Origin of the sequence: Leptolyngbya sp. AN02str, assembly GCF_050565595.1 — a bacterium.
Taxonomy (GTDB): Bacteria; Cyanobacteriota; Cyanobacteriia; order Elainellales; family Elainellaceae; genus Kaiparowitsia.
This window is the reverse complement of record NZ_JBNXVR010000018.1, coordinates 57672-115308: the sequence shown is the minus strand read 5'-3', so window position 1 is coordinate 115308 and position 57637 is coordinate 57672. Positions and strand designations below refer to the sequence as shown.

The window sequence follows — 57637 nt, the reverse complement described above, 5'->3', positions numbered from 1 at the left end:
TCAACCGATGGCAGCGGCAGTGGCGCGATCCTCAATGCGCCCTGGCTGCTGCTTAAGTTCTAGCGAATCCCAAGATTTAACCGTCTGTCTTCTTAAAACTCGTGAAATACTTTTTCAGCACGCCCTACTTAAATATGGCTCTAATTGGGTTGATCCTGGCTTAGTTCTACAAGCAATGTATGCAGCCCAGCAGTCACCCTGATCTTGCCCCTTATGTTTTGCTTTCATTTTGGTCGCATTGCTCAATACCCTGCTCCCATTCGCCTGGGAATCTTCCTGCTAATTCTGATGGGAATATGGCTACCAATTGCTGCTCCAATTTACTGGTTTTGGGGGACAGGTAATACTATCAGCATTATTGCTCTGTTACTTTTGTACAGTGAATTTATCTGTCTGTTGTGGTTCTGGGGGCGCACTGTACATCAGCGATTTCAGCCACTCCAAAATCATGGCTTGATCAGAACACGTCAGAATGGACTGGAGCTATTAAGAGGGTTATGTATTGGCTTTGTTAGTCTTTTCTGCCTGTTCATTACTGAGGAATGGCTGGGTTGGGTGAATTGGCAAATGACGCAACTCCTACCCAGGTTTATATTAGAAGGATTGATGGTGGCATTAGGGGTTGGATTCGCAGAGGGATTACTATTTCGCGGTTGGCTGGTCGATGAGTTGAAACAGGATTATCATCCCCAGGTTGCCATCTGGAGTAGCAGCGCCATCTATGCCCTCTTACATTTTATTAAACCTTGGTCAGAAATCTTGAGGACCTTGCCTAGTTTTCCAGGATTGTTGCTGCTTGGGTTAATACTAGGTTGGGCAAGACAGATCCATCATGGGCGCTTAGGTTTTGCGATCGGGCTTCATGCAGGTTTAGTGTGGGGTTATTACATCGTTAATGTCGGGGAGCTAGTACGTTACTCTAATCAGGCTCCAGCTTGGGTAACAGGCATTGACCGCAATCCTTTATCAGGTAGTATGGGTTTGCTATTCTTAAGCTTAATTGCTTTAGGTTTACGAAATTTCTCTAAAAACTGATAAAAGAGTTATTAAAATTATTTAAATTCACAGATTTATTGCTTTTAGCTTAATTGCGTTTCTCTTTGCTTTTTAGCCTGACGATTAATAGCTAATAGTTCCTGATACTGAGCAGTTTCTTTTCTTGCTATCATCATTTCTTCCAAATCACCAATGTGTTTTTTAGATAGTGGTAGTATTTCCTCATCTGTATATAGATTACCTCGGCAAATTGTTCGTTTTGTCTCGTCCCGAATAATAAAATCCCCTGTCTGTTGAACATAAGCAGTCCATTTATCACCTACCTTAAGCTGAGTAATTGCAGAATCACTTGACCCCTTCTGTTCATAACTTGTGCGAACGGCTGCCACCAGCCCTTCAAACATCTCCTTAAGCCATTGGTCTCTATCCCATTCAGAACTTTGAGATGATTCGGCACTGGGGAGCACTGGCTCAGGCAGTTGAATCGAATCAGGGTTCAACTTCAGCACCACGCTTGAACCTTCAGGACGTAGCTTAGCTTCAAAAGAACTCCCGATCGGTAATTTGGGCGTATCTGGTGAAAAGGTGCCCAGGTTCTTGTCGTCGATCTGGACGATCGGGGTGCCGTTATAACGGTAGTACTCTGGATGCGATTCCGGCAATTCAAATGCACCCACCTGCAAGCTCACTGCTTGATTGCGCCATTGCTTACTGGCAAAGTTCTCCCCAGCGAAATCATTGTGGCGAATGCCCAAAATCTTGATTTCATCAAACTGAAATGCCTGAAGCTGCTGACAAACTTCCTCGGTAAACAGGTTGTATGCCAGTGCCCCTACTCCCGAATCCTGCCGCGATTCTGCCCAGGTATGATCAGCAGGAGGAATAATTCGCAAATCATCAGGTACATGAAGCATATCCAGATCATTAACGTTCTTGCCAAACTTAGCCTCCAGTTTCTCAACCAGTCGTGGGGGAATATCTTTGAGTGCAAATTCAATCATCGGTAGCTGAGGATGAATGATCGCATCAAATTGAATGCCCTTATGCTCCAGAGTTTCCTTCCACCGAATCGCATCCGACCCAAACGGTACACTCAATACATGAGCATCTCTGGGTAACGCTTCACTGGGTACTTCATAGCCATGCTGAAGGGCAAAGGTGATATCCATTTGCTCTGCCAGCGTCAGGCAGTCCCGACGATGCCGATCCATTTCCGGGCGCGTGTGCTGGGTATACCAGAGTGCAGCGGCTCCCTCAAACCGCTCCTCTGGGGTCGGAAACAATTCATTGATCTCAGCCCGATAGCTATCGTAAAGCTTGCCCAACTCCTCATTGAAAGCATCCCGATCTTCGCCAACCCGCTCCTGAATCTCATCTCTGGCTTGCTGGAAGCGGGTCTTTAATTCCTCTGCCCACTCCAACGCATCCACAGACAACTCATCTTTGGGAAATAGATAGCGGAACTCATGGCGATCGCGGCTACGAATCCGAGTTGGCTCCCACAACGGATTGACTACCTCCCTGGCAAGCACATTGATCGAACCGGGAGCGTCCGCAGGCATAGCGAAACTGCGATAGAGGCGATCGTCCTTCTTAAAGTCAAAAAAGTGGCTGGGATGAGATTCTGACCAGCGCTTCGCATCCGAAAGCAGATTCTCCCCTTCGATCTCCTTGATGTCCTCCAACCGCTCTGCACTTTTGGGTGAATCGACCTCGACCTGAAGTGCTTGAAACAGACGGTTAAGCAGTTTGCGTTGACGGCGCTCAAACCGCTCGACATTCTCCCCTTCCCCCGGCATCGACGATTGCACCCGCCCAATGTTGGTTGCCACCAGTCCCACCTTGTTCTGATTCGCCGCAGCAGCAATCTGAGCCAAATTCTGATACTTTGAGCCACCATCATCAGTTACAACTTCGCTGTAAGCCAGCTTGGGGCGTTGTTTCACCGCTTCAAACCGTCCTGGCTCGCCCGCTCGCAGCGTTTCTTTGGCAAGGTTAGGCAACTGGCTAGCAGGGCTAATCATGAGTTGATCACCATCGAAGTCTGCCTGGTGATATTCCTCCGCATCTTTGGGGTTAATCCAGATGACATTACGAGTTTTTTTGAGTTCCGGGTCGTGGCTGTTATGGTAGAGACGAATATTGTCTGAGTTAACGATCGGATAGCGGGTCAGAATCACATCACCTTCTGGCAGATGAGGCACACAAACCGTGCCACGCGGTAAGTCCTCCGATGGCATCGCCATACCAGAACTATGGCTGTAGCCGCTCTTAATCGCTAAATCCCGCCATCTACCCGCTACATAATCCGTTGCAAACTTCCGAAACTTGGGAGTTTCAACTAATTGCCCATATTTGTCGCTTCGCAGCAACGAAATCCAGCGAGATTCCTGCATCGGGCTGTTGGCATTACCATCCTCATCCTCAAAGTCTTCTTCCGATCGCTCCTGTCGCCGTTGCTGCTCTTTGTCGTATTCCTGCACAATGTATCGTGCCAGTGCCAGAGGATTCCGCTGTAAATCTGCTAGAACTTTGGCTTTTTCCTCCGTCGGCTGCTTCAAATCCTGCCGCACTGCATCCTCGGAATACCAGATGGTAAACTGCCAGCTATTGTCATAACTGGTGGCTCTGGCATTGCCCCGGTTTCCCATTGCGGCTTGAGGAAACTCATAATCTCCACACGGAACCAGCTCGTCCAACCGGGCTTTTTTAATCCCCTTGATCGACGATCGATCCATGATGATGTCATAGCCCTCTGCCTCAGTCAGTCGGGCATCGGGCAATAGCGTTCCCTTAGATAAGAAGCTGACACGTGGACAGTTTTCCTCGCGTCCTTCTGCCCATTGCTTCCTCCAGGCAAACCGAAATTGAAACGGACAGTTTTGCTCACCCCCTAAGTGACGAGCAAGCTGCGGCGAAATCTTACCGTGACAATCGCCAGTTTTGTAGTGGGAATACTCCGGGTCATTGAAATCCACAATTTTGACCCGCAGGTTCTCCAACGTGTTAGACCCTTTGTAGCAGTTACTCACTAATAGAGAACCATACCGACAGGCAGTATCCGGCTCTGTCGCAAATAAGCGCCGAATCTTTTTACGCAATTCATCATCTGCAAAGTAGTAACTGTTGCCAGAACTAAACGTGAGCCGTCGCGAAGTGCCATCGGCAAAATTGCGCGCCCGCAGATGATTTGCATCAGGATTACGATTGTCAATTTTTACGAGCAGCAGAGATTGCAACTCCTCTGGCTCAAACATCTGTTCCAGCAAAGAGTTTTTAATAATCTCCGGCTCCGACAGATACCGTCCCTTCCCGTTGTTGTGCGCCCCATCAAAAATCGGGATGCTGAGACCGGAACCCTCAATGACCCGCGTGGTCAGATCCATTACCTACGGTTCATGATATAAACGTACTACCATCTAACTTAGAAAGCGTTAGACTGTTTTTTGACGTTTACACAAAGCAGCCAGGGCAAAATCAGCCAGGTGGCTATTCTTGAATTGAACAGCAAGGAGGATAACAATGCCGTGGCACATTAAGCGTCTGGAGAACGGTTTGCTGGTTCAAGAATACGATCGGGAACCCGATGATGAAAGCGAAGAACTCCTGACCCCAGATGGCAGAACTCAAGATGAATGTCACCCGCGCTTTGCCCATCTGAAACCTGGGGAAACTTTGGTACTACCCGATGAGCCAAAAACCACAACTTCTGGTTCCTGGTATCCCAACCAGTACGAGGATCTGGGCGAGTTTTTGAATGGTGATCCGGAGGCGATCGATAAGTTGGACAGTGGTAGCCGATCGCGCCGCTACAACTGGCGGTATTACGAACCCGATGAATCCTTTTAAGGCGTGTTTGATGGCTTGAGAGGGTGGCGAGGGCGATCGCAGCTAGTGAACTCACATAGTGAAGACATTGTATACACTGTATTCTCTACGCTAGAATGGGGGAAATTTGGAGAACACTGATGGCTCAAAGTGAAGTCCTTACCATTCGATTAGCTCCAGAATTAAAAGACAAGCTGGATGCTTTAGCGCAGAGTACTCGGCGTAGTAAGTCCTGGCTGGCAGCAGAGGCGATCTCCTTCTACATTGAGCAACACCTTTGGCAAATTCAAACGATTGAAGAAGCGATTGCGTTGGCGGACAGTCCTGAAGCCGAATGGGTAGAGGGTGAAGCAGTGGATGCGTGGTTGGATACTTGGGGAACGAAGGATGAAACGCCTGCTCCATGCGCATAGTATTTCTTTCGCTTGCAGTAAAGGATTTAGCAGCTATTCGTGCCTACATTGCTGAAGACGACCCAGAGGCAGCGAAAGCGGTCGCTTCCCGGCTAAAGCAATTGATTAAGCGGCTTTCCTCAATGCCCAACCTGGGTAAACCGGGGCGAGTTTTTGGTACCAGAGAACTGATAACTCCCAAAATTGGTAAAACAGCTTACGTCGTCGTTTATCGCGTCAAAGACACACGTCTAGAAATTCTGCGGATTTTGCCAGGCATGCGAGATTTAGACAGTTTGTTGAATGAGGAATTGCCAGAAACATAATCAGGAATCGCCGTACCTATGATGCTCATTGAGTAAGCAAGGGCAGGTTCTTGAAACCTTACTTCTCTGCCCAGTTAAGAGCGATCGCCACCTCTGCTTTCACTGGCACCTTTCTTAAGTACCTCTGTCCAGCCTGCTCCATCACTTGTTGAAGAATCTGTGCAGCCTGTTCTGCTGCATCTTCTGGAGCTTCCAGCAAAATTTCGTCATGCACGGTGCCAATTAACCTGGCTCCTGTTCCTTTCAATGCCATCGGGAGTTTCGCTAAAGCAGCCTTAGTAATATCTGCGGCAGTTCCCTGAACTGGAGTATTTAGCAGCTCTGTTAACTTCGGCTCATCTTTCCAGCACCGAAGGCGATCGCCCACTGTTCGCATTTCTCTTGGTAGCCTACGCTTGATCGCCCCATGCCATCGGGCAATTCCCTGATACGCCTCAAAATATCGCTTCCGAAAGGTTTCTGCCTGCTTCAAGCTCATTTGTACCCCATAGTTGTTGTAGGCGTACTCTGCCAGACCCTTGGCACCCATCGCGTAAATCAGCCCAAAGTTGACGGCTTTTGCTGCCTGCCGCTCTGATTTTTCAACCTGATCGAGGGATTTATCAGCAATCAGAGCAGCCGTGAGTCGGTGCAGGTCTTCATCGTTCTGGTATGCCTCAATCATGCGGCGATCGCCACTCAGTTCCGCTGCCACCCGCAACTCAATCTGAGAGTAATCCGCCACAACTAAGCGATAGCCTGGAGCCGGAATAAAGCAACTGCGAAAGATTTTATCCCTAGGAATCTGTTGCAGGTTGGGGTTTCGACAAGACATGCGTCCAGTAGCAGCCCCCATTTGCTGATAATCCGGATGAATTCGTCCAGTAATGGGGTGAACGTGCTTGGGCAGACTACTGGCAAATGCTTGGACTGATTTTGCTGCTTTGCGGTAGTCCAGCAATGCTCTGACGGGCGGATACTCTTCTGCCAAAGGAATCAGAGAGAGCTTGCTAGTATTCTCCACTGGCACACCCATCTGCTGTAGTGCCTCTAATACCTGCTGCTGACTGTCCAGATTGAAAGAAGTTTGATTGCCCAAAATATCAAGTTGAGTGCTGAGCAAAGCTGGTTGAAATTGGTGTCGTAATGCATCTGCTAATTGATCTCTTCTTTGTTCAAGTTCTTGTCGTAGGGCATCCCATCGGGAGAGATCGAGCAGCATTCCATTGAGTTCCATTTGGGCGATCGCTCCCAAACAATCAAACTCCAATTTGGCAGTTTCCACCAAACGAGCACCTGTCAGCTTGGGTTTCATCACCTCACGCAACCGCAGCAGAATCGCTGCATCTCGCGCTGCATACTCTAACTGTTCAGAAAAAAGACTGGGATTACTCCAATCACTTCGTTGCTGTTCTTTGGAGAGTTCTTCTCCTAAATAGACCTTGACTAGTTCCGCCAAGTTGTAACCGTGCGATCGCACACCTGCATCCAGTAATTGCGCTGCTATCATCGTGTCGAACAGTTTGCCAGCAATGGGAAGTCCTGCCTGTTGAAGAAACTTCAAATCAAATTTGGCATTCTGCAAAACTTTGATTGGAGTACCTTGAAGCAGGTCACACAGAGGAGTTAGCGTTTCCTTGGCAACTTTAAACAGGTCAATGATAATAATCGGCTGGTTAGCCGCAGCAATTTGCACTAGACGAATTCGATCCTTCAATGGATCAAGCCCAGTGGTTTCTGTATCAACCGCAATGACTTGGCAAGTTTGGAAAGGCTTGAGTACTTCTGCAAGCCGTTGTCCATCTTCAACAAACTCGAAGTTTACAGGCGTATGAGATAAAACAGAATTTGGTTTTTCATCTATATTTAGACCGTTAAATTCTGTTTTAAATACACTTTCTATATCAGCTTTATGAACTGGCTTTGGTAATGGCATTAAACAATCTGAATCAATTGACTTCAAACCAGAAAAAGCATCACTGCTACACCAAACACACCAAGTATTCTCATGTTGCCGATAAACATTGACATACATCTCCTGAATGATCAGTACGGCATCAATCGGAATACCAGCAGGTACCCGCTGAGAGTCTGGACGGAGAACAACTTGTTGACCAATCTCAAAACTGTCGTGGTTTGGAGGAGATAAAGAGGTTGCAGGACTAGGAGAGAGCAAAGGTTTGATCTCCTTGACTTCCTCTGCTTCTACTCCTCCTCCCGCTTCTTGATAGGGGGCACTGGAAGCATTCACGGAGTGGCTCTGGAAGAACGTCGCTTTCTGTTTGGCAATCCGCGATGGTAGAGGCGGTGGAGTATACCAGGTTTCAATCCAAGCATCGCTCGCAGATGGTGTTTCTGATTCAGCAGTTGCAGCTTTAATAGGTTCGCTACTTTGTTGAACCCGATTCCTCAGAAACTGCCGTTTCCGAGATTTTGCCCAGTCCATCAAATCCTCATACAGTGGATCAGCAGCCGTAGGGAGATTGGAATTTGCTTCTACACCACTAACATTGGGGCTAGAGATCTTCACGGTCATTGTCCTCTCCTAAATCCAAATCAACCGGAATGAAGCGGTGGTAAGCCCGCTCATAGACAAACAATGGCTCTGCTGTGACACCACCCCGATTTTTGAGAATGCTGAGTCGCGCATAGGTCGCCTTCGCTTTTTCATTAAGCGGATACTGGGCGCGCACGTCTTGAATTTGCCGGAGTCTGAGATAGTCCCCGGCATAGCGTTCTTCCAGCAAGTCAAGCTGATCTCTAGGTTGGTCATTGCCTCGCTGTGCCTTACCTGTCTGGAGCAGCATGATGCAGTCTGCGGCATGGGCAATCTTGAACGAGTCCCGTAACGCACCCATATCTAATGTTCCAGTCCGAAGTGCTTCCTGGTAGGCTGCCTTATTAATGTCACTAATCGCCACCACAGCAGCACCCGTGTCCCGCGCCAGTTGTTTTAACCCCGTCGCCACACGCGAAACCCGCAACACTTCATTGGCACCAGAGTCGAGCTTTTCATCGCCACAACACATGAGTTGTAAATAATCGACAATCACCAACACGGGCGCTATTTTATCAAGTTCTGCAATGCGGCGAATTTGAGCGATCGTCCCCTTCAAATGAGCAACTGTAACCTCTGGACCTGCTTCTAAAACCGTCAGATATTCTGCAATCTGCTGATCGTATGCCCGAATTGCCAACGCTGTTTGCTGTTTCAACCATTCTGCATGGGCATAGTCAGCGTTCATCCAATGTTTTGCTTCAATTAAGCCGGAGTTCAACCCACCCATCCGCGACAAAGCATTCACCCAAAGTTGCTGCTTCCCCATCTCAAAGGAGACGTACAGCACGGGGATTTTAGCTTTTGCTGCTTCATCCGCACACCAGGCGCACCAGGTCGTTTTTCCTGAGCCAGGCGGGGCACCCACAACATAAAGCCTGCCGGGATGTAGACCACCATTGAGAGAACGATTCAGCCAAGGAGCAGGGGTGGCGATCGCCGTTTGCGGTTGCCCAAACAATTCCCGGATCAAGTCCTGGGTATAGGCCACCATTGGCATGACTTCTGAGGCATTCCGTTGCTGAAGATGTTGGGAATGGTGAATGAGTGTTTCCAGCGTTTCGGTAACAGGATGTAAGGGGCTATCCAACAATTCCGATGCAGTGGCAGCCTGCTCTTTTGCTAGTAGTCGCAATCCAGTATCTCGCACTCTCATGAGGAGTTCTGTAAACGTCTCCCAATCACAGGGAGCCAGATTCAAAAGCTCATCCAAATAAGCAGCAACTTGATTCAGAATCGGTGTCGGTAGGGGAGAACGCTCCATCACCAATTTTTCCAGCCGTGAGAGAACGAGACTGGGCGTTAGCTCCCTACCTTCTATCTCCAGGCTTACAAAGCATTCCCAGAGCCTTTGGTGCAGATAAAACGGCTTTAGGTCGTCGCCTTTGGGCATAAACGTGGCGATAAAGCCCTCAACGGGTAAATCCACACCCAAGGCTTCCTGCATCCCGGCTTCTGGGTGGTGCAGGATGTAAGCCAGCAAATCTCGTTCAACCCGTCTAGCAACCTCGTTATCACCCTCTGGCTTCTCCCATTGCCAAAAGGGGCAGGCATAGCCCGTGCAACCTCCACAGTGGACTAACTCACGGCTGTTGCGAATGTAGCTGCAACTCCACTGATAGTCGTGAGGATTTCGTTTAACCGAAGCATAGGTGCTGTGGAAATTTCTGAGCCTGGATTCAACCGTCGTTTTGCTGGTGGGATGGTGATCAGACGCTCGTGCCATTGCTTCTGCCAAGGGTTCTGACTGGTTATGTTCCCATCCCCTGGTGATGACATAACGCGCCAGAGTTAAGTTGACTGAGTTGTAGTCTTGATCGGTTGGCGCACCCTGGTTCATCAGGTAGTGAATACAAGCGGGATGCTCATCAGGAGCCAGAATTGAAAAGTTTGTCGATTTTGTAGCAGTAGAATGCTGAACGGTTAAACTCCCAGCAAACCCCGATCGCTCCTGAAAGGCATTTCCCTTTTGATGCCCATTTTTACTGATCGCACTGCTGAGGCTGGCTTCAAGTGCAGCTAGTTGAGCCAGTTGAGCCACAGGAATCTGCTGAAAGGATGCCATTAGACCCGCCTGATCGTCGGGCACTACCGGAAATCCTTCAGACCAGTTCACAGGTTCACTTAAGAAACCGCTCCACTTACCACTGATTTGATGCTTGCCGCAGGGCAATTTAATCGGTCGTCCCGCTGCCTTACCATCGATCGCCGTTGTTGCTGTGGCGGGATAAATCTCCTTTGGCTTGTAATCAGCTAAATAACAGAGGTTCTGCAATGCCTTGACCCAGGTAGCACCAGGCAGCGGCATATCAGCAAACAACCAGAGATGAAACCCACGACGACCACTAAATTCCAGATAAGCAGAGAGTCCTTGACTAGTAGCGATTTGTTGCACTCGTTGAGACAGACTCAGCACCTCACGCAAAGTCTGTTCATCACTGCCATCTTTGGGAGCATCAAAATCAATGCAACCTGCTTTAGCCAGATTCGTCGCCGGTTGGAGGAGGCGCACCGAGATAATTAGGTTGCCCTGAAGATGTGCTTCTACCACAGCAGGGGTGAGGGACTGATCATACTGTGACTGTAGAACATCAGTGCTTTGCCAAACGCTATAAAGCTGCTGATGTTCATGGAGAATCAAGCGGTAAAGCTGCTGTAAAACAATGGTGGTTTCTGACATGCGGTTCAACTAATCAAAGTTCAACTAATCAAATCGGTAATGATGTCGCGAATGTGTTCATCCACTTGAGCGAGCCAAAGACGATCACTGGGATAAATTTGCAAAACATGGGTGGCGGGTGAGTTTTTGTCTTTTTGCGTTTAAAGCGTAACCCCCTGTTTCCACAAAACAGGGGGTTACAAGCTGATCGATCTGATTGATCTGATCAGACGTGTAACCATTCTGAAATAGCTTGCTCCACAACCATTCTGAAAATTTAAAGTCACAGTAAGAGGAAGGTAAAGTCACTTGTAGGGGATACGGAAGTCACGGCGATAGGAAATTAAAGTCCCATCCAGAGGAGCTTATTACCGCAGATTTGTAACCAAAATGATCTGGAATCTAGATCTGATGCTAGTTACAGAAGAGTTACAACGGCTTGGGACTTGAGCCTAGAGGGCAAGTCACGACTGGGGGAGGCTGATGTCACGGTTAGGGGATTGTAACTATCAGGCATTGCGGCTAAAAGCCTTTTATATCAATGGTTACAGCAAAGTTACGCTCAGGTTACAAAGACATCAGAAAAGCGAGTTTAGGCTTCTAGATTTAGTGGAATTGTTTTAGTGCACTACTGTATTTCGCGTAGTTCAATTGCATTATGGCTATATATAGCGGATCTTCTCTTTAAGTCTCGCTAGATGTGGTTGTAACTAAATTCTCCCTATACTTAGTCCGAGTGGTACTCAAGTCACGACCAGGGGGTATTGATGTCATTAAAAGGGGAAGTTTAACCTGATAAATATAGCTAAAACCTTTTCATATCAATGGTTACAGAGAGTTACACGGAAAGGCGATCGCCTTTCCTACTGAATCAAGTCACCGCATGGGGATGCTAATGTCACGACTATGGGACTTTAATGGAGGTTGAGCTTGTCTAAAACCTTTATTTGACAATGGTTACAGTAGGGTTACAGATCTTGTAACCAAGTTCAATTGCATTACTGGATGCCAAGAACCTGACGTAGCAAGCTTTGATCCTCATCGACTGCGCGACGGCGATCGCTCTCGACCAGCTTTACCCAACTGACACTCTTGCCGATCGTGGTAGCAAGCTGGGCTTGAGTCCATCCCTTTGCTTGACGGGCAGCTTTCACTGTCTTTCCATCCAGCTCAGCCGCAGGCAGTAGCGCTTTAGCTGTAGTGCCCTTGACTTTGCTGTTAGACTTGTTCCGCGTAGTATTGGCACCAGCGGAGGCTCGGCTGGTCTTTTCTGTTCGTCTGGTTTCAAGCTCATCCAAACACTCTTGAATCTGCACGGGTAGCCGGAAGGTGAGTTTTGCCGGGAACCAATGCTTGGAAATGTAGCTATCCGGTAGCCACTTTGCCCCCAAGAGTTGCTGGTTTCGCTCTTTTGTGGGCAGGTCTGCTATTTCATCGGGTAGGCTCCAGACGGGTCTTAGCCACAGGGGATAGGTTTCATCATCAAAGTCGATGTCAATCTTGAGGTTATCTTTGAGGGTGAGTAGAGCATTGTCTACCGATTCCTTTAATTTCCACCCGTAGCGGCGATCGGACAGCGCTTTCTCAATGTCACTGCTAGGTAAAACACTTTCCAGTAGGCTTTCAACGGTATAAACCCCATTCGGACGAGAACGGCTATTCTGGATTAGATACAGCGCCATGCTGGTCGCCATTTTGCGCCGGTGGGGATCGATATCAAAGACTTCTTTAGGAATCAGTCCATACTGATACAGGGCTTTCCGCTGTTGTGCGCCCTCCCGGTTTAGGAAGCTATGGGTCCATAGTCCTGGTTGCACCCGGATCACCACCTCATGCAATTCTTCGGATTCCCCATCGACATTGGGTTGGGTGTATTCCTGGACGCTGACGATCCAGAGCAAGCTTCGCTCTCGAACGCAGAGATCCATGTCGCCTTCAAACCAGTGGATGACTGCACCTAACGTCCCGACAACCCATGCCAGGTCAGCAACTGCCTTAAGCTTCTGTGACTTGGTGAACTTATTGCTGTTGTGAACCTTGAGCGTTTTGATCAGGTCTGTACCGAGCAGATGAAACGGCTCTTTCCAAGGTTCAGACTGCAATGAAGCATAGGTAGCAAAGACCGCATGGAGACGAGCTGCCATTACCCCGTATTGCTCCAGGATTTCGCGCTCTGCTTGCGTAGAAATCGACTCTGCCTGGTGCTTTTGCTTGTTCAGGACGTAGAACTCGATGTAGCGCCCTTTGCCAAAGTGTTTTTGGAAGTAAAGGCGCTCCTGCCCATACTCGCTCCAATCTGGAGGCTTTAAAAAAGCCTGCGTCGCACTGATGACAGGTGCTCCACTGGCAATCATCTCCATTGACTTGGTGGTAAATAGAGGTGGTTCTGTTCGAGGCAGGTTGCGCGGCTTGCGGATTTTAGTCCGGGTGGACTGAGAGGGCAGAACTTCTACCTCAGTTAATTCTAACTGGGTGGAGTCTTCGATGAGGGGGGTGCTGTCCTCGCGATCGCTGGGTTTGGGTTGCATCATGGCTCAAGCGTTGAAAAGAATTATACGAAATCAAAACGCCATACCTAGATTCTTAGGAGGTAAGAACCTCTGCCCTTTTCAAGGATCGAGTAATTTGCTAACCTGTCATTAATGGGCAGGTCACAACCTATCCAATTAGGAAGGGCATATCGTTGATATGGTCGTTCTGGTTTTAACTGAAGCATCGAAGGCACCAGGACTTCACCCGCCAAGACGATTTCCTGGTGTTTTCAAGCTTTAAAGGGCATTGGACTTTACATTCTCCATAGGTTTGTAATTACTCGATTCCTTGTACGGAAAGCATTCCCCGAGCAATGCGCTCGATGAATTCGGAACGAGACAGAGAGAATGCAGCGGCTAACTCATCCAGCTTTTCAACTCCGGTGGGAGTGAGTGCAATCATGGTCGGCTTCTTGAGTTCTCCATAGAGCTGATCTCGCCCTTTCCGTTTCGGTTTTTGAGTCTCCATAGCTGCGGTTACTAATCTTATATAAGAAATTACCACGGACTGCCAAGAATAATAGACCAGAACTGTCCATCTGGATATAGTTGTTCCCTAAGTGCGTAACCACATGGCTAGTGGTTTCGTAGGGGTAGGAGGTAGAGCGATGGTACAGCTCTCAGACTGTTACAGCTTAGTTTATAAACATTTGTACTAAAACAGGACTCAATTGAATTGGGTTGCTGATTTCGGGAAGACCAAAACAACCAGCTACCGCTGTGCCGAGCTGATTTGTGGATGAAATTAGCGGAGTCGTAATGATGCAAACCCTTCCTGCTTCCTCCCCGGCTGTCTCTTTCCCCTTTCAATTGACTGAGCAGCAGCGTAAAGCACTGGACGCAATGTGGACATTTCTGCAACCGACGGTCGCGGCTGCCCTGTTTCTGCTAGTGGGATATGCGGGGACGGGAAAATCGACGATTGTGTTCCAATTAGTCAAAGTTTTGGTCAGTCAGGGGAAACGAGTCGTTCTGACCGCGCCCACCAATAAGGCTGTGGGCGTGTTGCAACGCATGGCGCTAGAAAATGGGGTGACTGGTGTAGACTTCTTCACAATTCATCAATTGCTGGGACTAGGCATGGTTTCCAGAGGTAACGAAAAAGTGCTGGCACCGACGGGAACGTCATACATTGGACTGTTTGATGTTGTGTTTATTGACGAGTGCTCCATGATTGGAGAACAACTCTGGCACTGGATTGAGGAAGCGTCCAAAAGAACATCAACGTGGCACCCGCTCAAAATGATTCTGATGGGCGATCCGGCTCAGCTTAACCCGGTGAATGAAGGGCGATCGCCAGCCTTCACCATACCCAATAGAGCCGTGTTGACTCAAGTGGTGCGCCAGAGCACAGATAGTCCGCTGTTGGAATTTATCACGGCTTGCCGTTATGCAGTGACGAAGAGCAAAGCGCCCTTTGAGCCATTTGCAAAATATCTGCCGGACAAGAGTAACGGCTCGTTGCTGGTCAAGCGGCGATCGCTCCTAAAGTATGCCTTCAAGAAAACCTCCAGGGAATTCATTCAAAATCCCGATTGCTTCAGGATTCTCTGCTGGACCAATGCTCAAGTGGATTACTACAACCAGCAGATTCGCAATCATCTGTATGGCAAGACTACTTCCCGGTTTCTTCCCGGCGAACGGCTGATCACACGCGATCCAGTTTTGGCTCCCGATGGTAAAACGATCATCCTCTCAACCTCAACTGAATTCACGATTCAAGAATTTTCAGAAGATCGTTACAGCAATTACCAAGCCTGGAGGTTAAAGGTTACAACCGATGATGGTGTTGTACGTCAAATCTACGCTTTGCACGAGGATGAGCAGAGCCGCTTTGATGTAGAAGCGCGTCGGCTGATGGCGATCGCTAAGCGAAATCCATTTCTGTGGCGCGACTATTATCGGCACCTGGAGCAGTTCGCCAATGTGCGAAATTGCTTTGCAATCACAGTCCACAACAGCCAGGGCAGTACATTTCTAGAATGTGGTATTGATGGTCAGGATTTAAGCAAACGGCTCAATCCAGAACGAGGTGATAGTGCAAAAGCTCTGTTGGCTAAAGTGAGGGAGCACAATCGCTTATGGTATGTGGGAGCCAGCCGTGCGCGTCGGCGGATTCTGGTTGTGCCATAGGACTTTTACTTAGGGAATACTTTGGACAGAATCACCTCAAAATATTCCCTAAGTAAACCCAACTGCCAGAAGCCGCGTATCGAATTCACCCATGATGAGTTGCTTCCACCAACTTTGGTGACTTAGGGAATACTTAACGGCGTTTCGGCTCCATACTATACCCTAAGCAATTTAGTCAATCTGCCAAGAAGCTGGAGCCATAGAGCCTTTGGCATTTTTCCTCTGCTAACGCAGGCATCCTTCGACGACCATTCAATCAGAGGCACTGATCATGACTCAAGCATTACAACGATCGAGGGGCAAGACTGCAAAGCAAAAAAGGCAGACTGAGCAACTGACTTCTGAAGCTGCGATCGCCCAGCGTATTCCTGGGAAACTCACTTCTTTAGAGCAACCTACCGACCCATCAGAGGCGAGTGAAGCGGAAGCAACAGTCGATGAGCCTAAAAATTCTGCTGAGCCTGAAGTATCGGCAGAGCCTGTGCCCAGGAAGTCATCGAGAAAACGGGCAGCTAAATCTCAGCCAAAGGACACACCTGCAACCGAAAAGGGGATGCAGGTGATTTGTTCGCAGAGTCAGTTTCATGATGCGCTGGCGATCGCAAGTTGTGCTGCCCCGGCAAAACCTAACCATCCAGTGCTGGCAAATGTGTTGGTCGTGGCAGATGCTAACGCTCAACAGGTTCATCTGACCGTAACTGATTTGGCGATGACGATTCAGGCAAGCTTTGAAGCTCAGGTGCTTTTGGGCAGTGAGATTACGGTCCCTGTTGAGATGCTTTCAGGAATGGTCAAACAGTTTCCAACAGGCAACATTACGCTCAACAGTCAGGCGCAGGTTACGAAACCAATGTCAGAAGAGGAGCAACCGACTAAGACTTGCTCCATTACGCTGTCGGATGCCGATGGGAAGTATGAGATTCGAGGGATTCCGGCTGAGGAATTCCCGCCCATTGCAACACTCAAAGCGGCTCCAGTTTCCCTACCAACCAATGTGTTGAGAGAAGGACTGAAAGGGGTGCTGTACGCGATTAGCACGGATGAAACCAAGCGCATTTTGACAGGTGTTTATATTCAGATTGGGCAAAATGCACTGAAATTTATTGCAACAGATGGACATCGAGTAGCGATCGCAGAATTGTCAACGGAGGGGATTGGCAGAAAGCGGCGCAAGCGATCGGGAACTGATGAACTTACCCAATTTCCCATTCCTGGTAAAGCTTTGAAGGAACTGATTCGTAATCTCGCTGATTCAGTTGACGCGATTCAACTGCTTTACGATGCTCAAGCAACCCGTGCAAGTTTTGCATGGCAGGATATTATTTTGAGCTGCCAGTGTATTGAAGGACAATATCCAGACTGTGAGCAGTTGTTGTCACGATACAGCTTTGATCGGGAAGTGGTGCTGGAGAAATCAGGATTGCTCAAAGCGTTGGAGCGGTTGTCAGTGCTGACTGACAAAAAGGAGAGAGGGATTCAGTTTCGATTTGATGGAACGACACAACAAATTCACCTTTCGATCGAGCGAGAGTTTGGCAGAGGCGATGAAACAATCAGTGCCCATATTCCTGTAGATATGACATTGGATATCCAATTCAATCTTAAATACCTGGGAGAAGCGGTTAAAGCGGTTCCCAGTTCTGGAATCAAGATGCATTTGAAGCAACCGGACTATCCGGCAATGCTGGTTCCGGCTGGGGATTTTAATAATCCGGAATTAGAGATGGAAATGTGCCACTTTCTCTTTCCCCTTTTTAAGCAACCGGAATAAGTTTGCATATGCTATTAGGTGACAATACAACTGGCGAGTGAGCGACAGCCAATTGGCGAGTTACTCAACTTGAGCAGAAGAACGATCGCGATTCATTGCATGAGTTGTTGAGTCAAACGACAGAGAAGAAAAGACACTCTGAGGAAGATCCATCGGTCAATGGAGATTCACAGAGTGTCTGGAAGAATCAAAACATATCAAATACAAGTGTATATGGCAGCACGCGAGAAAGGCTTAACCCAGGTAGAAGCCTCGGAGTTGGCTGGATTTTCAGCCCGTAGTGGACAGCGCATTGATGCAGGCGTACATCAACCGAATCGAGGTCGCCTGCGGGATTGGCGCAGTGTGGCAGATCCATTAGCCGAGGTTTGGGAAAGCGAGCTAGAGCCAATGCTCAAACGAGAACCGCAACTCAAACCAACGACCCTGTTTGAGTACTTACAGGCGCAATACCCCGGCAAGTATGTGAAAGTGCTTCGGACATTACAACGACGGGTGCGCGCCTGGAAAGCATTGCATGGGCAAGCCAAGCCCGTAATGTTTGAGCTACGCCATGAACCAGGGATGATGGGGTTATCGGACTTCACCGAACTCAAAGGCATCGCGATTACCATTGCTGGAAAGCCGTTTGAGCATCTGCTGTATCATTACCGGTTGGCGTACAGTGGCTGGCAGTACGCCCAAATCATCCAGGGGGGTGAAAGCTTCATTGCCCTCTCAGAAGGATTGCAGAATGCCCTGTTTGCTTGTGGAGGAGTCCCCAAGCAACACCGTACCGATAGCTTAAGTGCCGCCTATCGCAACATGGGGGGTGTGCGAAACAAGCCATTAACTCGATTGTATGATGACTTATGCCATCACTATCGCATGCAACCAACGCGCAATAACACTGGAATTGCTCATGAAAATGGAGCGATTGAGACATCACATGGACATTTGAAGAACCGCATCAAGCAAGCGCTCTTGTTACGAGGGAGCCATGACTTTGAGAGTATTGCTCAGTATCAAGAGTTAATCAATCAGGCAACCACTAAGTTGAATGACCTGCATACAGACAAGATTGCACAAGAGAAACAATATCTCCAACCCCTACCGAGTTATCGAACCCCTGATTATGAGGTACTGAATGCAACCGTCAGTTGTCGCAGCACCATTGATGTGCGTTGTGTGTTGTATACCGTTCCAGCCCGGCTGATTGGACGACAGCTTGAACTACATTTACATCATGACCGGATTGTGGGCTATCTCAATCGCCAACTGGTGGTAGAACTGCCACGCATCCGAGTCACCGACAAAACCAAACGCCGCACCCGCAGCATCAATTATCGTCATGTGGCAGAAGGACTGCGTCGCAAGCCCAGAGCCTTTTTGTACTGTAGTTGGCAACAGGAACTACTGCCCAACCAGACCTGGCGTGACATCTGGCAACAGTTGAAGGCGCAATTTGAACTCGATAGTGCTGCCGTCCTAATCGTGGAAGCTTTGTACATTGCTGCCACTCAAGATAAAGAAACAGCAGTAGCAGCCTATCTCCAAGCTCAATTGAGTGCTCAAACCTTGACCTTAGCCAGACTACGCCAGCAGTTTCAATTATTGAGCGAGCTGAAGGTACCCACTCTCACTATCACCCAACATCCCCTATCGAACTATGACCAACTCCTGCCCAGCACCACCCACGAACAGTCCGTATCAAAGCCTCAGTCTCTACCTCAAACGACTGCACCTATCTCACATGCTCAACCACTGGGAAGCCCTCGAACAACAAGCGATGCAGGAGGGTTGGTCTTACGCTCAGTTCTTGCTGGCTCTGTGCGAATTGGAGGCACAACGGCGTTGGAGCGTCCGCATTCAACGCGCCCTCACCGAAGCCCAACTGCCCAGCGGAAAAACGGTTTCCAACTTTGACTTTTCCCATTGCCCCAACTTCAATGCTGCCCCACTCATGCAACTTGCTGATGATCCTGCCTGGCTCGAACGTGCCGAAAACCTTTTGCTCTTTGGTGCTTCGGGTGTTGGCAAGTCTCATCTGGCGGCGGCTGTCTCGCGGCGCATGATTGAGTTTGGCAAGCGAGTCAAATTCTATCCCGCACTCGCACTGGTACAACTCTTACAGCAAGCCAAACTGCAACTCCAACTCCAAGCAATGCTCAAGAAGCTCGACCGCTTTGACCTGCTCGTTCTCGATGATTTGGGCTATGTCAAAAAGTCTGAAGCCGAAACTTCGGTGTTGTTTGAGTTAATTGCTCATCGCTATGAGCGCAAGAGTTTGCTCATTACTGCCAATCAACCCTTCAGCCAGTGGGATACGATCTTCACCGATTCGATGATGACTGTTGCCGCAGTGGACCGCTTGGTGCATCATGCCTTGATTGTTGAGATTGAAACTCAGAGTTATCGCAAACAATCGGCGGTCTCTCGTTCCGCTACCTCGATTGTCAGCGATAAAAAGGTCGTTCAACCCAAGCGATCTTAGCTGTCGTTTCGATCTTAATTGTCGTTTCGATCTTCGTTGTCGTGCGATTGCCTTTAGCATTCAGCACGACTTTTTCGTGTTATTTCTTAGCACTCAATCACTCACGTTCTCACCAGCCACAAGGATGCTTTTAATGCGTCGTCTACTCGTCCTGGTCACTGTCGCGATACGAATATGTGCTTGACACTTAATAATATGCAAAGGCAGCATCGTCACACAGCTCTTGCTGTCTTTGCCTTCAAAGCTAAACAGCCTTGATTTGCAAGTGCAGCCGTTCGATCAGATGAAAACTCTAACCGTAGAGCAACTTCATGACCAGTTGATGAATGCCATTACACTATTGAATCACTGCGATGCGAAGCAGTGCTCCCTCCGGGGTAATCGCTTCCTGCTTAGACAACACAGTTGGCATATACTGGGGTCTTTTAGCGTGAACCACATCAATGCCCGTCACGTTCACATTGATCCCTTCACGGTAGAGGGATAGCAGGGTCTGGGGGCTTGATTTTTCATTGAAGCTACAATCCTTGCACAGCGGGATGCGTGAGAAACGCTTTAATTCAGTTTTGCTTATCCTCTGGGGATGCCGCTTGTTGTGAAATAGGATATAGCGGTGAATTCGCTTGGGAATCTGAAAATACGCCTTTGAAAACTCTGGATAGGAATCAGAACCTAAGATTGTATCAAGCACCTGTTAAGTAGAGTAGGAGAAGATTAGAAACCTCTTGTTCAAACTGACTGTTACTCACAAAACTTGGATGTTCAATTACGGCTGAATGACATAACGATTCAACTGTGCGACTCAAGATGAAGACGGTCATGTCAAGATTTTGAGGGGAAATCCGATCGCGCCACCGTGTCAGGTATGCCTGTAGCAATTCTGCAATGCGTTCATCCGCTGTCTGCATCTGTTGTGGGCGTTCCGATCTTGGGATCTCTTCACTTAACACTTGATGGAGACACGGATCGATCGCGTGAGCCGCAATGACTGCTCTGATCAGTTCAGGGATGGCAACCTCTGGAGGTACATCGAATAAATTCTGCAATTTTGCTTCTACTAATGCAGCGATTTCATTGGAATGTTGATCCATCAAGGCAGCCATCAACGATTCCTTGTTTGGAAAGTACTGGTATAACGAGCCGATGCTAATTCCTGCTCGTTCTGCAATTCGATTGGTGTTGGCTTTGTCGTAACCTTCCTCCGTCAAAATGTGAGTTGTTGCCTCCAGAATCGCTTCAACGGTCAGCCGAGAGCGGTCTTGCTGCGGGAGTTTACGGGGAATTATGGAGCGTTTGCGTGGCATCGAAATCCCTCCGTCAAATGCGAGTTGCTAGATACGAGTAATGACTCATATTATGCAAGCAATGACTTATATTTAGGGAAGCTTTATGGATTCATCTCGATATCCCAGATGTCCGTGCCTCGTTCCCTGGACACTCCTCACCCTGTGCCTCGTCTCATGCACGGCGCGGATGCCGACAGTCGAGGAAGTCAATGGTATAGTCCTGAATCTACGTCAGTACAGTATGTGGGCATGGGCACCTGGCATTGCGGCTCTATGGGCTGACCTGGCATTACCGGTTCCGCAGACGGCAGTAATCGCTGCACTCGGCATCATCTACGGTGTGATTGGCGGCGGTCTAATCAGTAGCTTCGGACTGGTCAGCGGTGGACTTCTCGGTTACGCCATAGCCCGCAGGTATGGTCGTCGGCTAGTGGTGCGGTTAGTCGGCGATCGCTCCATCAAGCAGGTAGAGAGCCTCTTCGAGCACGGGGGAATGTGGGCGATCGTTCTCACGCGCAGCCTGCCGTACAGTATTCCAGAAGCCGTCGTTCTCGTGTCGGGCTTGGGAGGAATGCGCGTCCGTGAAGTCTTTGCCGCTCTAATGCTGGGCAGCGTGCCCACCGCGTTCGTCTTTTCGGCGATCGGTGCAGGATGGAGCGAACAGCCCGCGATCGCGATCGCACTCAGCTATTTCCTGCCAATCCCCCTCGTTCCAATCGCACTCTACCTGATGCACCGCGCATCGGCCGCAAACGCCGCTAGGCTCCAAGGGCGAAAGGCTTTCAAACGGGAGTTGACTGAGGTGATGGACATGAAGCAAACATTGGTCATGGCGATCCGGTCACAGTTTATGCAACCCCGTGGGTTTGCAGGCTGGCTCGCTGGGTGGGAGATGGCACTGCGATCGTCGAACCGCAAGCGTAATGTGTGGGCAGTCGGACTGCTTGGGGTGGAGTCAACCGATCGCGTCCTTGAGATCGGCTTCGGACCGGGAATCGCGATCTGGGAGCTGAGCCATCGGGCGACGCACGGACTTGTATGTGGCATCGATCACTCGAAAGTCATGGTTCAGCAGGCAACCAAGCGCAACATAGATGCCGTACATGCGGGTCTCGTGGATCTGCGTTGTAGTTCAGTCGAGCACCTTCCGGCGTTTGAGGAGCCGTTTGACAAGGTCTTGGCCGTGAACAACATGGGCATGTGGCACGAGCCGGACGAGCGGCTGAAAGAGATCCATAGCCTGATGCGACCTGGAGGACAGATCGCTATTGTCTCCCAGCCGCGATGCCCCGGTGCCACGGCGGAAACAACAGTGGCTGCGGGCTGGGAGATTGCGGCACGTCTTACAGAGGCAGGCTTCACGCGCATCCGGTCGGACACGCTTGCACTCAAGCCTCCGGTCGTCTGCGTAATCGGCGAGGTCCCATGAAGACTGCTGTGGTGGATAAGGTCGCCTAGGGGATAGATACGCCCTGGGCACTGAGGTTTCTCTCAGGATGAAACCTCCACAACAGGTTGGTATCTAAGGAAATCACTTGATCAGGTGCCAGAATGCCTCCGACTGTGAGGACTTCCAATTCTCCTGTTTCTTGAGGATGCTGAGTCTTGACTTTAGCGATCGCTTCTTCAATTCCAGTTTCCTGAACGATGTAAATCTGTGTTTCACCTCGCAGTACCCATATTGGCTTAGACCAGGTATGTCGAGGTTGAAGTACTGCTTTATGAATAATCTGATGGCTCAACTGAATCAGTTGTTCTAAGGTATCTTCAGAGCAAAGATCAGCAATCTGTGATTGAAATAATTCTCTGAGTTCTTCTGTTGGAATATGTTCTGTGACATTTGTTGAATCTAACAACGATGTAGAACTCGAAGAACTATCTAGGGTTTGCACAATCAAAGATTCAAGCCGACGTTGAATCTGGGTTGCAATGGAATCAAAGTCTGGTTCCATCAGAATGTGCCCTAAGTGCTCTCGCAACAGGGTCTTCAATTGCTCATCGTCAAGAGCAATCCTGCGAGTACTGAGATACCCTGAAAGCCCCTTTCCCAAATCCCGTCCGCAACCCACTTCACCATTGGCAGCGTCCTCTGCTTCAACCAATTCCATCAGGCGCTGATGACGAGCTGCTTCGTCAGATGTAGCTTTTGGCTGGGCAGGAATCGATTGTGTCATGGGTCGTCTATCCTCAAAGTCTCGAAGTAAACGAGGTTATCGGGTTCTTCAGGATCAGGACCGCAATTGAGCAGCCCAATTCTCAGCTTTCTATAGAATCCTAGCGCACCTGGGAGAGCATGTAACCCGATTCTGCCTTGATAACCCAGTTCGTGGCTGCGGGCGATCGCAAAATCTACTAGATTGCCCCCAACGCCTTTGTAAGTTGGAGGGTTCGTCATGAGAGGTCGATTCCAAGGAGCGGTTGCTAAAGCACTAATGTACACCAACCGTCGTCGCAACTGAGATTCAATCTGACAGCGTTTCTTCAAGACATCGAGCATCATCAGCCCCTGAGTGACACCCTCGCACTCGATCGCGTACAGCTCATCGCCTGGGAGCAACTTCGATCGACGGCTCTTGCCGACCCAGTTCCAATACTCATCGTCTTGACCGCTTCCTGCCAAGATCGGCTCCCAAAGTGTCTTGGCATCCTCAAGGTGCTTATCAGTCACCTCCGTCAGAATAGCATCGACGATCTGTTGATCGTGAACTTGCAGTAGCTGAATGATGCAGTCCAACGGAATAAGAAGATTCAACAACGGCTCTCATTATAAGGCTTTGGAGCTGGGGATTTGCTCATCAAAAATCCAAACGCCTAATTTTTTACTAGCTTGCCTAAAATTAAGAACAATTGTACTATTAAACCAACTTAGCTACTTCTATCAAATGCAACGCCCATCTCCCCACCTAAGGCTCCTTGAATACTTGGAAGCTTATATTCAGCTTCACGGTTATTCTCCTGTCATTGATGAAATGATGGAAGCAATGGAGAAGCCGCGCGGTGCCATCCAAAACAGTCTCAGATATTTGGAACGAGAGGGCTACATTGAACGGCGATATGGAAAAGCCCGTGCTATCCGAATCCTTAAATCAAACCGAGGTGGCATTCCGATTTGGGGAACGATCGCCGCAGGCTATCTTAGCGAGGTATTCACCGATAGTCAGGATGTGCTACCAATTTCCAGCCCGAAACTAAAATCTGGGGATTTTGCACTCCAAGTGGCTGGAGACAGTATGATTGGCGATCACATTCCGGATGGCTCATTTGTGATTATGCGTCCTGTCTCTGACCTTGCTGCATTAAAGGATGGAGAGATTGTGGCAGCGTGGGTAGAAGGTAGGGGTACGACATTGAAGCACTTTTATCGTGAAGGCAAGCACATTTCGCTGATTGCATCTAATTCTAACTACCCTCCCATTACGGTTGATGCAGAAGAATGCCGAGTAGAGGTGCAAGGTGTCTTGTTGTGGGTTTTGCGAGAGTGGAGTGATCTTTAAGTTACCTCCACTAAAGCAAGCTGCCCCTGACTAGGGGCGATCGTCATGATGATTAAACCGATATCACCATGCCGACCACCGCCTTACATCAAAAATATCGCCCTAAAATCCTGGCAGAACTGGTTGGACAACCCTACGTCCAAACCGCTTTGACCAATGCCATCAACCGGATGCACATAGCCCCGGCGTATCTCTTCACAGGTTCTAGAGGAACTGGCAAAACCTCTACTGCGCGTATCTTTGCCAAGTCTCTCAATTGTCTAAGCTTTGACGGACCTACCGATGAACCTTGCGGCACTTGCCAATCCTGCCGATCAATTGAAACCAGCAATAGCCTGGATGTAAGTGAGATTGATGCAGCTTCTAACAATGGGGTGGATGATGCCCGTGCTTTGATTGAACGCAGCAGCCTTGCACCAGTGCAGGGGCGCTCCCGAATTTTTATTCTTGACGAAGCACATCAATTAACTACCCAGTCGCAAAACGCTCTCCTGAAGTGCATTGAGGAGCCACCACCTCATGTGGTCTTCATCCTTTGCACAACGGAAGTGCATAAGGTCTTGCCGACGATTGTGAGCCGCTGTCAGGTGTTTCATTTTCGGGCGCTGTCGCTCCACACGATCTCACAGCACCTTCAGGACGTTGCGGAAGCAGAAGCGATCGCTGTCAGTGATGATGCTTTAATGGCGATCGCCCGGTTTGCAGAGGGAGGCTTGCGAGATGCGCTTCAGCTGTTGGGTCAGGTCAGTTTGCTGGGTGAAAAAGTGACCGCAAACCATGTAATCGAAATAACTGGGGGAGTGACAGAAACAGACCTGTTGGCAATACTTGATGCGATCGCTACCAACGATATCTTTCAACTCCTTAAATTAGCGCGAACCCTGGTGGATTCTGGTAAAACTCCCAAATTGATTCTCAGCAGCTTACTCCAGACCTACCGAGATCTCCTCATTCTCAAATCAGCTCCTAAAGCATCAGACTTGCTCACCAGTCCTGCCAACTACAACCAATTAAAGGTAATTGCCTCTCACTGGGATTTTGATGTGCTCAATCAATCCTTGATGCAATTGCAGAAGGCAGAAGGCTATCTTCGCAACACTACCAATGCCGCTGTTTGGCTGGAAACGTGTCTACTGAACTTGATGCCACTGCTCCGATCAGGTTCTCCCAACCAGCCAAACGGGAAGCAGCCAGCAGGCAAAAACGGACACCACCGTAAAGCAGCCATAGAGCCATCTTCAGCAGCTACAGAAGATTCCTCTGATTTGTCAGCCGTCTGGCAAAGAGTCATCGTTTCTGCAAAGCCAGGAACTCAAAAATTGCTGAGCCAGGGGCGATTGATCAAGTTGCAAGGAAATAAGGCAATTTTGGAAGTCGCGCCTGCTTCTTTGGCAAAGTTTGAGACGAATCAACAGGCGATCGCCCGAATGCTTCAGCGAGTTATCCAGAGCCAAAAACCAATGACCGTATTGATCAGAACGCTCGCAGCTAGCAGAAATGGGAGGTCGGGATGATTGTTCTGTTAACTGGAGATGATCAGTTTGCCATTCGACAAAAACTAGAGCAATACAAAGCAGAACTTGATCCACAATGGCTAGAGTTTTGCTATCACCGCTTTCCCGCCAGTGCTTTGGAACAAGCAATTAGTGCGGCACGAACCCCTTCGTTGAGTGGTGGTAAACGGCTTGTTGTCGTAGAGGATTGCAATCTTAAGCAGTGGGGTGATGCCCAGTTAGAAAGTTTGCAGCAACTTGCTCAGGTGCCAGATTCTACAACGCTTGTATTCATGGCAACAAATGTGGACAAGCGCCTGAAAATCTACAAGCATTTGATCAAGCACGGTCAGTGTTTCGAGCTGTCATTAATTCCGTCTTGGCGTACAGATTTGATCGCAAAGGCAATCGCCACTCAAGCAAAGCAGATGAAACTCCGACTGCCTAAAGATGTCATTGAATATCTGGCAGAGGCGATCGGCAATGACATGACCCGTGTTGCTTCAGAACTCCGCAAGCTAGCAATCTATACAAATGGTCAGCCTGTCGGTCTTGCTGAAGTACAAAGCCTGATTCCTTGCCAGACTCAGAGCAATCTGCAACTGGCGGAGGCGGTTCGCAACGGGGAAAGTGAAGCAGTGGTGCGTCTGATCGACGAATTGCTGGCTCGCTCTGAGCCAATGCTGGTGATGGTTGCGACTCTACTGACCCAGTTTAGAACCTGGCTATGGGTTAAAAGTGCGCTTGCGAGTGGTATCCAGAACAACACTGAAATTGCTCAACTGTGTAACGTGGGGAATCCTAATCGGCTTTACTATTTACGGCAAGAGGTCGCAACCATGCCCCTCAGAACATTGATTCAGGCAGTAACCAAATTAGTGGAGTTGGAGATGTCGATTAAGCAGGGTGCTGTCCTGGCAAACGCCATCCTGCCCTCTCTGCTGGCGATCGCGCGGTTGTTTCAGACTATTTATTCCAAGTGACTTTTGGGGGCAGCGGTTTGAGGCGATCGAATGCCTGTAACTGTGCAGGCATCTGCCTTCCCCTATGGGGGATGTTTTGGGGCAGTGAGCGAAGCCAACGATCATGACAACTACACCGAACTATGGTGCTCTGCTCCAGAGTTTCTGGACACCACCGACAACTTCTATTACAGAAAACCCTGATTCAACGAGCGGTCGTCCTTCTGAACCAACCGATATCATTGAATTCTTGGGAGAAGACTTACTCTGGCAGCAAACCATTTCTGCACAAGAGCCAGATTTGAAAGAGATTCCTGCTGATTTGCCACCTGAATTGGTTGAGGCTCTTCATGCTCAGGGGATTCACCAGTTCTACTCTCATCAACTCAAGGCTTTGCAAGCCATTCGTGCAGGCAAGAGTCTAATTCTCACCTCTCCCACTGCCAGCGGCAAAACACTCAGCACCTACCCCGGCATTCTGGAAGGTTGCATAAATGCAGGACACCGGGCATTGGCATTTTACGGACTCCGCGCACTAGCGCTGGATCAGTTTCACAAAATCTCGGAGTTGCTCTCAGCGATGCCTGTTGTCTCCCGTCCTGTATTGGCAATGATGACAGGAGATGTGAAGACCGAAGAACGGGAGCAAATTCTCGCATCCGATCCTCACATTCTGGGAGTCACGCCAGAACTGATTCATTTTCAACTCAAGCAAACCTGGAAGTCAGAGCGCTGGGCAACCTTCTACCAACATTTGCGCTATGTGTTGATCGATGAGGCACATACCCTTTCAGGTAGCTATGGAGCCAACATGGCTTGGTTGATCCGTCGCATTCGGTTAGCAGTGGATCACTATGGCGGTCGCTCCAGAGAGCTGCAATTCATCTTTCTGAGTGCAACCTGTGGCAACCCGAAACAGCTTGCCCAGAAGCTGTCCGGACTGAAACCAACTAAACGTGTTCCAAAGCCTCTCATTTGGATTCATAGGAGCGGAGCTGCGGCACCCCATCGTCAGGTAGTTCTGACTCAACCCAGCTACAACCTGACTGCGGATACAGCCCGTATTATTCAGTTCTTGTTAGTTCAGGGAAAGTCCGGGATTGTCTTTTGCAACTCGCGCCGGAGTGTCAGGGATCTAACAGGATTGCTGAAGTCAAACCAGGTGGCTGCTTTCTATGGCGGTATCAATCCAGAGCGTCGGGCTGAGGTGGTTCAACAACTCCAGTCCGGTATCATTCAATGGATTATTGCGACGGAAGCCTTAGAAGCTGGCATTGACCTACCTGAGCTGGAGTGCTGTGTTCTAAGGGGCTGGCCCGGCTCCAAGATGGCATATCAGCAGCGCAGCGGTCGAGCCGGACGTGTCAAACCGGGAATGACAGTGCTGATTCCCAATGCTCTTAATCCAATCGATCGCTACATCACAGAGCATCCAGAACTGTTGATCTCTGGCGAAGCGGAGGACGTTTTCTTCAATGATGAATATCCCATCTTTGCGGCTAAACATCTTCTCTGTGCCGCAGCAGAAACGGGCATTCCCACCAGCAAAATCAAGCATTACTTTGGGAGTGCTGCGATTGCGGTTGCAAAACTTTTAATGGCTCAAGGACATCTCAATAAAGGGCGTAATGGGCTGTGGGCGCGGGGCTACCCGCATAAAGATGTCAACTTTCGGGGAGGTGTGTCTCAAACGACCGTCAAACTGATGGATGCTGAGTCGGGCGAAGCACTGGAAGAAGTGTCAGAGGACATTGCCTATCGGGAAGTGCATCCTCATGCCATTTACAAACGACAAGATGGCGATGGGCAAATGTTGACCTATCAATGCATCTCGCTCGACTTAACCAGTAAGCAGGCAATTCTGAAACAAGTGCCGGATAGCCCCCTATTCACGGTTGCCTTCACTCAATCGGAAACCAGCAGCCTGAAGGCTTTAACCAATCCGGTCGCATTGCCTTTAGAATTTCCCCATGCGGAAGGGGTTGCTGATTTACCTGCCGTTCTAACGCTTGAACTCAGCTATGGGCAAATCAGCCATGTCACCAGCGGGTACAGTTTGATGACACAGATCTATGAACAGACCTGTCTGAACCGGCGCTGCTTGAACTACAAAGAGCCGTTACCAAGCGACCGTCGCTGTCCGCTTTGCAGCAAGCTGACTCGCAAGGCACTGATTATCAAAACCTTATCTGAGGAAAGTTTTGAGCAGCCTTATCGGACTCAGTTTTCAGCCCCTATTGTCAAAGTGGCGATCGACTCCACTGCCCAAGACTATCTTCAAACCTTTGCCAGAGAAGCAAGAACTAGCTTGAGTCGCAGTGGGCAGCCAATTCCACCCGGCTATCAGCAATTATGGGAGCATCCCAGTAGCCTGATCGCCATCCACAGCTTTGGGCATCAAATTCTGCGATCGCTGCAACTGTTTGCCAGGGTTGACCCTAGAGAAGTGAACTTTTCGGTAGTTAAGGAAGCTGGCGATCGCAACCACTATGCAGGCTATTTCTACGACACCAGTGACGGCGGAAATGGGGCTTCTGAAGCTGTGTTCAAACATATGGCTGAACTTGGGAGTGTGGCGGCTGCGATTGCTCGTAGTTGTGACTGTGATGTGGGTTGTGCTAAATGTTTGATTCAACATGGCTGTCCTGATGGCAATACCGCTTTATTGAAACAAATGGGATTAGTCTTGTTGGATGCCATTACTTCACCTGGCGTACAAACCGAAGTAGAAATAACTCCTGAATAACGCTCAGCTATCGCTGCACATTCACCGATCTTCAGCAATGGAGATCGGTTGTTCATTTTTCAAAAGCGATGGCTAACAAATTAGCAGCTAAGCAATCAAACCTCGAACGAACACTGGCAGCGATTAATCGGGAATTGGGAGATGGTTCTATCGTGCGGCTGGGAGATGCCAGTCACATGAAGGTGGAAACTTTCTCTAGTGGCTCAACTGAACTAGATTTGGCATTAGGAGGAGGATACCCTAGAGGACGCATCATTGAGATCTATGGACCAGAAAGTAGCGGTAAGACCACGCTGGCATTACAGGCGATCGCCGAGATGCAAAAGCTTGGAGGTATTGCTGCTTTTGTCGATATGGAACACGCCCTCGATCCACTTTATGCAACTGCGATCGGAGTCGATATCGATCAAATGCTGGTCAGTCAACCCCATAGCGGTGAGATGGCAATGGAACTGGTTGAACAACTGGTGCGTTCCAAGAGTGTTGATCTGATTGTGGTGGATTCTGTAGCTGCATTGGTGACAGAGGCGGAACTCCAAGCAGATATGGGTGATTTTCCGACGACTTCCATTGCCTGGTTGATGAGCAAAGCCCTCCGGCGGTTAATGAATTGCCTGCATAGTCAATGCACCGTGATTTTTCTGAATCAACTGCGTTTCAAGATTGGTGTAGTTTACGGTAATCCTGAAACAACCACAGGTGGAAATGCACTCAAATACTACGCTTCAATGCGGTTGGATACTCGCCGGATTCAGACATTGAAGCGAGGGAGTGAGGAATACGGCATTCGAGTCAAAGTTAAGGTGGCAAAGAACAAGATTGCCCCACCCTTTCGAGCGGCAGAAGTTGACATGATCTTTGGCAAAGGCATCTTCAATGTCAATGCTCTCAATAAGCTTGCTGCAACCAACGGGCAAGTAGATAGCGATTTGCTGCTGTGTCGCTAATGATTTCAACCAAAACCAGCCGCAACCCGAAACTGGACTACCACGATCTCCCACAAAAACGACAGCTTCTCGAACCACAACGTTGTGGTTCAAATTTGGAGCCAGTTAATGCTGTCTGAATTCAGACAGTACTTTTTTCTCCCCTAGCGGGGTAAATGGGCAGTTTTGATATCCCTTTCAGCAATACTTATGGAACCTGCTCAATTTCATCAACTCAGAAAAGCACTTGGCACCTTCTACTGGGACAACGGATTTGAAACTTTCTGCTATGTAACTGGATTTGATCCACAGTTTCAACATGCTCAAGAGAAGTGGCAGCAATTTTCAACTTGTGTTCAAGCGATGGGACAACTGGACGATCGCACCTGGGAAACGCTGTTAGAAGCCAGTCTGGCTGCCCAACACACCGAGCCGCTACTGCCTAGATAGAGACTGTAGCGGCGACAAACGCCGCATAGGTAGGATAGTTATCCCTTCTTACCTATGGCACTTTTTACTCTGGCTGATCTGCATCAGGTTCATCAACGTCAACAGCCTCTTTTGGGATTACGCACTCATGAATCAGAATTTGCACTTGATCGAGCAGATCCAGCTAATTTCCAGTTGTTGATGAAACAGCTATTTCTGGGACTGCCAGTACAACCTCTTTTGGATACTCACCCATTGATGGCTCGATGGGTCACTGAAGCCCAAGAACTGGTTCCAGAGCTTTTCCAGGGTAGGAAGAAACTCTGGATTGATGCGCCAATGATTGCTCCTCTGACGACTGGGGACACTCCAATTTTCATTCAAGTTCAGGTTAACTACGGTCTTCGACGAGGGATGCCCAGACTTTATGAATGGGCGATTTGCTCTGCAAAACCAACCTGGCAAGATGCTGTAAAGCTTTGGGTGATGTCTGTGCATTACACCATTCCTCCAGAGAAATTATCTCTGGTTGGTTTAGCACTGCATCCATCTCTGCCAGCTCAAAAACTCCGATTGCAGTGGGATCAAACGCAACAGGATCAGACGCAACAGTGGTTAATGCAGCTTCTGACGCAGCCTACCAAGCTTCCAATGCCTGAAATCCATACGAACACTGATTATTCGTTGCTGTTGAACTTAGATGCGATTCCAGAAGTGCCTCTGTAGCAATGAATCAGCGCTATTTCACATCCATTTCTGCATTTAAGATAATGCGAGGTGTTTACTCATGACAACGCGATCGCCTCAATCAAATGATCCTACGCGTGCAATTCCAGTCTTGCATCCAACTGTGCCAATGCCAGAATTCTCATTCTTCCAAATCGTTAAAGTTAGGACAACCAAGGAAGTTGGAACAGTTGTTGGAATGTGGTGTGTCCAAACGGAAGGGCAGTCTTATCAATGGCTTTATCGATTAGAAGGATTGACAGAGCGGAGTACAACTTGGTGGCAAGAGTTGCAGATTCGTAGTTTGGATCGTAGACAAAATCGTTGATATGTTCGTGTTGATAACAGAGCTATTACTGTAATCCTGGTGTTGTAAAAGTTCGTTTAGGGAAATGATCGAGTGCATCAGTTTCAACACCACTTTTTGATGGCGAAGCTGGTGTTTCTCCTTCATCAGGAAGTGGTAACATTCGTTCTGCTTCTTCAATCCGATCATACAAAGCTTGCGTTAATGCATCTACATTTGGCAGAATCACTTGACTCTCCAAGCCTGCTCGCACTTGCACTTCCCATAATGCCTCACTCTCCTTTGCACGTTTCTCATCTGCTTTAGAGACAGGAATAATCAACGGATAAGGAATCGATGCCTGTCCGCCTGAACTGTATCCAGGACTGGTGATCACGCATTTGCCTTGAGGAAATTTGAGAATTTCATCGGCGCTGATCACCGGCATTTTTTGCAGATTCTCACTCCAGCTAATCGAACGGCTCATTTGTCCACCGAGCGATCGCCCCGTCGTTCGATTTTTGATCAGCACTTCTTTTTCGCCGTACCGTTTTGAATAATCTTCAGCCGTTTTATGATTACCGGGATTAAACAGGACGTGGGTGCTACAGGCAGAGGCGATCGCCGCACCCATCTTATCTCCGTAAATATCATAGAGTTGATCCAAACTTTGGATGCCCAGGATAAAACAAGCGCCGTTGGAACGGTATTCGTTAATCCACTGAGGTAGGCGATCGAGTTTGATCGAGGGCAGCTCGTCTAGAGAAATAATTAGCGGATCTTTGCGAGGTGTGCTGAGATTTCCTACAATCGTCAGATGAATTGCAGCAGCTAGCAGCGGACCTACCACACTGCGACGTTCATCATCTAGTTTAAATACTACGATTTCTCGTCCTTCCAAACGAGTTGGAATCGTTGATTTGCCAATAAAGGCTCGTAGCAAGTCTGCCTGAATGAACGATGAGAAGGTGCCTGCGGCGGTTGTTAGGATACCAGAGATTGTTTTTTCAGCGTCCTTCGCACTGAGGAACTGCACAAAAGAGGTAGCGACCCATTCATCTAACTGTTTGGATTGCACCGCATAATCGATTCGATGCACCAAGTTAGGCAGGCGCAACACGGCGTAGAGCATTGCCATATCGGGATAATGGGAACCCTTGACCAGTTGCAGCAATGCCTTTGCCAGCAAGTCTCCTGCCTTGGTGAAGAACTCGTCGCTCCGCCCGCCGTCCCCCTCTCTGGCGTTGCGATTGATGACTTTACCGATCTCCCCTGCCATCACTCCATCGCGTGCATCCCGCATGTAATCCAACGGGTTAATCACGCCACTAAAGGCTTCTCCTGGTGCAAAGACTCTGACCTGATACCCATATCGCGCTGCCAGGGGTGCATGGAGGCGCATCTGATCACCCTTTTTGTCGTAGAGCAGAATGGGAAAGCCTTGCTGCATAGTACTTTCCAACATTCGATCGATTGTGGAGTAAGTTTTTCCAGAGCCAGGAGCACCGATGACCAACGTACCTCGCTCAGAACTGGGAAACCAAACTGTTGGGGAGGCTCCCAATGTTGTTTGTATTGTTGTTATCACCCCGCGCCATGATCCTTTTGCCCAATAACGAGGTGTGCCAGACCAGAGCGTTACTTTGTTGTGTTTACGTTCCCGAATCTGTTTGAGTGACAGGCTGGTTGCAGATAGTTTCTCCGCAGTGCCGCATAGCTTGCCTGTCGTAATCTTGCCCTTACCCGATCCACTGATGCGGAGCAGCAACAATACAACCAGTAATCCACCCAGCATCATCCAACCTTGAGGATTGTTGTATTGCTGAAGCATTTTGCCAAAGTCGATCGCTGCCAGTGGTTGGGAATGGGATGGCACCTGGATTAGGGCAGTGGATTTAGGGCTTTTGCTGCCGGAGAGATGATTTAAGTATGTCGGCAAGGGGAGAGGCATCGCGAATGACTAAAATCTGGCAGGAATTCTAACGATTGCAAGTCAGGTAATGGCTCAACCATCTGGACATTTTTTAGGAGGTAGGGAATGGAGTAGTGATATTCAGTGGCTCAATCGCCAAATCGTATTGTTTCTGTCTCAGGCAACTTCTCAGGCTAACGCCTCGGAGTGGGGATAATTCATTTGACTGCACTGAAATGGTTAAATCAACGAACTCCAGAAATAGCTCTACCAGCACTACCAGAACGGGTGCTAAAGTGGCGACTCCCAAACCACCAAAATCAACTGCGGCGACTGGCTCTCGCGCAACTCGAACTGAAAGGACGGAACCAGACGAGTTTGAAGTTGATCCAGATCTACTCAGCGATGCCTACAATCAGGTGCGCCGACCGCAGTTGCCCTATGGCATTGTCGTTAATGATAAGCCCGCTGGCATTCTGATTCCGATCGATCAGTTGGAAAAGGCGGGCTGGATTGCGATGCCCGATGAAGATGATCTCACGACCGTTACCTTCACTGAAGATGTCACGGGTCTTTTGATTACAGAAGCCCGGTTGCTCGTGCTGGCATTTGTGCTGGAATACATCCGTTACAAGTCGGATGTGGAAGACTTGGGCGGCACTGTGGTTGGACTCTATGACGAGTACCGCAACAGCCTTGACAAGAAATCTATGGATGTTTGTTCAGAACATGCGCTGCTGTTTCTAGATAAAGATAACCAACCGCTGCATACAATGCCGATCGTGGTGCGGTTCAAAAACGTTGCGCTTTGGAGCTTTAAATCAGCCCGCGAGGAGTTCTACCGTGCCCTGGAAAAAACGTTTGCGGACTACTTCAATGTGCCTTTTAGCGGCAAGAACGATCGATGGCGGAGTCTGGGAGTGTTGGAGGTGGAGTTCAAAGCCGTTAAAGAAGGCGAGGGTAAGAACAAGCATGACTGCTGCAAGACGGTGGCATATACCAAACCGACGATCGAAACGTTGTCTCTCCTCTATTTGGGTACTCCTACGGCAAAGGCGTTGATCTGGCAGCAGCATGATGCGATCGCAGGATTCACGGAGCCTCAATCTCTGCCTGCCTTGCCAGGTGAGGTAGAAGCGGTTGAAGTAGAAGTATTGCCGCCTCACAAGAATGGTACGGCTAACAAAGCCTCAAATGCTAAACCTTCTACAAAACTTCCAAGAAAAATCAAGCAGATCGAAGAGGATGAAGATTTCCTGGATGATCTGGAGAACTCAGATGCAGAGTTAGATGATGAGGACTTTGATTTTGAAGATGATGACTTGGATGATGACGAGGAGTAGTCTAATTTATCTCTATTAATTGTTCTGGATTAACCCCTGCTGGAGCTGAATTGGCTACAGCAGCTTTTTTGCTTGCTGCTAAAGGACTAATGTTGAAAGTCATTCAGGACGTGAAGAGTTGACTATCGGCAAGCTGGTAACGATCGCCATTAAAACAATAATTCAATTGACGTAAGCGTTCGGCTTTGCCGCCTCGGAGAGAATCGCCCTCCATCTGTAACACCTTCAAGCAGGGCAGAGCCTGACCCCGGTTTTCTCCGACTTGAAATAGCGGTTTGTTGGCTGGAAGGTTAGGGTTGAGATAGTTTTGGAACACCTCTACTGCGGATTGATTCTCTCTTAACCAGTAGCCAGCATAAAGACAACCCAAGGCTCCACATAGATTAGGAGTATTGAAATTAAACAGCGTCAGTTTGCCTGCTTTTCCGTCTACAGTCCAGGCAAGCAGGTTTTCTTTGGCTTGTGTCATATTTAGATCCGTGTTTGCTTGAATCACCTGTTCTAAAACAGGCTCAGGGACTACTGCTGTCGCTTTTTGCCAGGGAACCATTGCTGCACTGGAACTACAACCTGCCATGCCAATAAGTACCGATAACAGCAGAAAAAGGCTAAAACCGATGCGAAACCAGTATCCTACCTGCCATAACCAGTGAGGTGGTGCAGGGATGGTGGGTGTGCTCAGTTCTTGCTGAACTGGAGCCAGGTTGGAAGCCGAGCCTGTCATAGCGAGTTTCCTTCTCAACTTGCATTCACTGTTGAACCTGAACATTAGCGGGAACGGTAATACCTAACTGCCGGAGTGCCCAGACTTCCTCAGCAAACCAGGTAGGATTTTGAGTGGAGGCGGCCCCCTCGCTGACTTGTTGCTGAAAGCGATCTTTGCCAATGCGCTGAATTTCTCGCTGGAATCGTGCCAACGTCAATTGTTGAGCAACGGACTGGGGCACAACACTAGCAAAGGGAACGCGATCGCCCATCGGGTTGAAGAACACTTCCTCGCAGCGTCCATTCGTAACCGCGATGATCAGATTCGTTGGTGCTTGGCTGTTTTCGGTGTAAGTTGCCAGCAGGTAATAGTCCTTGCCCTGTAATCGACTAGAGCCGATCAATTCGCTCCGCACAATGGGCTGTCGAGTTTGTTGGGGAATACAACGACTGACGGTTTCTGGGATTCCAGTAGTTTGAGCATCAAGCGGAAGATACCCTAACCCGATAGTGAGCAACATTCCTACCGCTAAGGGTAGCCAGAAGGTTGCAGTCAAACGTCTGCCAATCGATCTCAGTGAAAGTCGCTGCTGGGGTTGCATGGTTGATTCCTCCTTAGAATTGAACCCGCTGTCTGGGATTGATGGAAGAGCCGCTGCGCCAGTTACCAGGGGTAGCGCCTTCAATCACTTCAAAGTGGAGGTGGGGTCCAGTGCCCAAGCCACTCTGCCCACTGCGGGCGATCGCCTGCCCCTGCCTTACTGGAGTACCCGCACTCACGTCCATTGAATCCAGGTGAGCATAGAGCGTCATCCTGCCATTGGCATGTTCCACAATCATGGTTCTGCCATAGCCTGATAGCCAACCTGCGTAGAGAACCTTGCCACCATCAGCCGCTCGAATCGGTGTCCCGATCGGTGTTCCGATATCAATGCCAGCGTGATTGGAGCTACAACTCGCGCAAGGGCTAGAGCGAGGACCAAACTCACTGGTGACAGGGAAGCCTGGAGCAGGGTTGGTCAGCCTACCAGTGACTTGTCCTGGTGTTCCACTGCCCTGGAATGCCTCATTGCTTTTGACTCCAGAGGAATTAGCGGTTGTCAGGGTGGCGCTGGGAGCACAGGTGAGTGTGCCATTGCCACCATTGCGATAGCGAGTCACAGCAGCGCGACCGTAATCTCGCAGGCTCAAACGACCCAAGGCATCAGAGCCTCCACCATCGACACGGCTGTAGTCGCCACCGAAATGTTTTTGGGCAACTCGTTCTAGTAAGCGATCGCCTGTGAAGGGTTGTCCGGTCGTTGGATCAATCTGTCCTCGTGTCACCTGAATTTTGTTGGCGAGGTCTGCCGTAAAGGCGCGATCCTGATCAGCAGGTGGAAAGAACTGAAACAGTTCTGCATCAGTGGGTTGGTAGCCCTGTCCAATGCGATTTAAGAATCCCTGACCCCCTGGCTTTGCAGCAATTAACTGAACTGCATAGGGGTTGTAGCTCATGAACTGGTAGCGTCCTAACCCCCGTCCACAGTTGCTTCCTCCATCCGCACAAGTATGAACTCCAACCGCCTGATAACCTCCGCTGCCAGCACTTTCGATGCTGGCGATCGCTTCTGCCAATGCATCTAAATCAATACCTTGCACAGATTGTGCCGACACAGGCTGACTACTGCCATCTAGACTACAGGGATTGTTTCCATCTTGATTGCCAGCAATAGTTTGGCTGCTTCCAGGTTCTCGGCTGGCTCCGGTGGGTTGAGATGCCACAGCAGCTCGTTGATCGCTCAAATCCCCCACAAACATCAAAGCATTGACTTTGTAGGTAAAGAACGGCACAGGACCAATGAAGTAAGGTGTGCAGCCTAATGCATCAGCACAGAAGCGGAAGAACAAGGCAGTATCTACGGTATCCGTGGTTTCATCTGGCTCCATCACCACAACTTTGAAGGCAGAGCCAAACGGCAAGCGTCCCGTAGGTTCTCGTCCATCATTCACCGATCGCAAGACACCCCAGCCACCCTGGACTTCCTGATATTTTCCTGAAATCCATTGCTTGCCTTCCAGCCTGCCACGCGCACTACGTCCGGCGTTCTCCAGATCATCCAGTTCAACATAGGCGCAATCCGTTTCAGCACAGGGGACAGAAAAGCCCTGAACATCGGAGCCAGAAATAGTGTTATTTCGCTGTGCCTCTGCTGGACCATACACCTGATCAACTCGCATGACCAGGCTACCCAGTTCAGCGATCGGGTTGGGCATTGACCCTAATGGCACCTGACCCAATCCTGGAATATCTTGCACAAAGCTGTTCATCCAGCCCTCAAACTGCTGAAGCTGAACGGCTTCCAGGTTGGGAATAGAGGTGACAGGAAAGCGAGAAAGATCAATCTCCTTTAAGGGTAGCTGTCCAATCTGGGGATTCTGTGCCAGCACTTCAGCTAGGGTTTGATCAGAGACATTAATGCCGATGGCTTTGGCAGCGAGAAGAGCCGCGACAGGGGCGATCGCCCGGACATTAGTTTGTGCTAGCCCCGGCACCACTTTTGCTAAATGGTTCAGGGTTTGATCGGCTGCCAACGTAAACGCACTCAGGGCAACTTGATTGAGATCGAGATTCGTGAGTTGGGCGATCGCCCCTGGTGAAAAGACTTCTGCCTGAAATGCTTGCGAAATGTCCCCCAGCTTCAAATACTGATCGGGAGTCATACCTGCATTCCAACGGCGGCTCAGGTCATACCCCAACGTTTGCACATAGGGTTTGCCATCGATCGAACCAGAACGGCTGATACCCGGCATCTGCGACAGAGCAATTCGGCTCCAATCGGGCAATAAAACTTGAGTTGCAGGTAGCCCAGATTGACTCCCTGCAACTTCTAGAATCCGGGTTGGTAGGCTGCCATCGTCAATGGTGCGAGCAAATGCAGGTGCATTGAACCCGCAAAGGCTGATGACAATCAAGCACAGCGAAATGAGCCATGCCAGAACACGCTGCCTTTTGAAGCCTTCTGGCATTCTCAGTGGGGTATTCATGACATCAGACCGGGTTGAGGGAATTAAAGCTCCAATTCGGGTGCGGAAAAGTTACGCTCTGTTTTCGGCTGATAAGCGGAACCCTTGCCATAGCCCTTTAGATGAGGGTTGGGGTTAGCAGCAGATTCTGAGTAGGGCGTGTCACCAAAGTTTTGCTCAAAGATGTTCTCCTGGTAGCCATCGCTGAAGTGGTCGGTTTGCCAGGGATTGTTGCCAGCTCCAGAAATTGATTGTCCGCCCCCATAGCCATCGGTTTGATAGCCTTCCGTTTGATAACCGCTATTGCTATCGGAATTGATATTGAAATCAGGGATCGGTTCAGTGTTCATCGCGCAAGCCTTCTAAACGAAACGATATACTTGTCAGCCTATAAAGCCTGCCCTAGTGATGACCTCAACCAGTTGGACAACAGTGCTCCAGCCAACTGGCTGTTTGTGGGAAACGGCTTTAGAGGAGACTTGCACTGTGGATCAATTGAGTTTTATTCCTGAAGAATTAGTCCGAACCCTTCAAAAAAATGCTGGTAATGAAGATACCCGTTGCTCATCCAGCACCCTAGAAATGTTGCGGCTTTTAGCATCCCTGGATGTTCCCAAAGAACTACTGGCTTGCATGTTGGAGATGGCAGGGTTTTCGATCCATCATGTTCGTTATTTAGCGGGACCATTAGCATTACATCGAAGTTTGTGGGGAGATGTAATTCCAACTTGGTTGAAGGCTGCCTGTATGCAGGATCGGTTTGACCTCATTCTTTCCGAATATGAACAGGATCAAGTGGGGGACTATGCTACACCGACTGAAGTATTGGCTTACATGATGCCCGCCAGTTTTGAAGCACCCATGCACAGGGACTATTCCGACCTTTACATTTGGGCAGGAAATGAGGTGATGCGGAAGCACAACAAATTACCAGAAGGGGCTGACAATTTTTATGAATTGATTGGTGGCCATGCGATTGAGTTCAAGACTGTCAAGACTGAATTTCATGATCTGAGCCGATCGATTCGTCAGAGTGTGGTGAAGCACGCAGCTCAACAAGGGTGGGGAAAACGGCGCAATCGAGCGAAAGAAGAGGCGCTCGCGGTGGTTAACCCAGTTCAAACAACCGATCAACCGAAACAGGGCAGTTTGTTTTGAATCATGAGAGCTACCGGAATGATGGGTGCTATCGCCCCTTCAGGATAGTCCTCCATCTATTTCCAGTCATGTCCGTCTCCACAACTTACCCTAATTTGAAAAATGTGACCTATCACTTGATTACATCAAGTAGAGAACTTGAAACTACACTGCGATTGCTTGAACAGTCTTCAATTCTTGGCTTGGACTGCGAAACCACTGGGTTAGATCCTCACATTCAAACCATTCGACTGATTCAGCTTGCAGCCCCCAATCAACCGGTGATTCTGATCGATTTACCCCAGATTGCTCCTTGCGATCGCTACCCACTCCGCCAATTCCTCTCCAGTCCTGCGATCAAAATTACTCATAATGGTAAATTTGACTGGCAGTTTCTTACAAAGGCAGGACTCCAGCCCAGTGTTCCTTTCTTCGACACACAACTTGCTTATCGAGTACTAACGGCAGGATTAAAAACGAGTCTCTCATTGCAAACTCTTGCTCAAAAGCTCCTGAACATAGAACTGGATAAAACCCAACAGGTGAGCGACTGGAGCAAACCGCTGACATCACAGCAGTTACAGTATGCAGCAGTGGATGCAGCCATTTTGCTGGAGCTGTATCCGATCTTGGTCAAGAAGCTAGAGCGATCGCAGCTTCTCAAAATTGCTCAACTTGAGTTTCACTGTATGCCTGCGGTGGCTCAGATGGAACTGAATGGTATGTTGCTTGACCTCTCTCGTTGGCAAACGTTAGGGGCAACGCTGGAGAGCGATCGCGATACTGCACTTCATCAAGTCAGACAGCTCCGAATTGTTGGAAATGCTCAAATGTCCTTGCTGCCAGAAATGACAGATGCAATCAACCCCAATTCTCCGCAACAGGTGCTTGCAGCACTACAAGCAGCTGGGATTCCAGTGAATTCGACTAACCAGAAGGAACTGGTGCCACTGGCGAAGCGGTACCCTGTGATCCAAGCGTTATTGGATTACAGGCACCTCTCCAAAATCACAGCTACGTTTGCCGATAGCTTGCCCAAGCACGTCCATCCTGTAACCGGAAGGATTCACCCAACGTACTATCAGCTTGGAGCTAGGTCGGGTCGGTTTTCTTGTCGTAATCCGCCTTTGCAAACCATTCCTCGCGATGCGGCTGCCCGAACTTGCTTTGTCGCTGCACCAGGTTATCAAATCGTGCGAGCGGACTATTCTCAAATTGAGCTGCGAATTGTTGCCCGCTTGAGTGGCGATGCCCGGATGCAACGAGCATATCGTAAAGGTGAAGACCTGCATCGACTGACAGCAGCTCTAGTAACTGGAAAAGCGATCGCTGATGTGAGCGAGGAAGATCGACGGCTTGCCAAAGCCATCAATTTTGGGCTGATTTACGGCATGGGTGTCACCAAACTTCAGAGCTACGCTGAGACAAAGTATGGGGTCACTCTGTCTCTGGAGCAGGCAAAGGCATTCCGAAAACGCTTCTTTGAAGCATACGCCGGAGTGGCAGAGTGGCATGAGACGATCAAGCGTAGTTACATCCGGGGAACAAAGGAGAGCCGTACCCTAGCTGGACGTCGGCGCAGGTGGGCGGATAAACCCAGGCTGGCAGAGTTGCTGAACCATCCAGTCCAAGGATTGAATGCTGACATCACGAAATTGGCGTTAGTGAAACTTAACAAAGTACTGGCAGAGACAGGAGCAAAGCTGATTTGCACAGTTCATGATGAGATCTTGCTGGAGTGTCCTGTTGCTGAGGCGAAGCATATCAGTTATCTCTTACATCGCGGCATGGTTGCAGCAGCTCGGAAGTTTCTGCATCCGATCCCGGTAGTCGTAGACTTCAAAGTTTCAGCTAGTTGGGGTGGTGATGAAGCTTAGGGAATGGTTTTGCCTTTATAACGAGTTAAGTTTTCCCTAAGCAAAAGCAGTACGGGTGAATCTGGACTTAGGGAATAAAAACAAGCTAAAGATTCCTAAGTATTCCCTAAGCAATTTTTGCGGGGTCAGGGGTGGGAGATGCCAAAGCGGAGCAAAGCAGCGCGGTTGATTCAGCAACTCCAGGATTGGAGTGATGAAGAGTTAGGGGATCTGGCTGAAATGATTCAGGGGCTATTGGAGTCACGGCAGCAGGAGGCAGAGGAGAAGAACCAGGAGACTCGTGAGGATGGCACACCGCTGGGGAAGCACGGAGGGCGAGGGCATATTGAGCTGAAGATGATTCCCGATGCTAAGACGGGTAAAACCTATGGACCTTACCGCTATCTGCGCTACTGGGGAGTAACGAAGAAGGGGACGATGGGATTGAAGAGCGTATATTTAGGCAAATTTAGCGAAAAAGGGGAAGAATGATTGGCTTCCCCAATGTATTAAGACGAGAAGTATTTTCCGATATTACTGCCCGTACCAGTCCTTCCGCCACTGCACCATCTGATCAATTTCTTGCTGCTGACTATCAATAATGTTCTGAGCTAGTTCTTTAACTTCAGGGCGATCGCTCTTCTCTAACGCTTCCTGTGCCATTGCAACTGCCCCCTCATGATGAGGAATCATAGCATTCATAAATCGCAAATCAAACTCTTCGTCCGCTTCTCCGAGATCCATCTGCATCGCCATGCTCTGTTGATGCGATGCGGTCATGGGCATCATCGATTGACTGGCTGCATCATACATTACTGGCTCTGCACTGGCGTTCGGATACCATGCTTGCCGCCATGCTCGTAACAACTCATTTTCTTCGCGACTTTGCGATTCAATAATGTTTGCGGCAAGCTGCTGAATTTCTGAGCGGCTCGTTTTTTGCTGAGCTTCTTCCGCCATCTGAATTGCGCCTCGATGATGGAGAATCATGGCATCAATGAAGCGCAGATCAAAGTTTTCATCGGCAGGTCCCAAATTCATGTTCATCATGGAGCCATGATCCATTGGCATGGGGCTATTCATGGAGCCATGATCCATCTGAGCCATCGTGGAGCTGCTAGGACGACTTTCAGCAGCTTGTTCGGAGGCTGTACCACTACAAGCAGCTAGGCTAAATGACACTAAAGGCACGATTCCGACCAACAGAAATGAGGCGAGTGTCTTTCTCATTAACGTAACCACCTAATCAAGCCTCCAGGTTTTTGGGTCAAAGCATTAACTTCTTACAAGCGTTAATGATGACAGACAAAAATAAAATCAGGATGAAATCTTAGCTGGTAAACAGCGATACAAGCCAAGACGAGTTTGTGGTAGACGCACTAAAAAATAAAATCAACATGAAATCCCTACTGTCCAAAGGTCGGAAATTATAGAAAATATCTTTACCTCAAAAGCTGGATGCACAGTATCTATACAACTTCCTACCGTACTCCTATGAGAAGAAGTTTTATCGTTTCTAGGAGAATCTAACAATGCCACATCAGCAGTATAAAACCAGTATTGATGCTGCCATTCACTGTGCTCACGAATGTGAACACTGCGCTGATACCTGTATGGGCAGCATGGCAGAGTGCGCTCGTCTCTGCCGCGATTGTGCCCAAATGTGTTGGACGATCGCTGGCTACATGAGTCGCGGGTCTCAATTCATCCCTCAGGTTGTTCGAGCTTGTATCGATATCTGCGAAGCCTGCGCCAGTGAATGCGAAAAACACAATAACGAACATTGCCAAAGCTGTGCCAAAGCTTGCCGCTCGGCAGTTGAGGAATACCGCAAGGTGGTTAGTGTTGCCACATCGCGTTAATTCGACCGAAATTTACAGTTTAAAGTATCAGGAGGTTGGCAAGCCTGCTTGATAAGCTTGCCAATTCCCTCTACAACTTCTGCGCTTATGTAAGTCGGCTATAGAAGTGACGGGAGGAGTTGAGCGAAAGCATTATTTTGAAAGGGTGGAGAAGCAACATGAATCAACAGAAAGACATGGCAGGAATGGGTTGGAACCGATTCGCAGCGATGATCGCGACCTCGACGTTCATCATGTTCTTCTTGATGTATCAGCTTATATACTCACTTGATCACGCACTGTTTAGCGTAAATCGACTGGTCGCCTCATTGGTAATGGGGTGTGTGATGACCGTTGTGATGCTTTCCTTTATGTGGTCGATGTATCGAGGAGTAGGAACCAAGATCGCAGTTCTCGGTTTAGCTACCGCGCTCGGCGTGATTCTGCTCTCCGTAAATAGAACCCAGGCACTGATCGGAGATGTCACCTTCATGAAGGCGATGATTCCCCACCACTCAATTGCCATTAACAATGCGCAGAGGGCAAGCATTAGCGATCCGCGCGTTCGTGAGCTTGCGGATGAGATCATTGCGTCGCAGGTTCGTGAAATAGCTGAGATGCAGTTGCTCCTCGATGATATTGCGGAGAACGGAGAACGAGGGGAGGTCGAGCTTCCCGCTCGATCGACCGAAATAACCCCCGAGATGGAGCGCCAGATTAGAGAAGTAGTGCAGTAAACAGACAGGTTTTCGTTGTGAATGCCTAGCGCGTATTATCAATTGAGCCAGATGGCAGCAGCAGCCAAGTAAACTAATCGTAGCTTTAGTTCCGTCACTTTAAAATAAAAAATTCTTCTAATCCTGGGAAAGGAAAAAGTTGAAGCATGGACTGGCTAGTACTCGCAGGTGGTGTTGGACTGATACTCCTGGCTCTTACAGACCTTTTCTTAACCGTTTTACATCAGCGGGCAGACGCAATTACTTCCACAATCTCTTACGTTGGACTGAAGAGAAGCGAATTGTAGCTTTTTGCTGCAATTAATCCAGCCAGAAGTAGAAGAATTATAGCCCTAGTTGGTCTGGCAATAGACTCCAGGGTTTGTTCGTTTCAACATGAGTTGAGTAGACTCGATTATTTTTTCCAGTTCCCCCTTGACTCTCTAGTGAACTAGAGACTCCAAGATAGAAGCAGTTACACATTTAGAGATTTAGAGTCATGGCTCTTCAACTGACGGTTCCCAACATGGCTTGCTCTGCCTGTAGCGACACAATTATCAAGGCGATCGAGGCGATCGATCCTAGTGCTACAGTTCAAGCTGATCCTAAAACCAAGCAAGTTAATGTTGAAACACAAGCATCTGAAGCATCGGTAAAGCAAGCGATCGCAACAGCAGGTTATCAGATAGAAACTGCTATGGAAACAGTCACAGCAACTCCAGCTGAAGATCGTGCCGAAGAGGATTTGAGCCAGGACTTAGCCCAATAGTGTTGAGGTCAAGTTAGCTCACCAAGACTGGTTATCCGGTTGCAGTAGAGAATTCAAGGGGAATTTAATGGAAAGTACAACACTTAAACTGCGCGGCATGAGTTGCGCTTCCTGTGCCAACAGTATTGAAGAAGCCATTCGGTTGGTTCCGGGTGTCCGTGAAGCAACGGTTAACTTTGGTGCAGAGCAAGCAACAGTTCACTATGACCCCAAGAAGACCGATCTACAAGCGATTCAAGCGGCGGTGGATGAAGCTGGGTATTCAGCCGCTCCCCTTGACGATCAACGGATGGTTACGGGGGAGGATGATGTTGAGAAAGCGGCCCGCCAAGCTGAATCCCGCGACCTGCGTCGCAAGATTATTGTCGGTGCCGTAATCAGCGTAGTGTTAATTATTGGATCATTGGATCACATGATTGGGGTGGATTTGCCCTTTATTCCCGCCCTATTGAAAAACACCTGGGTTCAGCTTGTTTTAACGGCTCCAGTACAGTTTTGGTGTGGCTATACCTTCTACATTAACGCTTGGAAAGCTTTCAAGCGCCATACTGCAACAATGGATACTCTGATTGCCCTGGGCACCAGTGTTGCTTACTTCTATTCCGTGTTTGCTACCCTCTCTCCTGGTTTCTTTTTGAATCAGGGACTCATGCCAGATGTCTACTATGAGGTAGCGGCTGTTGTCATTACGCTGATTCTATTAGGACAGTGGCTAGAAAATCGTGCCAAAGGACAAACCTCTGAAGCTATTCGTAAATTAATTGGGCTGCAAGCAAGGACGGCACGGCTAATTCGCAATGGGCAAGAAGTGGATGTGCCGATCGAAGAAGTCCAGCAAGGGGATGTGGTGCTAGTGCGTCCAGGTGAAAAGATTCCGGTGGATGGTGAAGTGGTAGATGGTGCCTCTACGATCGATGAATCTATGGTAACGGGTGAGAGTATTCCAGTAAAGAAGCAGCCTGGAGATGAAGTGATTGGAGCCACCATCAACAAAACGGGCAGCTTTAAGTTCCGCGCCACTCGCGTGGGTAAAGATACTGTCTTGGCTCAAATTGTTCAACTGGTGCAGCAAGCGCAAGGATCGAAAGCCCCTATTCAACGGCTTGCCGATCAGGTGACGAGGTGGTTTGTGCCAGTGGTGATAGCGATCGCCATCCTCACCTTCATCCTCTGGTTTAACATTATGGGCAACATTACGTTGGCGCTGATTACCACCGTTGGTGTGCTGATTATTGCCTGTCCCTGTGCCCTTGGTCTGGCAACGCCGACATCGATCATGGTGGGAACGGGGAAAGGTGCAGAGAATGGCATCTTGATCAAAGGTGCAGAGAGTTTAGAACTGGCTCATAAGATTAAAACCATTGTTCTGGACAAAACGGGAACCATTACGCAAGGCAAACCAACCGTCACGGATTTTGTCACAACCCAAGGCACTGCCCATCAAAACGAGTTAAACCTGATTCGATTCGCAGCATCCGTTGAACGCAATTCAGAACATCCCCTAGCGGAAGCGGTGGTCCGCTATGCCCAATCTCAACAGGTCGAATTAGCAGATGTCAGAGAATTTGAGGCGATCGCCGGCAGCGGTGTGCAAGGGGTTGTATCCATTCGCGGAGCGTCTCCGCAGGAAACTCGGTTTGTGCAAATAGGGACTCGTCGTTGGATGGAAGAACTCGGCATGGAAACTCATTCACTGCAAGCGCACCAAGAGCGGTTGGAATATTTGGGTAAAACAGTCATCTGGATTGCGGTGGATGGCGAAATTCAAGGTGTAATGGGGATCTCAGATGCCTTGAAACCCTCTTCTGTAGAAGCTATTCGTGCCTTACAACGCCTCAAACTAGAAGTCGTGATGTTGACTGGAGATAACCGCCGCACGGCTGAATCGATCGCCCGTGAAGTTGGCATTCAGCGAGTGTTTGCGGAAGTGCGACCGGATCAAAAAGCGGCAACAGTACAAAAACTTCAATCAGAGGGCAAAATTGTGGCGATGGTGGGTGATGGCATCAACGACGCACCTGCTCTGGCTCAGGCGGATGTGGGGATGGCAATTGGCACGGGAACCGATGTGGCGATCGCCGCCAGCGACATCACGCTGATCTCTGGTGACTTACATGGTATTGTCACTGCCATTCAACTCAGTCGTGCCACGATTCGCAACATTCGGCAAAACCTCTTCTTTGCCTTCATCTACAATACTGCCGGAATTCCGATCGCAGCGGGTATTCTTTTCCCTATTTTCGGATGGCTTTTGAATCCCATTATTGCTGGAGGAGCAATGGCACTCAGTTCTGTGTCTGTTGTCACGAATGCGCTACGCCTGCGGAATTTCCAAGCCCATCCTAGCCGCTAAGCCTGGCAGCAAAGACAGAACAGCAGAAGTTAAAACTAACTGATTTTGAAAAATGAATGTTTTTATTTCAGGAGGAAAGCATGGATAGTAAAGCAGCCCTTTATGGCGTAGGTGGTCTAGTTCTTGGTGTCGTTCTGACTATTCTGATTGGTGTAGCTGGTATGGCTGGCATGATGGGTGGAATGGGCAGGATGATGATGAGAAATATGTGTGGGTATCAAGGCTCTGTGGAGTCGCCTGACGCTAATTATACGGCGAACCAGCCAGAACAAGTTATCCCGTAAAACAAACCGAAGCAGCGTTTGGAAGGAGTTGATTGATGATAAGCAAAAAAAGAATGGTAGGTCGCTTAGCTGGTTTGCTCGGATTAATTCTGGTAATGGGTTCAGGCACAGCAGTGGCACAAATGCCAATGGAAATGCCCGCCACCGAAGGAGAACAACGAACTCAGTTTCGCCGGATCGATCAACCGCTAGGAGTGAAAGGGGCGGTTGCAGCCGGGGGATTAGCCCTAATTGGTTTAGAACTGTGGTGGTTCCTTTTCAGCAAACCGAAATCTCAAAAAGCTGAGAGTAGGCAAGGGATTCAGGAGGTGACAGTGATGGTTGACGGTGGCTACGATCCCAGCCGTGTGGTGGTCAATGCTGGACAGCCTGTGCGGTTGAACTTCGACCGCAAAGATCCCAGCAGTTGTTTGGAAGAGGTACGTTTCCCAGACTTCCGCATTGCTCAAGAATTACCGCTCAATCAAGTTACACCGATCGAATTCACGCCTAACAAACCTGGTCGATACGAGTTTACCTGCGGCATGAATATGTTTAGAGGGATAGTAGATGTACAAGCTGCGGAGGGAGGTACAGCAACCGCGATCGCCTCTGTTCCTCAGTCAGCGCATCCTACTGATCAGGTAACTCATCACACTGAGCATTTAACGAATTCGACATCCAGTGTTGAAGCAACAATGACATCAGCAGGAATTCAGGAAGCAACTGTTACTGTTGCTAAAGGCTATCAACCCAAGCGGGTTATTGTTGAAGCTGGATATCCCATTCACTTGCATTTCGATCGCAAGAATCTCAGTGAATGCTATGACCAATTGCTCATTCCAGAGTTTGACGTGGCTATTGATCTCAAACCTGACCAAATCACAACAGTGGAATTTACACCAGCCCAGCCCGGTGAGTATGAGTTTATGTGTGGCATGAAGATGAATTATGGAATGATCGAAGTGCGACCTGCAAAAACTTCCAGCAGTAAAAAATGGTTTTCTCAAGATTCAATCCGAGAAGCGTAAAACTTTTATGGGATGAATGAAGAGACGATCAATTCTCCAGTACCCCCTTGACTCTCTAGCCAATTGAAGAGTTTAGGCTAAAAGAGAGGAATACTCAGGATGGAGTGAGAGATATGTTAGTTCAAAATGCTCCTAAGTTGATTGGTTCAGTTGCAAAAGCAAGCGGTATTCCCATTAAAACGATTCGGTACTACGAAGAGCTAGGCTTGCTGAAGACAACTGGGAGAACGGAAGGTGGATATCGATTGTTCAACTCGGATGTTTGTGCTCGATTGAGCTTCATCAAACGTGTTCAAATTTTAGGGCTGAGCTTAGCCGAGATCAAGGATTTTCTAGATGGGCTTGATCAAGGCGACTTACCCTGCAATCACGTCAAAGTGAAGCTGGAGGATAAGCTGGACGCGATTGAACAACAAATCCAACAACTGCAAATTCTTAAACAGGAGTTAAAGGTGCTGTTATCCGGTCGGGAAACTGTTCCTGATCATCCTAAAGACAGCATTTGTCCGATTATTGGATAGGCTTAGACAAGTATTGCTCCTTGTGCTTTTTATCATCAAGCCTTAGCTCACTCAACCCAAGAACAACACTATTTTCAATTGAAATTTAAGAGGCAAAAATGGCTAAGATTGGACTCTTTTACGGAACTCAAACAAGCAACACTCAAACAGCGTCCGAACTCATTCAAAGAGAATTTGGTGGTGACAGTGTTGTAACACTACAGGATATCTCACAAACCGAACCTAACGACTTTGATGAATATCAGTATATCATCATTGCTTGCCCAACCTGGAATGTAGGTGAACTGCAAAGTGACTGGGAAAGTTTCTATGATGATGAGTTAGATAATATCGATTTCAGTGGTAAGAAAGTCGCATACTTTGGAGAAGGTGATCAAATTGGCTATCCTGATACCTTCCAGGATGCAATGGGAATATTGGAGGAAAAAATAGCTGAACTTGGTGGCGAAACAGTTGGCTACTGGTCTACTGAAGGATATGAGTTCAGTGATTCTAAAGCACTCCGAGACAGTAAATTTGTGGGGTTAGCCTTGGATGAAGATAACCAGTCTGAATTGACAGAAGAACGCATCAAAGCATGGGTTGCTCAATTAAAGGCTGAGTTTGGAGTGTAGCCCTCATCAACCGATCGCAGCGATGTCAGAGATCTGGAGATGGTAGTACGGCTCTGAGCTTCTATCTGAAGGCAGTGGTGAAATCTAGCAGACATTGAAATGGTGGAGTAATGATAATTAATGGCAATGCATCGATCGCAGCGTAGGCAAATTTTATTCAACCGTTCCAATGGTATTGCTTTAGGGATTCTCCTGCTCTGTCTGCTACTTTGCTTATGGTTGACCCAGCCTGATTTTAACCAATTCATGGTCAACCTATTTACCCCGGATGGATTTGAGCAAACAGTTCGTCGTTTAGGAAGTTGGGGAGCATTGATTTATATCGGGCTGATTACCTTATCGGTTGTCGTCAGCCCCATTCCTAGTGCACCTTTAGCGGTAATCGCAGGGGCATTGTGGGGAACTGTGCTTGCAGGTATCTACAGTGTGATCGGGGGATTTTTAGGCGGATTGATTGCATACTATCTGGGACGCACATTGGGGCGATCGGCAATTAAAGCACTGACCGGAAAAATCGTTGTTTTCTCGAAGCGGAAAGGTGAAATTTATCTCGGTTGGCTAATTTTTGGGTCTCGATTGTTGCCGGTGCTTTCGTTTGATCTGATCAGCTATGGAGCCGGAATGACTGGGCTTTCCTTGCCCATTTATGCCACAGCAACGCTATTGGGCATGATTCCTTCCACCTTCTTGTTGACCTACCTGGGAGATGCGATCGTCGTTGATTTTCCGCAGGGGATTGTCTTGTCGATCATGTTTCTGATTATCTTGGTTGGACTACCTTGGGGTATTCGGCGCTATAACTGGTTGGGATTGAGGGATACGGTTCGGATGGAGTAACGAAGGCAATATATCTAACTGGCATCGGTGTACGATCGCCGCTAGGAACCAGTACATCACGAAAACATTGTTGTTTCTGAAGGATTGTTGGGCAAGGATTCCACCGGAAGCTAGGGTGCTTGATTTAGCCTGCGGTAACAAAGAGTTTGAACGGTTATCGTTGCAAGAGAACCCTGCCCAGTCCTTCATCGGTGTAGATATTTCCGAGCGCAAGTCAGCGATCGCCCGACAAAAATGCCAAGCCTATCCCCATGTATCGTTTCACGTCTGTAGTATTCTATGTTTTATCCTTGCATTTCAATCACGCCCATCATGCCCAAATCTTCATGATCAAGAATGTGACAGTGGTAGACCGCCTTACCTGCGAAGTCTTTGAAGGGAATCCGAATCCGCACTATTTCATTTCTGGGAACCAACACGGTATCCTTCCAAGCACGATAGGGTTCAGGCTGTCCATTGCGGCTAATCACCTGGAACATATTCGTGTGCAAATGAAACGGATGATCGAAGCCCATCATCATCATGCCAGTGTTGGCAATTTCCCAATCCTCAACGGTATCTAAACGCACTTGCGTATCAATGCGATCGTGATGAAACGTCTTGCCATCGATCGTGAAGACCATGCCCTGCCCCGGTGCCATGCCATGACTGAGAGTGATCTGTCGTACTGTCTGAGGTTCAGGTAAGGCTTCGACAGGGATCAGGATTTGGGGAATGGGGAGAGGACTCACTTGCCCCCTGTAGGTAAGGGTTGCCAGGGTTTGGGAACGGTCTTCTGGCGTGTTAGCTGGCGATCGCCGCATCATGCCACCGCCCATCATCCCACCACCCATCATGCCGCCGTCCATCATGCCATCGCCACCCATCATCCCGCCCCGGTTATAGGGCAGGTTCAGCAAGCGATATTGCCCTGGTTCGCGTTCTCCTCGAACAAGTACCTCAGCGCGTTCTCCCGGAACCAGCAATAGCTCTCTCAATTCCACAGGTTCACTCAATGCACCGCCATCGGTTGCAATTAAATACAACAGATGGTCTTCCAGCATAAGCCGATAGAAGCGAGACGGTGAGGCATTTAGCAACCGCAACCGCAGCAATCCGCCTTGAGGAATAGAGAGCGTAGGGTTCACACTACCATTCACTGTGACGATCGATCCTTCTCGTCCCTGCATCCGTTGCTCCATCCGATTAGGAGCCTGGATTTGTCCATCTTCTCCCAAGGCAAAATCTTTGAAAACAAGAAACGCTTCTGAGGCGGCTTGAATTTCTGGAATCTGATCCAGTTCTCCGCGCACAATGAATAACCCGGCTAAACCTCCCCACACCTGGTCTGCTACTAGCCCATGGCGATGGGGATGATACCAGAAGGTACCGCCAGGATGATGGTTGGGGATGTCAAATTCATACGTGATGGTTTCACCGGGAGGAATCTCTAGGAAAACGTTGTCGGCTTTGTCGTTGGGAGAAACATGCAAGCCGTGATAGTGCAGATTGGTCGATTCGGATAGATTGTTCGTAAAACGGATACGAACGGTATCTCCTGGGTTTGCCTCGAAACGAGGTCCTGGAACCTGGTGATTGAAGGCGAGTAAAGTTGCCTGTCGTCCTGCTAAGCGAACTGAACCAACACTCGCACTCAAAGATACATCCAGCAGCCCATCGACACTAGTATGATGATCTGCATGGGTCGATAAGCTCTGAGACTGCCCAGAAGAGACACACCGGGTCAAGTAAAAACCACCCAGGGTGGAGGCACCCAGCGTCACTAGAAATCGCCTACGATTGAAACGGTGCGTATTCATCAGAAATTGCTTTGAAGCTTGTAGTTGTTCTCAGCCACTTCCATTATGAAGAATATGAACGAACGCCTCGGTTTCAGATTTCAGAGGGTTAGGAATGTTCTGCAAAGGTAGCCGTGCTGCCATCCTCGGTAAACGAGAAGACAGTGTAAGGTTCCACATACCCACCCGACTCCATCCCCGGAGAGCCGATCGGCATCCCAGGCACGGCAAGACCCGCCACAGCAGGCTTTTGAGCCAGTAAACGCTGGATGTCTTCTACTGGAACATGACCTTCGATGACGTAGCCTGCCACAATTGCTGTATGGCAAGTCGCCAAGTTTTCGGGAATGTCATACTGCTGTTTTACAGACTCCAGGTTCTCAGTCACATTATCTTTCACCTGAAACCCTGCTGCCTCTAAATGATCAATCCATAACCCACAACAGCCGCAGTTGGGACTGCGAAAAACGGTGATTTCATTGGTTAATGCTGCCTGTTCCCCTGATGCGTCATTGACAGCCACAGCTTTGGGAACTTGGCTCGTGACTTGGGTAGAGGGCGTATGGGCAAAAAACGACCAAGATAAGCCGATCGCCGCTACCATCGCTCCAGATCCTGCCAATATCATCCAGAATTTTTTGTTCATTGACTGACTCCTTCTACTATCTGCCAACTCTGACCCGCATCACGGCTGATCCACAGCTTGCCATCACTGCTGACGGCATAAACCTGCTGCGGATTGGACGGGTTAATCGTGACGATCGCATCCGTAATGCCTTCCTGAACAAGCTGCCAAGTTTCACCAGCATCCTCCGTCTTAAACACACCTGCTTGCATGCCCGCATATAAGGTTTTGAAGTTTTCCGGATCAGCCGCCAGACTATAAGCCCGCTGATTCTCTGGCAAGCCTGCATTGGGCAATTTATCCCAACCACAGAAGCAATCTGGGCTTTTCGTTACGCCTGTGTCTAGTCCAGCATAGAGCCAAATGCCACCCATGCCAGTAGGATACCCCACCGATGCTAGACTCCTAATTTCTTGATCTTTGGGCCCATCGCTGACCCGCTGCCACGATTCGCCCGCATCTGCACTGCGGTACAGCCCATCACTCAAGACCCAGGCATAGAGCTTATTAGAATCGTTCGTATCGATCGCTAAGGCTTCGATCGAATCGCCGCTGAGTCCTTCGGCTTTTGTTTCCCAAGTCGTACCCCCATCAGTGCTTTTAACCACTGCTAGTCCATGTCCGGTGGCATACATAACTTGTGGATTTTTAGGGTCAATGGCAATCGAGGTGACATTCGCTCGCGGTTGACTTTTCGGAATAGTGTCGATCGCCGTCCAAGTCCGACCACCATCTCGGCTGCGGTAAATTGGGCGTGCTCCCAAGAAAAGCTCGTTGGTTTCTGGGTTGATTGCCAACGCATGGACATGTCCCCCGAAAGGGCTAGCTTCCGTGTTTTCGGCTTGGCTTTCAGGTGCGATGGTTGATTCTGAGGTGACAGCCGTTGGGAGTGGAGTGGGGGACTGATTTGCTCGGATGAACCATCCGCCTAACCCACCAATGAGAAGCACACCCAGTCCGGCAGCAGTGAGTACTCCTACTTTGATTAGGTTAAATGGTTGTTGGCTTGATTTGGGCTGTTCCATAACGTTGATTTCTTTTGTCAAAGGCTATCTGGGGCAATCTGGATGACTCAGCTATCTGGATTGAGTCGTTTGGCTGTCTACTCTACTCATCATGGGATGACATCCAAAGGATGCTGATCCTGGAGAAACCCTCCATCCCAGTAGCATCACGACGATTCCACCTGCGATCGCAACTTGCTTAAGTATTTCTGAGCGTTTTCGAGCTTGAACCTGCTCAGCTTGAACCTGCTGTACCGCTTGCCGGATAAACTCTGGCGGAATATTAGCGGCGGCTCCGGCTTGAATTAATTCCTCTAACGAATACCCCTGCGCTGCTTGGGCATATAAGCGAGCAGCACGGGTAAACACCTCTGGAGCGATCGCTTCAGGAATTCGGGGATCTAAATTGTTCATAGCACACTCTGAATTCAGGAAATAATGGAAAGAATCCTGCTAAGACAAGAGTTTCCTATTGTTCTAAGGTATTGATCTGACGGGCGATCGCTTCTTGCTGCGTCTGCAACTGCTGGAGATGTTCTCGCAATTGAGCCAGTTGCTCATCCCGGCTAAGCGGTGTACTGGCAGGCAAACTGTTTACAGATCGAGGTGATGAAGCAGACATTGAATCCTTGTCCATTCGATTCATCATTACCATCATCAAAAGCATCGAAAGCGGACAGGCTGCTAGCAACAGCAGTGGTAATGCACTCAGCGTCAGTTGCGGTGCCAATAGCGCAATAGCAATGCCGACGGCTACTAGCCCCACTAACACTCTCCAGTCAAAACATATGCCAAGGACATTGACTTTTGTTTTCATCGTGTTGCTCTTGTTTGAGATAGGAATGATTTTATTGTCTTGGTAGGGAGGTCATCCTGTCCTGCTCTGAAGGGTTATTCTACTGCTCCACCATCCCAGGCATCTCATCATTACCCATCATGTTGTGCATCATGCTCATCATAGAGTTGCACTGAGCCATCATTTGCCGCATTTGTTCTTCTGTTGGGGTCGTCTGCGCTTGATCTTCATCAGAAGGCATTGCAGGCTGCCTTTGGGCAAGAGTAGAGGTTGTTTGGTTGTGCTCATGGGCGATCGCTGGAAGTACAGTGACTCCCAACAGGGCTAAACCAGCGACAATTCCACTCATGATGATTCGAGTCCGTTTCATAGGATTCATCCAATTTTTAATCAACAATTCGTCACCATCTCGATGACTATTGCCATACTAGAGTCTCTAGTTGGCTATAGAGTCAAGTCATTGGCAACATTTTCTTACATGAGCAATAGCGCCTTGAAATAATGCACCAAAGCGAGGAACGCTCCAGTCTCACTTTACTGTTGAATGATAGCCACAAGGACTTATTGAGGTGCCCTATGTCAAATTATCGAACCGTCACTCGCGCCGTTCGCTGGCTGAATTCACCTGAATGGAATGTAGCCATATTTGCATTTCTCCTATCTTTCTTTTGGGAGGTTCAGCAAATGCCGTTTTATCAAGTCCCACCAGAGCTTTCCTGCTTCGCAATGATCAGAAATTGCACATTGGCAACAGTAGGTGATGTTGGCATCATGCTTACTTCCTTTTGGGTGGTTGCAGCCGTATCAAAGTCACGACAATGGGTTCGTCAACCCGATCGCAGGCAAATCGGTATATTCACACTGATCGGTGTTCTAATTACGGTTATTTTTGAAGATTTAGCAACAAGATGGCTGGGTATTTGGACTTATGCCGATTCCATGCCAACTGTTCCAATTCTGGGCACTGGGCTACTGCCACTATTGATGTGGCTCCTAATCCCACCGTTGACAATTTGGTTCGTCAAACGCCAACTGTGTCCTGTTAGATAAGCCAGGTGATGCTCAAAAAACCTTGACTCTATAGCTGACTATAGAGTTTAAACTGGAAGTGCAGTGGGGCAATTTGCTCCAGATTCACCGGGACTACCATGAGAAGACTGAGTGAAAACCGATCGCCCGAAAAACTGCTCAAGATTGGCGAGTTAGCAGAGCAGACCGATGTGGCAGTAGGAACCATTCGCTACTATGAGACTTTAGAGTTAATTGAACCGACCCACCGAAGCGAGAGTGGCTACCGCTACTACACTCCTGATGCGGTTAGGCGCGTGCAGTTTATCAAAAAAGCGCAGTCTCTTCAGTTTTCCCTGTCTGAAATTCAGCAGATTTTGGGCGTTCGGCATCAAGGTGATCCGGCTTGCCCACTGGTGCGAGATCTATTGAATCGAAAAATTGCTGAACTGGACGCCCAACTCGATCGCATCAAAACGCTCAAGGTCGAGCTAGAAGCCTATCGCGATCGCTGGTCAGATAGACCTTTAGACAATCCTGTTAGCCAAGAGCTTTGCAGCCTGATTGAAGAAGTCGCCGGACATGCACTATCCAGCGATTACTCTAGAATCTCTTAAGCATATTCCTGTTATGGGTAGGTGTTGATATGAACAATAAGGAAATGGAAACGTTAACCCGATCACAAGCAGAATCAAAACTCCGGCAATCTCCAGCTTGGTACCAACGAATCTTTGCCTGGCTGATGGCTCACGGTACAGCGAAGTATGAGGCTGAAATGAGCGATCGTAAGCAAGCTTTGTTTGCTGACTTGCACGGCAACATCTTGGAGATTGGACCTGGTGCGGGACCTAATTTGCGTCATTATCCATCTGATATTCATTGGACTGGGGTTGAGCCAAACCCGTTTATGGACTCCTATCTCAAACAGGAAGCAGACCGACTGGAACTAACCATTGATATTTATCGAGGTACTGCTGAATGTTTGAATGTGGAAGACAATAGCATGGATGCAGTCGTTAGCACACTGGTTCTCTGCTCTGTAGATAATCTGGAGAGAACCTTGCAAGAGATTCTGAGAGTCCTTAAGCCAGGGGGACGCTTTTACTTTCTTGAACACGTGGCTGCTCCTAAAGGAACAGGGTTGCGACGAGTACAACACTGGATTCGTCCTGTTTGGAAGATTCTCGGTGATGGATGCCATCCCGATCGTGAAACCTGGATTGCTTTGGAGAAGGCAGGATTTGAACGAGTAGAGTATCAGCATTTTCGTGCTCCAATCCCCGCCATTGTCAGTCCCCAAATTATTGGTGTAGCTGTTAAGCGAAGCAATTAAGTCTACCTTCTCATCTATTCAGGATGGATTCAAATATTCTGCGATCGATGGAGGTTAACGGTTGCGTAACCGCTTGAATCACACTGCGAACATTTGTTAAACAGCAAAACCCTTGAGGGTTATTAACTTCACAACCACAGCGTTTAGCTTTGATATGAGCCGTAATCGAAGCGATCGCACGACTCTTACCCTCTCT

The 57637-nt window shown here is 48.8% G+C and carries 54 protein-coding genes and 1 pseudogene (1 of these 55 running past the window's edge); 33 read left to right on the top strand and 22 right to left on the bottom strand.

Annotated features, from left to right (window positions below):
• The first annotated feature begins 213 nt into the window (after positions 1-213).
• A complete protein-coding gene (locus ACQ4M4_RS15320; protein ID WP_430685305.1) occupies positions 214-1035 on the top strand; it encodes a CPBP family intramembrane glutamic endopeptidase in 822 nt (273 codons plus the stop codon).
• A gap of 44 nt (positions 1036-1079) precedes the next feature.
• On the opposite strand, the gene ACQ4M4_RS15315 is transcribed toward ACQ4M4_RS15320, so the two are convergent.
• Positions 1080-4382 (bottom strand): hypothetical protein, encoded by a 3303-nt coding sequence (locus ACQ4M4_RS15315; protein WP_430685304.1) that lies wholly within the window; start codon positions 4380-4382, stop codon positions 1080-1082.
• Between the two features lie 136 nt (positions 4383-4518).
• Between ACQ4M4_RS15315 and ACQ4M4_RS15310 the strand changes: the two genes are divergently transcribed.
• The 3 genes from ACQ4M4_RS15310 to ACQ4M4_RS15300 all read left to right on the top strand — a co-directional run bounded on the left by ACQ4M4_RS15310 (position 4519) and on the right by ACQ4M4_RS15300 (position 5542).
• Positions 4519-4845, top strand: coding sequence for a hypothetical protein (locus ACQ4M4_RS15310; RefSeq protein ID WP_316437222.1), 327 nt, complete (start codon positions 4519-4521; stop codon positions 4843-4845).
• A gap of 119 nt (positions 4846-4964) precedes the next feature.
• Complete coding sequence (locus ACQ4M4_RS15305) at positions 4965-5237, top strand: CopG family ribbon-helix-helix protein (protein WP_430685303.1); 273 nt, start codon at positions 4965-4967, stop codon at positions 5235-5237.
• Complete coding sequence (locus ACQ4M4_RS15300; RefSeq protein WP_430685302.1) at positions 5228-5542, top strand: type II toxin-antitoxin system RelE/ParE family toxin; 315 nt, start codon at positions 5228-5230, stop codon at positions 5540-5542. Before ACQ4M4_RS15305 ends, ACQ4M4_RS15300 begins: the two co-directional genes overlap by 10 nt.
• 58 nt (positions 5543-5600) lie before the next feature.
• On the opposite strand, the gene ACQ4M4_RS15295 is transcribed toward ACQ4M4_RS15300, so the two are convergent.
• The 4 genes from ACQ4M4_RS15295 to ACQ4M4_RS15280 form a co-directional block, all read right to left on the bottom strand.
• Positions 5601-8057, bottom strand: coding sequence for a bifunctional 3'-5' exonuclease/DNA polymerase (locus ACQ4M4_RS15295; protein WP_430685301.1), 2457 nt, complete (start codon positions 8055-8057; stop codon positions 5601-5603).
• The gene (locus ACQ4M4_RS15290) at positions 8038-10758 is read right to left on the bottom strand and encodes a DnaB-like helicase C-terminal domain-containing protein (protein WP_430685300.1); all 2721 of its coding nucleotides are present in this window, start codon (positions 10756-10758) and stop codon (positions 8038-8040) included. Before ACQ4M4_RS15290 ends, ACQ4M4_RS15295 begins: the two co-directional genes overlap by 20 nt.
• A 977-nt stretch (positions 10759-11735) precedes the next feature.
• A complete protein-coding gene (locus ACQ4M4_RS15285; protein ID WP_316437230.1) occupies positions 11736-13268 on the bottom strand; it encodes a helix-turn-helix domain-containing protein in 1533 nt (510 codons plus the stop codon).
• Positions 13269-13545: 277 nt separating this feature from the next.
• A complete protein-coding gene (locus ACQ4M4_RS15280; RefSeq protein WP_190574472.1) occupies positions 13546-13737 on the bottom strand; it encodes a ribbon-helix-helix protein, CopG family in 192 nt (63 codons plus the stop codon).
• 290 nt (positions 13738-14027) lie between these two features.
• On the opposite strand from ACQ4M4_RS15280, the gene ACQ4M4_RS15275 reads away from it, so the two are divergent.
• The 4 genes and pseudogenes from ACQ4M4_RS15275 to istB all read left to right on the top strand — a co-directional run bounded on the left by ACQ4M4_RS15275 (position 14028) and on the right by istB (position 19645).
• The gene (locus tag ACQ4M4_RS15275) at positions 14028-15401 is read left to right on the top strand and encodes an ATP-dependent DNA helicase (RefSeq protein WP_316437231.1); all 1374 of its coding nucleotides are present in this window, start codon (positions 14028-14030) and stop codon (positions 15399-15401) included.
• Between the two features lie 271 nt (positions 15402-15672).
• Entirely contained in the window at positions 15673-17172 is a 1500-nt protein-coding gene (dnaN, locus tag ACQ4M4_RS15270) for a DNA polymerase III subunit beta (RefSeq protein WP_316437232.1), read from the top strand.
• 159 nt (positions 17173-17331) lie between these two features.
• Positions 17332-18444 (top strand): annotated as a pseudogene (istA, locus tag ACQ4M4_RS15265) (IS21 family transposase); the annotation flags it as partial.
• 376 nt (positions 18445-18820) lie between these two features.
• The gene (gene istB, locus ACQ4M4_RS15260; RefSeq protein ID WP_316437234.1) at positions 18821-19645 is read left to right on the top strand and encodes an IS21-like element helper ATPase IstB; all 825 of its coding nucleotides are present in this window, start codon (positions 18821-18823) and stop codon (positions 19643-19645) included.
• 337 nt (positions 19646-19982) lie between these two features.
• On the opposite strand, the gene ACQ4M4_RS15255 is transcribed toward istB, so the two are convergent.
• Complete coding sequence (locus ACQ4M4_RS15255; RefSeq protein WP_316437235.1) at positions 19983-20336, bottom strand: hypothetical protein; 354 nt, start codon at positions 20334-20336, stop codon at positions 19983-19985.
• Positions 20329-20949, bottom strand: a complete 621-nt coding sequence (locus tag ACQ4M4_RS15250; RefSeq protein ID WP_316437236.1) for a TetR/AcrR family transcriptional regulator — start codon at positions 20947-20949, stop codon at positions 20329-20331. The genes ACQ4M4_RS15255 and ACQ4M4_RS15250 overlap by 8 nt, the downstream gene beginning before the upstream one ends.
• 169 nt (positions 20950-21118) lie before the next feature.
• Between ACQ4M4_RS15250 and ACQ4M4_RS15245 the strand changes: the two genes are divergently transcribed.
• Complete coding sequence (locus tag ACQ4M4_RS15245) at positions 21119-22360, top strand: VTT domain-containing protein (RefSeq protein WP_316437237.1); 1242 nt, start codon at positions 21119-21121, stop codon at positions 22358-22360.
• A 25-nt stretch (positions 22361-22385) separates the two neighbouring features.
• Here the strand turns inward: ACQ4M4_RS15245 and ACQ4M4_RS15240 are convergent, their stop codons facing one another.
• Both ACQ4M4_RS15240 and ACQ4M4_RS15235 read right to left on the bottom strand, forming a co-directional pair.
• Positions 22386-23105, bottom strand: a complete 720-nt coding sequence (locus tag ACQ4M4_RS15240) for a hypothetical protein (RefSeq protein WP_316437238.1) — start codon at positions 23103-23105, stop codon at positions 22386-22388.
• Positions 23102-23683: a GNAT family N-acetyltransferase gene (locus tag ACQ4M4_RS15235; protein WP_316437240.1), complete on the bottom strand. Its 582-nt coding sequence runs from the start codon at positions 23681-23683 to the stop codon at positions 23102-23104. Before ACQ4M4_RS15235 ends, ACQ4M4_RS15240 begins: the two co-directional genes overlap by 4 nt.
• A 130-nt stretch (positions 23684-23813) precedes the next feature.
• Between ACQ4M4_RS15235 and lexA the strand changes: the two genes are divergently transcribed.
• From lexA to ACQ4M4_RS15200, 7 genes are all read left to right on the top strand, one after another.
• Positions 23814-24425 carry a LexA family protein gene (gene lexA / locus ACQ4M4_RS15230; protein ID WP_430685299.1) on the top strand — a complete coding sequence of 204 codons (612 nt, stop codon included), beginning with the start codon at positions 23814-23816 and terminating at the stop codon, positions 24423-24425.
• 68 nt (positions 24426-24493) lie between these two features.
• Complete coding sequence (dnaX, locus tag ACQ4M4_RS15225) at positions 24494-25939, top strand: DNA polymerase III subunit gamma/tau (protein WP_316437243.1); 1446 nt, start codon at positions 24494-24496, stop codon at positions 25937-25939.
• A complete protein-coding gene (gene holA / locus ACQ4M4_RS15220; protein WP_316437244.1) occupies positions 25936-26901 on the top strand; it encodes a DNA polymerase III subunit delta in 966 nt (321 codons plus the stop codon). The genes dnaX and holA overlap by 4 nt, the downstream gene beginning before the upstream one ends.
• A gap of 103 nt (positions 26902-27004) precedes the next feature.
• Entirely contained in the window at positions 27005-29626 is a 2622-nt protein-coding gene (locus tag ACQ4M4_RS15215) for a DEAD/DEAH box helicase (RefSeq protein ID WP_316437245.1), read from the top strand.
• Positions 29627-29694: 68 nt separating this feature from the next.
• Positions 29695-30573, top strand: coding sequence for a recombinase RecA (gene recA, locus ACQ4M4_RS15210; RefSeq protein WP_430685298.1), 879 nt, complete (start codon positions 29695-29697; stop codon positions 30571-30573).
• 189 nt (positions 30574-30762) lie between these two features.
• On the top strand, positions 30763-31002 hold the full coding sequence (locus ACQ4M4_RS15205) for a hypothetical protein (RefSeq protein ID WP_316437246.1): 240 nt from the start codon (positions 30763-30765) through the stop codon (positions 31000-31002).
• 54 nt (positions 31003-31056) lie between these two features.
• A complete protein-coding gene (locus tag ACQ4M4_RS15200) occupies positions 31057-31707 on the top strand; it encodes a hypothetical protein (RefSeq protein ID WP_316437247.1) in 651 nt (216 codons plus the stop codon).
• 353 nt (positions 31708-32060) lie between these two features.
• Here the strand turns inward: ACQ4M4_RS15200 and ACQ4M4_RS15195 are convergent, their stop codons facing one another.
• Positions 32061-33788, bottom strand: a complete 1728-nt coding sequence (locus ACQ4M4_RS15195) for a type IV secretory system conjugative DNA transfer family protein (RefSeq protein WP_430685306.1) — start codon at positions 33786-33788, stop codon at positions 32061-32063.
• 413 nt (positions 33789-34201) lie between these two features.
• On the opposite strand from ACQ4M4_RS15195, the gene ACQ4M4_RS15190 reads away from it, so the two are divergent.
• Positions 34202-35248: a DUF5895 domain-containing protein gene (locus tag ACQ4M4_RS15190; RefSeq protein WP_430685297.1), complete on the top strand. Its 1047-nt coding sequence runs from the start codon at positions 34202-34204 to the stop codon at positions 35246-35248.
• Positions 35249-35351: 103 nt separating this feature from the next.
• On the opposite strand, the gene ACQ4M4_RS15185 is transcribed toward ACQ4M4_RS15190, so the two are convergent.
• From ACQ4M4_RS15185 to ACQ4M4_RS15170, 4 genes are read right to left on the bottom strand one after another with little or no spacing between them, the layout of a single operon-like run.
• Complete coding sequence (locus ACQ4M4_RS15185) at positions 35352-35972, bottom strand: hypothetical protein (protein ID WP_316437250.1); 621 nt, start codon at positions 35970-35972, stop codon at positions 35352-35354.
• A 25-nt stretch (positions 35973-35997) separates the two neighbouring features.
• Positions 35998-36555: a hypothetical protein gene (locus ACQ4M4_RS15180; protein WP_316437251.1), complete on the bottom strand. Its 558-nt coding sequence runs from the start codon at positions 36553-36555 to the stop codon at positions 35998-36000.
• A gap of 13 nt (positions 36556-36568) precedes the next feature.
• Positions 36569-38980 carry a M23 family metallopeptidase gene (locus ACQ4M4_RS15175; RefSeq protein ID WP_316437252.1) on the bottom strand — a complete coding sequence of 804 codons (2412 nt, stop codon included), beginning with the start codon at positions 38978-38980 and terminating at the stop codon, positions 36569-36571.
• A gap of 23 nt (positions 38981-39003) precedes the next feature.
• Complete coding sequence (locus ACQ4M4_RS15170; RefSeq protein WP_316437253.1) at positions 39004-39309, bottom strand: hypothetical protein; 306 nt, start codon at positions 39307-39309, stop codon at positions 39004-39006.
• A 103-nt stretch (positions 39310-39412) separates the two neighbouring features.
• Between ACQ4M4_RS15170 and ACQ4M4_RS15165 the strand changes: the two genes are divergently transcribed.
• From ACQ4M4_RS15165 to ACQ4M4_RS15155, 3 genes are all read left to right on the top strand, one after another.
• Complete coding sequence (locus tag ACQ4M4_RS15165; protein ID WP_430685296.1) at positions 39413-40117, top strand: hypothetical protein; 705 nt, start codon at positions 39413-39415, stop codon at positions 40115-40117.
• A gap of 68 nt (positions 40118-40185) precedes the next feature.
• The gene (locus ACQ4M4_RS15160; RefSeq protein ID WP_316437255.1) at positions 40186-41973 is read left to right on the top strand and encodes a bifunctional 3'-5' exonuclease/DNA polymerase; all 1788 of its coding nucleotides are present in this window, start codon (positions 40186-40188) and stop codon (positions 41971-41973) included.
• 138 nt (positions 41974-42111) lie between these two features.
• Positions 42112-42444, top strand: coding sequence for a hypothetical protein (locus ACQ4M4_RS15155; RefSeq protein ID WP_106172994.1), 333 nt, complete (start codon positions 42112-42114; stop codon positions 42442-42444).
• Between the two features lie 42 nt (positions 42445-42486).
• Here the strand turns inward: ACQ4M4_RS15155 and ACQ4M4_RS15150 are convergent, their stop codons facing one another.
• Positions 42487-43182, bottom strand: coding sequence for a DUF305 domain-containing protein (locus ACQ4M4_RS15150; protein WP_316437115.1), 696 nt, complete (start codon positions 43180-43182; stop codon positions 42487-42489).
• 302 nt (positions 43183-43484) lie between these two features.
• On the opposite strand from ACQ4M4_RS15150, the gene ACQ4M4_RS15145 reads away from it, so the two are divergent.
• From ACQ4M4_RS15145 to ACQ4M4_RS15100, 10 genes are all read left to right on the top strand, one after another.
• Entirely contained in the window at positions 43485-43814 is a 330-nt protein-coding gene (locus ACQ4M4_RS15145; protein WP_316437116.1) for a four-helix bundle copper-binding protein, read from the top strand.
• Positions 43815-43972: 158 nt separating this feature from the next.
• A complete protein-coding gene (locus ACQ4M4_RS15140; protein ID WP_316437118.1) occupies positions 43973-44530 on the top strand; it encodes a DUF305 domain-containing protein in 558 nt (185 codons plus the stop codon).
• A 478-nt stretch (positions 44531-45008) separates the two neighbouring features.
• On the top strand, positions 45009-45278 hold the full coding sequence (locus ACQ4M4_RS15135; RefSeq protein WP_316437119.1) for a heavy-metal-associated domain-containing protein: 270 nt from the start codon (positions 45009-45011) through the stop codon (positions 45276-45278).
• A gap of 67 nt (positions 45279-45345) precedes the next feature.
• Positions 45346-47631: a heavy metal translocating P-type ATPase gene (locus tag ACQ4M4_RS15130; protein WP_316437120.1), complete on the top strand. Its 2286-nt coding sequence runs from the start codon at positions 45346-45348 to the stop codon at positions 47629-47631.
• 80 nt (positions 47632-47711) lie between these two features.
• Positions 47712-47915 (top strand): hypothetical protein, encoded by a 204-nt coding sequence (locus ACQ4M4_RS15125; protein WP_316437122.1) that lies wholly within the window; start codon positions 47712-47714, stop codon positions 47913-47915.
• Between the two features lie 53 nt (positions 47916-47968).
• Positions 47969-48925 carry a cupredoxin domain-containing protein gene (locus tag ACQ4M4_RS15120; protein ID WP_430685295.1) on the top strand — a complete coding sequence of 319 codons (957 nt, stop codon included), beginning with the start codon at positions 47969-47971 and terminating at the stop codon, positions 48923-48925.
• A 113-nt stretch (positions 48926-49038) separates the two neighbouring features.
• On the top strand, positions 49039-49446 hold the full coding sequence (locus ACQ4M4_RS15115) for a MerR family DNA-binding protein (RefSeq protein WP_316437125.1): 408 nt from the start codon (positions 49039-49041) through the stop codon (positions 49444-49446).
• Positions 49447-49544: 98 nt separating this feature from the next.
• Positions 49545-50060: a flavodoxin FldA gene (gene fldA / locus ACQ4M4_RS15110; RefSeq protein ID WP_316437126.1), complete on the top strand. Its 516-nt coding sequence runs from the start codon at positions 49545-49547 to the stop codon at positions 50058-50060.
• Positions 50061-50306: 246 nt separating this feature from the next.
• Positions 50307-50897, top strand: a complete 591-nt coding sequence (locus ACQ4M4_RS15105; RefSeq protein ID WP_430685294.1) for a TVP38/TMEM64 family protein — start codon at positions 50307-50309, stop codon at positions 50895-50897.
• A 115-nt stretch (positions 50898-51012) separates the two neighbouring features.
• Complete coding sequence (locus ACQ4M4_RS15100) at positions 51013-51273, top strand: hypothetical protein (RefSeq protein ID WP_420717445.1); 261 nt, start codon at positions 51013-51015, stop codon at positions 51271-51273.
• Here the strand turns inward: ACQ4M4_RS15100 and ACQ4M4_RS15095 are convergent.
• The 6 genes from ACQ4M4_RS15095 to ACQ4M4_RS15070 form a co-directional block, all read right to left on the bottom strand.
• Positions 51182-52696, bottom strand: coding sequence for a multicopper oxidase family protein (locus ACQ4M4_RS15095; protein ID WP_316437127.1), 1515 nt, complete (start codon positions 52694-52696; stop codon positions 51182-51184). The genes ACQ4M4_RS15100 and ACQ4M4_RS15095 overlap by 92 nt on opposite strands.
• Before the next feature lie 88 nt (positions 52697-52784).
• Positions 52785-53321: a DUF411 domain-containing protein gene (locus ACQ4M4_RS15090; protein WP_316437129.1), complete on the bottom strand. Its 537-nt coding sequence runs from the start codon at positions 53319-53321 to the stop codon at positions 52785-52787.
• Positions 53318-54325 carry a WD40/YVTN/BNR-like repeat-containing protein gene (locus ACQ4M4_RS15085; RefSeq protein ID WP_316437130.1) on the bottom strand — a complete coding sequence of 336 codons (1008 nt, stop codon included), beginning with the start codon at positions 54323-54325 and terminating at the stop codon, positions 53318-53320. Before ACQ4M4_RS15085 ends, ACQ4M4_RS15090 begins: the two co-directional genes overlap by 4 nt.
• A gap of 51 nt (positions 54326-54376) precedes the next feature.
• Positions 54377-54718 (bottom strand): hypothetical protein, encoded by a 342-nt coding sequence (locus ACQ4M4_RS15080; protein ID WP_316437131.1) that lies wholly within the window; start codon positions 54716-54718, stop codon positions 54377-54379.
• Positions 54719-54773: 55 nt separating this feature from the next.
• Positions 54774-55121, bottom strand: a complete 348-nt coding sequence (locus tag ACQ4M4_RS15075; protein WP_316437132.1) for a DUF2933 domain-containing protein — start codon at positions 55119-55121, stop codon at positions 54774-54776.
• Positions 55122-55200: 79 nt separating this feature from the next.
• Complete coding sequence (locus tag ACQ4M4_RS15070; RefSeq protein ID WP_430685293.1) at positions 55201-55470, bottom strand: hypothetical protein; 270 nt, start codon at positions 55468-55470, stop codon at positions 55201-55203.
• Positions 55471-55676: 206 nt separating this feature from the next.
• On the opposite strand from ACQ4M4_RS15070, the gene ACQ4M4_RS15065 reads away from it, so the two are divergent.
• The 3 genes from ACQ4M4_RS15065 to ACQ4M4_RS15055 all read left to right on the top strand — a co-directional run bounded on the left by ACQ4M4_RS15065 (position 55677) and on the right by ACQ4M4_RS15055 (position 57441).
• On the top strand, positions 55677-56150 hold the full coding sequence (locus tag ACQ4M4_RS15065; RefSeq protein WP_430685292.1) for a hypothetical protein: 474 nt from the start codon (positions 55677-55679) through the stop codon (positions 56148-56150).
• A gap of 98 nt (positions 56151-56248) precedes the next feature.
• Positions 56249-56725, top strand: coding sequence for a heavy metal-responsive transcriptional regulator (locus tag ACQ4M4_RS15060; RefSeq protein WP_430685291.1), 477 nt, complete (start codon positions 56249-56251; stop codon positions 56723-56725).
• Between the two features lie 29 nt (positions 56726-56754).
• Positions 56755-57441: a methyltransferase domain-containing protein gene (locus ACQ4M4_RS15055; RefSeq protein WP_430685290.1), complete on the top strand. Its 687-nt coding sequence runs from the start codon at positions 56755-56757 to the stop codon at positions 57439-57441.
• Positions 57442-57451: 10 nt separating this feature from the next.
• On the opposite strand, the gene ACQ4M4_RS15050 is transcribed toward ACQ4M4_RS15055, so the two are convergent.
• On the bottom strand, positions 57452-57637 hold the 3' portion of the coding sequence (locus ACQ4M4_RS15050) for a putative iron-sulfur cluster-binding metallochaperone (RefSeq protein WP_430685289.1). 324 nt of this gene lie beyond the right edge of the window; the window shows 186 of its 510 coding nt (coding positions 325-510); its start codon lies off the right edge, out of view — the gene reads right to left on this strand; its stop codon occupies positions 57452-57454.

Coding starts and splice junctions, on each gene's coding strand:
- ACQ4M4_RS15075 (WP_316437132.1), bottom strand. CDS start 55,121: ATGAAAACAAAAGTCAATGTCCTTGGCATATGTTTTGACTGGAGAGTG.
- ACQ4M4_RS15290 (WP_430685300.1), bottom strand. CDS start 10,758: ATGTCAGAAACCACCATTGTTTTACAGCAGCTTTACCGCTTGATTCTC.
- ACQ4M4_RS15115 (WP_316437125.1), top strand. CDS start 49,039: ATGTTAGTTCAAAATGCTCCTAAGTTGATTGGTTCAGTTGCAAAAGCA.
- ACQ4M4_RS15315 (WP_430685304.1), bottom strand. CDS start 4,382: ATGGATCTGACCACGCGGGTCATTGAGGGTTCCGGTCTCAGCATCCCG.
- ACQ4M4_RS15070 (WP_430685293.1), bottom strand. CDS start 55,470: ATGAAACGGACTCGAATCATCATGAGTGGAATTGTCGCTGGTTTAGCC.
- ACQ4M4_RS15170 (WP_316437253.1), bottom strand. CDS start 39,309: ATGAACACTGAACCGATCCCTGATTTCAATATCAATTCCGATAGCAAT.
- ACQ4M4_RS15060 (WP_430685291.1), top strand. CDS start 56,249: ATGAGAAGACTGAGTGAAAACCGATCGCCCGAAAAACTGCTCAAGATT.
- ACQ4M4_RS15280 (WP_190574472.1), bottom strand. CDS start 13,737: ATGGAGACTCAAAAACCGAAACGGAAAGGGCGAGATCAGCTCTATGGA.
- ACQ4M4_RS15090 (WP_316437129.1), bottom strand. CDS start 53,321: ATGAACAAAAAATTCTGGATGATATTGGCAGGATCTGGAGCGATGGTA.
- lexA (WP_430685299.1), top strand. CDS start 23,814: ATGCAACGCCCATCTCCCCACCTAAGGCTCCTTGAATACTTGGAAGCT.
- ACQ4M4_RS15125 (WP_316437122.1), top strand. CDS start 47,712: ATGGATAGTAAAGCAGCCCTTTATGGCGTAGGTGGTCTAGTTCTTGGT.
- dnaN (WP_316437232.1), top strand. CDS start 15,673: ATGACTCAAGCATTACAACGATCGAGGGGCAAGACTGCAAAGCAAAAA.
- ACQ4M4_RS15205 (WP_316437246.1), top strand. CDS start 30,763: ATGGAACCTGCTCAATTTCATCAACTCAGAAAAGCACTTGGCACCTTC.
- ACQ4M4_RS15135 (WP_316437119.1), top strand. CDS start 45,009: ATGGCTCTTCAACTGACGGTTCCCAACATGGCTTGCTCTGCCTGTAGC.
- ACQ4M4_RS15065 (WP_430685292.1), top strand. CDS start 55,677: ATGTCAAATTATCGAACCGTCACTCGCGCCGTTCGCTGGCTGAATTCA.
- ACQ4M4_RS15130 (WP_316437120.1), top strand. CDS start 45,346: ATGGAAAGTACAACACTTAAACTGCGCGGCATGAGTTGCGCTTCCTGT.
- ACQ4M4_RS15285 (WP_316437230.1), bottom strand. CDS start 13,268: ATGATGCAACCCAAACCCAGCGATCGCGAGGACAGCACCCCCCTCATC.
- ACQ4M4_RS15160 (WP_316437255.1), top strand. CDS start 40,186: ATGTCCGTCTCCACAACTTACCCTAATTTGAAAAATGTGACCTATCAC.
- ACQ4M4_RS15155 (WP_106172994.1), top strand. CDS start 42,112: ATGCCAAAGCGGAGCAAAGCAGCGCGGTTGATTCAGCAACTCCAGGAT.
- ACQ4M4_RS15320 (WP_430685305.1), top strand. CDS start 214: ATGTTTTGCTTTCATTTTGGTCGCATTGCTCAATACCCTGCTCCCATT.
- ACQ4M4_RS15180 (WP_316437251.1), bottom strand. CDS start 36,555: ATGCAACCCCAGCAGCGACTTTCACTGAGATCGATTGGCAGACGTTTG.
- ACQ4M4_RS15105 (WP_430685294.1), top strand. CDS start 50,307: ATGGTCAACCTATTTACCCCGGATGGATTTGAGCAAACAGTTCGTCGT.
- ACQ4M4_RS15215 (WP_316437245.1), top strand. CDS start 27,005: ATGACAACTACACCGAACTATGGTGCTCTGCTCCAGAGTTTCTGGACA.
- ACQ4M4_RS15240 (WP_316437238.1), bottom strand. CDS start 23,105: ATGACACAATCGATTCCTGCCCAGCCAAAAGCTACATCTGACGAAGCA.
- ACQ4M4_RS15085 (WP_316437130.1), bottom strand. CDS start 54,325: ATGGAACAGCCCAAATCAAGCCAACAACCATTTAACCTAATCAAAGTA.
- ACQ4M4_RS15200 (WP_316437247.1), top strand. CDS start 31,057: ATGGCACTTTTTACTCTGGCTGATCTGCATCAGGTTCATCAACGTCAA.
- fldA (WP_316437126.1), top strand. CDS start 49,545: ATGGCTAAGATTGGACTCTTTTACGGAACTCAAACAAGCAACACTCAA.
- ACQ4M4_RS15150 (WP_316437115.1), bottom strand. CDS start 43,182: ATGAGAAAGACACTCGCCTCATTTCTGTTGGTCGGAATCGTGCCTTTA.
- ACQ4M4_RS15055 (WP_430685290.1), top strand. CDS start 56,755: ATGAACAATAAGGAAATGGAAACGTTAACCCGATCACAAGCAGAATCA.
- ACQ4M4_RS15080 (WP_316437131.1), bottom strand. CDS start 54,718: ATGAACAATTTAGATCCCCGAATTCCTGAAGCGATCGCTCCAGAGGTG.
- ACQ4M4_RS15245 (WP_316437237.1), top strand. CDS start 21,119: ATGCCGACAGTCGAGGAAGTCAATGGTATAGTCCTGAATCTACGTCAG.
- ACQ4M4_RS15295 (WP_430685301.1), bottom strand. CDS start 8,057: ATGACCGTGAAGATCTCTAGCCCCAATGTTAGTGGTGTAGAAGCAAAT.
- dnaX (WP_316437243.1), top strand. CDS start 24,494: ATGCCGACCACCGCCTTACATCAAAAATATCGCCCTAAAATCCTGGCA.
- ACQ4M4_RS15195 (WP_430685306.1), bottom strand. CDS start 33,788: ATGCTGGGTGGATTACTGGTTGTATTGTTGCTGCTCCGCATCAGTGGA.
- ACQ4M4_RS15185 (WP_316437250.1), bottom strand. CDS start 35,972: ATGACAGGCTCGGCTTCCAACCTGGCTCCAGTTCAGCAAGAACTGAGC.
- ACQ4M4_RS15250 (WP_316437236.1), bottom strand. CDS start 20,949: ATGCCACGCAAACGCTCCATAATTCCCCGTAAACTCCCGCAGCAAGAC.
- ACQ4M4_RS15145 (WP_316437116.1), top strand. CDS start 43,485: ATGCCACATCAGCAGTATAAAACCAGTATTGATGCTGCCATTCACTGT.
- ACQ4M4_RS15310 (WP_316437222.1), top strand. CDS start 4,519: ATGCCGTGGCACATTAAGCGTCTGGAGAACGGTTTGCTGGTTCAAGAA.
- ACQ4M4_RS15305 (WP_430685303.1), top strand. CDS start 4,965: ATGGCTCAAAGTGAAGTCCTTACCATTCGATTAGCTCCAGAATTAAAA.
- ACQ4M4_RS15120 (WP_430685295.1), top strand. CDS start 47,969: ATGGTAGGTCGCTTAGCTGGTTTGCTCGGATTAATTCTGGTAATGGGT.
- ACQ4M4_RS15095 (WP_316437127.1), bottom strand. CDS start 52,696: ATGAATACGCACCGTTTCAATCGTAGGCGATTTCTAGTGACGCTGGGT.
- ACQ4M4_RS15300 (WP_430685302.1), top strand. CDS start 5,228: ATGCGCATAGTATTTCTTTCGCTTGCAGTAAAGGATTTAGCAGCTATT.
- ACQ4M4_RS15275 (WP_316437231.1), top strand. CDS start 14,028: ATGATGCAAACCCTTCCTGCTTCCTCCCCGGCTGTCTCTTTCCCCTTT.
- ACQ4M4_RS15175 (WP_316437252.1), bottom strand. CDS start 38,980: ATGAATACCCCACTGAGAATGCCAGAAGGCTTCAAAAGGCAGCGTGTT.
- ACQ4M4_RS15140 (WP_316437118.1), top strand. CDS start 43,973: ATGAATCAACAGAAAGACATGGCAGGAATGGGTTGGAACCGATTCGCA.
- istB (WP_316437234.1), top strand. CDS start 18,821: ATGACCAACTCCTGCCCAGCACCACCCACGAACAGTCCGTATCAAAGC.
- recA (WP_430685298.1), top strand. CDS start 29,695: ATGGCTAACAAATTAGCAGCTAAGCAATCAAACCTCGAACGAACACTG.
- holA (WP_316437244.1), top strand. CDS start 25,936: ATGATTGTTCTGTTAACTGGAGATGATCAGTTTGCCATTCGACAAAAA.